51 protein-coding genes and 1 pseudogene (2 of these 52 running past the window's edge) are annotated in these 56,722 nt (G+C 58.3%); 23 read left to right on the plus strand and 29 right to left on the minus strand.

Going from position 1 to position 56,722, the window contains the following annotated elements; translation table 11 throughout:
- A protein-coding gene (locus tag Q9R34_RS09205; protein ID WP_485893190.1) for a bifunctional 5-dehydro-2-deoxygluconokinase/5-dehydro-2-deoxyphosphogluconate aldolase crosses the window boundary here: on the minus strand, nt 1-445 show its start. Its footprint begins 1,469 nt before the window's first position; the window shows 445 of its 1,914 coding nt (coding positions 1-445); its start codon is at nt 443-445; its stop codon lies off the left edge, out of view.
- A 534-nt stretch (nt 446-979) separates the two neighbouring features.
- Here Q9R34_RS09205 and iolD point away from each other — a divergent pair.
- The 4 genes from iolD to Q9R34_RS09225 all read left to right on the plus strand — a co-directional run bounded on the left by iolD (nt 980) and on the right by Q9R34_RS09225 (nt 6,019).
- Nucleotides 980-2,920 carry a 3D-(3,5/4)-trihydroxycyclohexane-1,2-dione acylhydrolase (decyclizing) gene (iolD, locus tag Q9R34_RS09210; protein WP_485893191.1) on the plus strand — a complete coding sequence of 647 codons (1,941 nt, stop codon included), beginning with the start codon at nt 980-982 and terminating at the stop codon, nt 2,918-2,920.
- A gap of 58 nt (nt 2,921-2,978) precedes the next feature.
- The gene (iolG, locus tag Q9R34_RS09215; protein ID WP_485893192.1) at nt 2,979-3,995 is read left to right on the plus strand and encodes a bifunctional inositol 2-dehydrogenase/D-chiro-inositol 1-dehydrogenase; all 1,017 of its coding nucleotides are present in this window, start codon (nt 2,979-2,981) and stop codon (nt 3,993-3,995) included.
- 57 nt (nt 3,996-4,052) lie between these two features.
- Nucleotides 4,053-4,949, plus strand: coding sequence for a myo-inosose-2 dehydratase (gene iolE, locus Q9R34_RS09220; RefSeq protein ID WP_434124788.1), 897 nt, complete (start codon nt 4,053-4,055; stop codon nt 4,947-4,949).
- A gap of 230 nt (nt 4,950-5,179) precedes the next feature.
- Nucleotides 5,180-6,019: a MurR/RpiR family transcriptional regulator gene (locus Q9R34_RS09225; RefSeq protein WP_485893193.1), complete on the plus strand. Its 840-nt coding sequence runs from the start codon at nt 5,180-5,182 to the stop codon at nt 6,017-6,019.
- A gap of 69 nt (nt 6,020-6,088) precedes the next feature.
- On the opposite strand, the gene iolB is transcribed toward Q9R34_RS09225, so the two are convergent.
- Nucleotides 6,089-6,904, minus strand: coding sequence for a 5-deoxy-glucuronate isomerase (gene iolB / locus Q9R34_RS09230; protein ID WP_434124786.1), 816 nt, complete (start codon nt 6,902-6,904; stop codon nt 6,089-6,091).
- Between the two features lie 83 nt (nt 6,905-6,987).
- Nucleotides 6,988-8,493 (minus strand): CoA-acylating methylmalonate-semialdehyde dehydrogenase, encoded by a 1,506-nt coding sequence (locus Q9R34_RS09235; protein WP_485893194.1) that lies wholly within the window; start codon nt 8,491-8,493, stop codon nt 6,988-6,990.
- Nucleotides 8,494-8,895: 402 nt separating this feature from the next.
- On the opposite strand from Q9R34_RS09235, the gene Q9R34_RS09240 reads away from it, so the two are divergent.
- Nucleotides 8,896-9,711: a TIM barrel protein gene (locus Q9R34_RS09240; RefSeq protein ID WP_485893195.1), complete on the plus strand. Its 816-nt coding sequence runs from the start codon at nt 8,896-8,898 to the stop codon at nt 9,709-9,711.
- A 91-nt stretch (nt 9,712-9,802) separates the two neighbouring features.
- Here the strand turns inward: Q9R34_RS09240 and Q9R34_RS09245 are convergent, their stop codons facing one another.
- Nucleotides 9,803-11,020, minus strand: a complete 1,218-nt coding sequence (locus Q9R34_RS09245) for an MFS transporter (protein ID WP_485893196.1) — start codon at nt 11,018-11,020, stop codon at nt 9,803-9,805.
- Nucleotides 11,021-11,249: 229 nt separating this feature from the next.
- Between Q9R34_RS09245 and Q9R34_RS09250 the strand changes: the two genes are divergently transcribed.
- The 4 genes from Q9R34_RS09250 to Q9R34_RS09265 all read left to right on the plus strand — a co-directional run bounded on the left by Q9R34_RS09250 (nt 11,250) and on the right by Q9R34_RS09265 (nt 15,700).
- On the plus strand, nt 11,250-11,963 hold the full coding sequence (locus Q9R34_RS09250; protein WP_485893197.1) for an ABC transporter ATP-binding protein: 714 nt from the start codon (nt 11,250-11,252) through the stop codon (nt 11,961-11,963).
- A gap of 19 nt (nt 11,964-11,982) precedes the next feature.
- Entirely contained in the window at nt 11,983-12,912 is a 930-nt protein-coding gene (locus Q9R34_RS09255; protein ID WP_485893198.1) for an ABC transporter substrate-binding protein, read from the plus strand.
- A 1-nt stretch (nt 12,913) separates the two neighbouring features.
- Nucleotides 12,914-14,566, plus strand: coding sequence for an ABC transporter permease (locus Q9R34_RS09260; protein WP_485893199.1), 1,653 nt, complete (start codon nt 12,914-12,916; stop codon nt 14,564-14,566).
- Between the two features lie 87 nt (nt 14,567-14,653).
- A complete protein-coding gene (locus Q9R34_RS09265) occupies nt 14,654-15,700 on the plus strand; it encodes an AI-2E family transporter (protein WP_485893200.1) in 1,047 nt (348 codons plus the stop codon).
- On the opposite strand, the gene Q9R34_RS09270 is transcribed toward Q9R34_RS09265, so the two are convergent.
- Nucleotides 15,697-16,380, minus strand: coding sequence for a FadR/GntR family transcriptional regulator (locus tag Q9R34_RS09270; RefSeq protein ID WP_434124781.1), 684 nt, complete (start codon nt 16,378-16,380; stop codon nt 15,697-15,699). The genes Q9R34_RS09265 and Q9R34_RS09270 overlap by 4 nt on opposite strands.
- 167 nt (nt 16,381-16,547) lie before the next feature.
- Here Q9R34_RS09270 and uxuA point away from each other — a divergent pair, with 167 nt between their 5' ends.
- Nucleotides 16,548-17,732: a mannonate dehydratase gene (gene uxuA, locus Q9R34_RS09275; protein WP_434124780.1), complete on the plus strand. Its 1,185-nt coding sequence runs from the start codon at nt 16,548-16,550 to the stop codon at nt 17,730-17,732.
- A gap of 47 nt (nt 17,733-17,779) precedes the next feature.
- Here the strand turns inward: uxuA and Q9R34_RS09280 are convergent, their stop codons facing one another.
- Nucleotides 17,780-18,727 (minus strand): ABC transporter substrate-binding protein, encoded by a 948-nt coding sequence (locus Q9R34_RS09280; protein WP_485893201.1) that lies wholly within the window; start codon nt 18,725-18,727, stop codon nt 17,780-17,782.
- 9 nt (nt 18,728-18,736) lie between these two features.
- Nucleotides 18,737-19,501 carry a class II aldolase/adducin family protein gene (locus tag Q9R34_RS09285; RefSeq protein WP_485893202.1) on the minus strand — a complete coding sequence of 255 codons (765 nt, stop codon included), beginning with the start codon at nt 19,499-19,501 and terminating at the stop codon, nt 18,737-18,739.
- A 235-nt stretch (nt 19,502-19,736) separates the two neighbouring features.
- On the opposite strand from Q9R34_RS09285, the gene Q9R34_RS09290 reads away from it, so the two are divergent.
- The 4 genes from Q9R34_RS09290 to hemB all read left to right on the plus strand — a co-directional run bounded on the left by Q9R34_RS09290 (nt 19,737) and on the right by hemB (nt 25,246).
- The gene (locus Q9R34_RS09290) at nt 19,737-21,341 is read left to right on the plus strand and encodes an EAL domain-containing protein (protein ID WP_485893203.1); all 1,605 of its coding nucleotides are present in this window, start codon (nt 19,737-19,739) and stop codon (nt 21,339-21,341) included.
- Nucleotides 21,319-22,275: a D-2-hydroxyacid dehydrogenase family protein gene (locus Q9R34_RS09295; protein ID WP_485893204.1), complete on the plus strand. Its 957-nt coding sequence runs from the start codon at nt 21,319-21,321 to the stop codon at nt 22,273-22,275. Before Q9R34_RS09290 ends, Q9R34_RS09295 begins: the two co-directional genes overlap by 23 nt.
- Before the next feature lie 373 nt (nt 22,276-22,648).
- Nucleotides 22,649-24,154, plus strand: coding sequence for a glycine betaine/L-proline transporter ProP (gene proP / locus Q9R34_RS09300; protein WP_434124775.1), 1,506 nt, complete (start codon nt 22,649-22,651; stop codon nt 24,152-24,154).
- A gap of 114 nt (nt 24,155-24,268) precedes the next feature.
- Nucleotides 24,269-25,246 (plus strand): porphobilinogen synthase, encoded by a 978-nt coding sequence (hemB, locus tag Q9R34_RS09305; RefSeq protein WP_434124774.1) that lies wholly within the window; start codon nt 24,269-24,271, stop codon nt 25,244-25,246.
- Between the two features lie 56 nt (nt 25,247-25,302).
- On the opposite strand, the gene Q9R34_RS09310 is transcribed toward hemB, so the two are convergent.
- On the minus strand, nt 25,303-26,325 hold the full coding sequence (locus Q9R34_RS09310; protein WP_485893205.1) for an alpha/beta fold hydrolase: 1,023 nt from the start codon (nt 26,323-26,325) through the stop codon (nt 25,303-25,305).
- A gap of 411 nt (nt 26,326-26,736) precedes the next feature.
- Between Q9R34_RS09310 and Q9R34_RS09315 the strand changes: the two genes are divergently transcribed.
- Nucleotides 26,737-27,228 carry a helix-turn-helix domain-containing protein gene (locus Q9R34_RS09315; protein ID WP_485893206.1) on the plus strand — a complete coding sequence of 164 codons (492 nt, stop codon included), beginning with the start codon at nt 26,737-26,739 and terminating at the stop codon, nt 27,226-27,228.
- 52 nt (nt 27,229-27,280) lie between these two features.
- On the opposite strand, the gene Q9R34_RS09320 is transcribed toward Q9R34_RS09315, so the two are convergent.
- From Q9R34_RS09320 to Q9R34_RS09340, 5 genes are all read right to left on the minus strand, one after another.
- Complete coding sequence (locus tag Q9R34_RS09320) at nt 27,281-27,940, minus strand: epoxyqueuosine reductase QueH (RefSeq protein WP_434124771.1); 660 nt, start codon at nt 27,938-27,940, stop codon at nt 27,281-27,283.
- A 79-nt stretch (nt 27,941-28,019) separates the two neighbouring features.
- Nucleotides 28,020-28,688 carry an SDR family oxidoreductase gene (locus Q9R34_RS09325; RefSeq protein WP_434124770.1) on the minus strand — a complete coding sequence of 223 codons (669 nt, stop codon included), beginning with the start codon at nt 28,686-28,688 and terminating at the stop codon, nt 28,020-28,022.
- A 105-nt stretch (nt 28,689-28,793) separates the two neighbouring features.
- Nucleotides 28,794-30,104, minus strand: coding sequence for a c-type cytochrome (locus tag Q9R34_RS09330; protein WP_485893207.1), 1,311 nt, complete (start codon nt 30,102-30,104; stop codon nt 28,794-28,796).
- A gap of 1 nt (nt 30,105) precedes the next feature.
- Complete coding sequence (locus tag Q9R34_RS09335) at nt 30,106-31,878, minus strand: GMC family oxidoreductase (protein ID WP_434124768.1); 1,773 nt, start codon at nt 31,876-31,878, stop codon at nt 30,106-30,108.
- A gap of 32 nt (nt 31,879-31,910) precedes the next feature.
- Entirely contained in the window at nt 31,911-32,624 is a 714-nt protein-coding gene (locus tag Q9R34_RS09340; protein WP_434124767.1) for a gluconate 2-dehydrogenase subunit 3 family protein, read from the minus strand.
- A gap of 591 nt (nt 32,625-33,215) precedes the next feature.
- Between Q9R34_RS09340 and Q9R34_RS09345 the strand changes: the two genes are divergently transcribed.
- Entirely contained in the window at nt 33,216-34,235 is a 1,020-nt protein-coding gene (locus Q9R34_RS09345) for a LacI family DNA-binding transcriptional regulator (protein ID WP_485893208.1), read from the plus strand.
- On the opposite strand, the gene Q9R34_RS09350 is transcribed toward Q9R34_RS09345, so the two are convergent.
- Together Q9R34_RS09350 and Q9R34_RS09355 are read right to left on the minus strand one after the other, a co-directional pair.
- On the minus strand, nt 34,213-35,019 hold the full coding sequence (locus Q9R34_RS09350; RefSeq protein ID WP_485893209.1) for a hypothetical protein: 807 nt from the start codon (nt 35,017-35,019) through the stop codon (nt 34,213-34,215). The genes Q9R34_RS09345 and Q9R34_RS09350 overlap by 23 nt on opposite strands.
- Before the next feature lies 1 nt (nt 35,020).
- A complete protein-coding gene (locus Q9R34_RS09355) occupies nt 35,021-35,218 on the minus strand; it encodes a hypothetical protein (protein ID WP_033753308.1) in 198 nt (65 codons plus the stop codon).
- A gap of 965 nt (nt 35,219-36,183) precedes the next feature.
- Here Q9R34_RS09355 and Q9R34_RS09360 point away from each other — a divergent pair.
- Nucleotides 36,184-37,258 (plus strand): annotated as a pseudogene (locus Q9R34_RS09360) (type I restriction endonuclease).
- A gap of 48 nt (nt 37,259-37,306) precedes the next feature.
- Here the strand turns inward: Q9R34_RS09360 and Q9R34_RS09365 are convergent.
- Nucleotides 37,307-38,491, minus strand: a complete 1,185-nt coding sequence (locus Q9R34_RS09365) for a BaiN/RdsA family NAD(P)/FAD-dependent oxidoreductase (protein WP_485893211.1) — start codon at nt 38,489-38,491, stop codon at nt 37,307-37,309.
- A gap of 241 nt (nt 38,492-38,732) precedes the next feature.
- Here Q9R34_RS09365 and pitA point away from each other — a divergent pair, with 241 nt between their 5' ends.
- Nucleotides 38,733-40,235, plus strand: coding sequence for an inorganic phosphate transporter PitA (gene pitA / locus Q9R34_RS09370; protein WP_434124762.1), 1,503 nt, complete (start codon nt 38,733-38,735; stop codon nt 40,233-40,235).
- A gap of 46 nt (nt 40,236-40,281) precedes the next feature.
- On the opposite strand, the gene uspB is transcribed toward pitA, so the two are convergent.
- Complete coding sequence (gene uspB, locus Q9R34_RS09375) at nt 40,282-40,617, minus strand: universal stress protein UspB (protein WP_485893214.1); 336 nt, start codon at nt 40,615-40,617, stop codon at nt 40,282-40,284.
- 425 nt (nt 40,618-41,042) lie between these two features.
- On the opposite strand from uspB, the gene uspA reads away from it, so the two are divergent.
- Together uspA and Q9R34_RS09385 are read left to right on the plus strand one after the other, a co-directional pair.
- On the plus strand, nt 41,043-41,480 hold the full coding sequence (gene uspA, locus Q9R34_RS09380) for a universal stress protein UspA (RefSeq protein WP_033753318.1): 438 nt from the start codon (nt 41,043-41,045) through the stop codon (nt 41,478-41,480).
- Nucleotides 41,481-41,879: 399 nt separating this feature from the next.
- Nucleotides 41,880-42,125 carry a hypothetical protein gene (locus tag Q9R34_RS09385; RefSeq protein ID WP_485893216.1) on the plus strand — a complete coding sequence of 82 codons (246 nt, stop codon included), beginning with the start codon at nt 41,880-41,882 and terminating at the stop codon, nt 42,123-42,125.
- A 111-nt stretch (nt 42,126-42,236) separates the two neighbouring features.
- Here the strand turns inward: Q9R34_RS09385 and rsmJ are convergent, their stop codons facing one another.
- Together rsmJ and prlC are read right to left on the minus strand one after the other, a co-directional pair.
- Nucleotides 42,237-42,995, minus strand: a complete 759-nt coding sequence (rsmJ, locus tag Q9R34_RS09390; protein WP_485893218.1) for a 16S rRNA (guanine(1516)-N(2))-methyltransferase RsmJ — start codon at nt 42,993-42,995, stop codon at nt 42,237-42,239.
- Between the two features lie 8 nt (nt 42,996-43,003).
- On the minus strand, nt 43,004-45,046 hold the full coding sequence (prlC, locus tag Q9R34_RS09395; protein WP_485893220.1) for an oligopeptidase A: 2,043 nt from the start codon (nt 45,044-45,046) through the stop codon (nt 43,004-43,006).
- Between the two features lie 223 nt (nt 45,047-45,269).
- Here prlC and Q9R34_RS09400 point away from each other — a divergent pair, with 223 nt between their 5' ends.
- Nucleotides 45,270-46,112 (plus strand): 23S rRNA (adenine(2030)-N(6))-methyltransferase RlmJ, encoded by an 843-nt coding sequence (locus Q9R34_RS09400; protein ID WP_485893222.1) that lies wholly within the window; start codon nt 45,270-45,272, stop codon nt 46,110-46,112.
- A 1-nt stretch (nt 46,113) separates the two neighbouring features.
- Here Q9R34_RS09400 and rnz read toward each other — a convergent pair whose 3' ends face one another.
- On the minus strand, nt 46,114-47,025 hold the full coding sequence (rnz, locus tag Q9R34_RS09405; protein WP_434124757.1) for a ribonuclease Z: 912 nt from the start codon (nt 47,023-47,025) through the stop codon (nt 46,114-46,116).
- A 123-nt stretch (nt 47,026-47,148) separates the two neighbouring features.
- Here rnz and gorA point away from each other — a divergent pair, with 123 nt between their 5' ends.
- Nucleotides 47,149-48,501, plus strand: coding sequence for a glutathione-disulfide reductase (gorA, locus tag Q9R34_RS09410; RefSeq protein WP_485893224.1), 1,353 nt, complete (start codon nt 47,149-47,151; stop codon nt 48,499-48,501).
- Nucleotides 48,502-48,564: 63 nt separating this feature from the next.
- Here the strand turns inward: gorA and Q9R34_RS09415 are convergent, their stop codons facing one another.
- The 7 genes from Q9R34_RS09415 to Q9R34_RS09445 form a co-directional block, all read right to left on the minus strand.
- Nucleotides 48,565-48,777: an Rpn family recombination-promoting nuclease/putative transposase gene (locus Q9R34_RS09415; RefSeq protein ID WP_485893317.1), complete on the minus strand. Its 213-nt coding sequence runs from the start codon at nt 48,775-48,777 to the stop codon at nt 48,565-48,567.
- Nucleotides 48,778-48,807: 30 nt separating this feature from the next.
- A complete protein-coding gene (locus Q9R34_RS09420) occupies nt 48,808-49,767 on the minus strand; it encodes an Rpn family recombination-promoting nuclease/putative transposase (protein ID WP_485893226.1) in 960 nt (319 codons plus the stop codon).
- Between the two features lie 142 nt (nt 49,768-49,909).
- Nucleotides 49,910-50,551 carry a hydrolase gene (locus Q9R34_RS09425; protein WP_485893228.1) on the minus strand — a complete coding sequence of 214 codons (642 nt, stop codon included), beginning with the start codon at nt 50,549-50,551 and terminating at the stop codon, nt 49,910-49,912.
- A 227-nt stretch (nt 50,552-50,778) separates the two neighbouring features.
- Nucleotides 50,779-51,675 carry an alpha/beta hydrolase gene (locus Q9R34_RS09430; protein WP_434124753.1) on the minus strand — a complete coding sequence of 299 codons (897 nt, stop codon included), beginning with the start codon at nt 51,673-51,675 and terminating at the stop codon, nt 50,779-50,781.
- A 166-nt stretch (nt 51,676-51,841) separates the two neighbouring features.
- A complete protein-coding gene (locus Q9R34_RS09435; protein ID WP_434124752.1) occupies nt 51,842-52,192 on the minus strand; it encodes a hypothetical protein in 351 nt (116 codons plus the stop codon).
- Nucleotides 52,193-52,221: 29 nt separating this feature from the next.
- A complete protein-coding gene (locus Q9R34_RS09440) occupies nt 52,222-53,571 on the minus strand; it encodes a cation:proton antiporter (protein ID WP_485893231.1) in 1,350 nt (449 codons plus the stop codon).
- A gap of 59 nt (nt 53,572-53,630) precedes the next feature.
- Entirely contained in the window at nt 53,631-54,839 is a 1,209-nt protein-coding gene (locus Q9R34_RS09445) for an MFS transporter (protein ID WP_485893232.1), read from the minus strand.
- A 95-nt stretch (nt 54,840-54,934) separates the two neighbouring features.
- On the opposite strand from Q9R34_RS09445, the gene Q9R34_RS09450 reads away from it, so the two are divergent.
- Nucleotides 54,935-55,870, plus strand: coding sequence for a LysR family transcriptional regulator (locus Q9R34_RS09450; RefSeq protein WP_485893234.1), 936 nt, complete (start codon nt 54,935-54,937; stop codon nt 55,868-55,870).
- Between the two features lie 15 nt (nt 55,871-55,885).
- Here the strand turns inward: Q9R34_RS09450 and Q9R34_RS09455 are convergent, their stop codons facing one another.
- Nucleotides 55,886-56,404 carry a TIGR00645 family protein gene (locus Q9R34_RS09455; RefSeq protein ID WP_485893236.1) on the minus strand — a complete coding sequence of 173 codons (519 nt, stop codon included), beginning with the start codon at nt 56,402-56,404 and terminating at the stop codon, nt 55,886-55,888.
- A gap of 54 nt (nt 56,405-56,458) precedes the next feature.
- Nucleotides 56,459-56,722, minus strand: partial view of a two-component system sensor histidine kinase KdpD gene (gene kdpD / locus Q9R34_RS09460; RefSeq protein ID WP_485893238.1) — the 3' portion only. Its footprint extends 2,409 nt past the window's final position; the window shows 264 of its 2,673 coding nt (coding positions 2,410-2,673); the start codon falls outside the window, past its right edge — the gene reads right to left on this strand; it ends in the stop codon at nt 56,459-56,461.

Genomic DNA, 56,722 nt, shown 5'->3' on the forward strand with positions numbered 1-56,722 from the left:
TCTGCGGATGCGACAGATGGGTGCCGGTCACCGCCACCGCGCGCGACGCCTTAATAAACTCTTCGTCGATATCTTCCGGCACCAGCCCCATATCGGCACAGTTATCGCGGTAGAAAATCAGCGGAAAGCTCTCTTCATCTTTGATGCCGAGGATCACCAGCCCCGTCAGGCGCTGCTTATCGGTAATCAGTCCCTCGGTATTACACCCCACGCGATTCAGCTCTTCGCGCAGAAAGCGGCCGTTGTGTTCATCGCCTACGCGCGCCAGCATGGCTGACTTCAGCCCCTGAATCGCGGTGCCATAAGCGACATTGCCGGAGGAGCCGCCGAGATATTTGGCAAAGGAGCTCATATCCTCCAGCCGCGCGCCAATTTGCTGACCATAAAGGTCGACGGCGATGCGTCCAATACAAATCACATCAAGCCGCTTCTGTTGTGTACTCATACCTGTTTTTTCCTTCTGTGATAAGCAGACACGCGGGCCAGAAAGTCGACATCCCGGCGTGCGTCTGGTTTTTGCCCTTGCCAGACTGACGATAAAGCGAGTATGAGGAATAAAAATTCCAAACACAATATGAAATGAAACGTACATCGCGATTTTGTGAACCAGGTAAAACTCTGCATTGGCCGCGCATTATGCACGCCATATTTACGCTGTTTCACCCCGTTTCTGGGCTACACGCCCTGCGGGGCCAGATGAGCCAGGCGGAATGGAAGCCGCTGAAATAGAATGAAATTATCCATATCATCCGCTTTTCTCACTTCATGTTTCACTCAGCCTCTCGTTGTTCGCGCTGAGGAGCGCATTTCACGGTTAAATTTGATCTCAATCGCAAAATGAAATGTTTCTTCTGTAATCGTATTTTATGAAAAATATATTTGTTTATAATCGCTTCACGTTTCAGTTACCTGCGGTCGCTTTTGCGATACGCCACGTCGCTGACCTGCTACCAGGTTGCAGCATGTAGAGGAAAAGCATATGGCCACCATCAGAATGACCACCGCACAGGCGCTGGTTAAGTTTCTTGATAATCAATACATTAATGTCGATGGCGTGGAAACGAAGTTCGTAAAAGGCCTCTTCGCTATCTTTGGTCACGGCAACGTGCTGGGACTGGGTCAGGCGCTGGAGCAGGATAGCGGCGATCTGACCGTTTATCAGGGCCGTAACGAACAGGGTATGGCGCATGCCGCAATGGGCTTCGCTAAACAATCTCTGCGCCGCCAAATTATCGCCTGTAGTTCGTCGGTCGGACCGGGTGCCGCCAATATGATCACCGCGGCGGCCACCGCCACCGCTAATCGCATTCCTCTACTGCTGCTGCCTGGCGATGTCTTCGCGACGCGTCAGCCCGATCCGGTGCTGCAACAGATTGAGCAGAGCCACGATCTCAGCATCAGCACCAACGACGCCTTCCGCGCCGTTAGCAAATACTGGGATCGCGTCAGCCGTCCTGAGCAGCTGATGACCGCCTGCATTAACGCGCTGCGCGTGCTGACCGATCCCGCTGAAACCGGCGCGGTGACCCTCGCGCTGCCGCAGGATGTGCAGAGCGAAGCCTGGGACTTCCCGGACTACTTCTTCCAGAAACGCGTACACCGTCTCGATCGTCGCCTGCCGACCGCCGCGCAGCTAAACGACGCGCTGGCGCTGATTAGCCGCAAGCGTAAGCCGATGATCGTACTGGGCGGCGGCGTGAAATATTCCGAAGCGGGCGAGGCGCTGCGCCAGTTTGCCGAACGCTATCAAATTCCCTTCGCCGAAACTCAGGCGGGCAAAGGCACCATCGTCTCTGACCATCCGCTCAACGTTGGCGGCGTGGGCGAAACCGGCTGCCTGGCTGCCAACCTGTTGGCGAAAGAGGCGGATCTGGTGATTGGCGTCGGCACGCGCTACACCGACTTTACCACCGCATCAAAATGGATCTTCCAGCATCCGGAGGTCAGCTTCCTTAACGTTAACGTCAGCAACTTCGACAGCTACAAGCTCGACGGCGTGCAGTTGCTGGCAGACGCGCGCGAGGCGCTTGTCGCGCTGGAGGCGGGGCTGGCGGATAAAAACTACAGCAACGACTGGGACGATCAGATCGCGCAGGCGCAGAGCAAACTGCTGAAAGAGACGCAGCGCGTCTATCAGGTGGAATACAGCGGCGACGGCTTTATCCCGGAAATCGCTGACCATATCGATCGCGACGCGGTGTTCGCCGAATTCAATCGCCTGACCCAGTCGGTGCTTACCCAGAGCCGCGTGCTCGGCACGCTAAACGAGCAGCTCCCAAAGGATGCAGTGATTGTCGCGGCAGCGGGCAGTCTGCCGGGCGATCTGCAACGCGTCTGGCGCACCCGCGACTACAACTCGTACCACGTTGAGTATGGCTACTCCTGCATGGGCTATGAGGTCAACGCCGCGCTGGGCGCGAAGCTGGCGCAGCCGAATCGTGAGGTTTACGCGCTGCTGGGCGACGGCTCTTTTATGATGCTGCACTCCGAGCTGGTCACCTCGATTCAGGAGCGCACCAAGATCAACGTGGTGCTGTTCGACAATATGACCAACGGCTGCATCAACAACCTGCAGATGGAACACGGCATGGACAGCTTCAGCACCGAGTTCCGCTTCCGCAACCCGGAAGGCGGCAAGCTGGACGGCGGCTTCGTGCCGGTGGACTTCGCCGCCATCGCGGCGGGCTACGGCTGCAAAACCTGGCGCGTTACCACGCTGGAGCAGTTGCAGGTCGCGCTGGAAGAGGCGCGTCAATCGCCGGTTTCAACGCTTATCGACATCAAGGTGCTGCCGAAAACCATGGTGCACAAATATTTCAGCTGGTGGCACGTCGGCGTAGCGCAGGCTTCCACCTCTGAACGCACGCAGGCGGTGGCGGAGAAGCTTAACGCTCACCTCGACCAGGCGCGCAAATACTAATATTCCGGCCGGAACCGCCGGCCCTTTATTTCTCGCTATGAACCCTACAGGTGTAATTATGACTTTGAAACTTGGCGTTATCGGTGCCGGCGCAATCGGCCAGGAACATATTCGTCGCTGCAATAATGTCCTGCAGGGGGCAAAAGTAGTGGCGGTATCGGATATCAACGTGGATAGCGCGCGCGCCGCGCTGCAGCGCCTCAATATCGAGGCGGAGGTCTACGCCGATGGCCATCAGGTGATTAATTCACCAGAAGTCGACGCGATTCTGGTGACCTCCTGGGATCCGACGCATGAAGAATTTACGCTCGCGGCCATCGCCGCTGGCAAGCCGGTGTTCTGCGAAAAACCGCTGGCGATGAGCGCGGAAGGCTGCCGTCGCGTGGTGGATGCAGAAATCCAGCACGGCAAGCGTCTGGTGCAGGTCGGCTTTATGCGTCCGTACGACGCGGGCTACCGCGCGCTGAAAAAAGTGATCGTCGAGGGCGGCATCGGCGAGCCGCTGATGCTGCACTGCGCGCACCGTAACCCTGCGGTGCCAGAGAGCTACACCACCGATATGGCGATCACCAACACGCTGATTCATGAGCTGGACGTGCTGCGCTGGCTGACCAACGACGACTATAAGAGCGTGCAGGTGGTCTTCCCGCGCGTGACGTCGAAGTCGCATGCGCGCCTGAAAGATCCGCAAATCGTGCTGTTCGAAACGCAAAAAGGGGTGCGTATCGACGTCGAGATCTTCGTTAACTGCGCCTATGGCTACGATATCCAGTGCGAAGTGGTCGGCGAAACCGGCATCGCGAAGCTGCCGGAGCCCGCCTCGGTGCAACTGCGCAGCGAAGCCAAACTCTCCACCACCATTCTGACTGACTGGAAAGATCGTTTTATTGAGGCGTATGACGTTGAGCTGCAGGCCTTTATCAACGACGTGAAGGCGGGCGACCTGACTGGCCCATCCGCCTGGGACGGCTTCGCCGCCTCGGTAGCCGCCGACGCCTGCCTGAAAGCGCAGCAGAGCGGCGCCATTGAGCCGGTAGAAATGCCGCCGCGTCCCGCCTTCTACGACAAGAAATAAGCGTTTCCCTCTCCTTGCGGGCGGCTGTGGCCGCCCTGACCCGTCAGGATTAAACAGATGAACAAAGAAAATGTAAAACTGGCCATCGCGCCGATCGGCTGGACCAATGACGATATGCCGGAGCTGGGCAAAGAGAACACCTTTCAGCAAACGGTGAGCGAGATGGCACTGGCGGGCTTTACCGGCAGCGAAGTCGGCAGCAAATATCCGCGCGATCCGGCGGTTCTGAAGCCGATGCTCGACATCCGCGGCATTGAGATTTGCAACGCCTGGTTCAGCACCTTTTTCGCTAACGGCGACAAAGCGAAAACCATCGACGAATTCGTCAACCACATGAATTTTCTGCACGCCATGGGCGCACGCGTTATCGGCTGTTCCGAGCAGAGCAAAAGCATCCAGGGCACCACGCTGCCGGTGCTGGAGCAAAAGCCGATCTTCACCGACGAAGAGTGGCGCCTGACGGCCGAAGGCTACAACGAACTGGCGGAGATTGCCGCGGCGAAAGGGATGCGCGTGACGCTGCACCATCACATGGGCACCGGCATTCAGACCGTGGAAGAGATCGACCGCTTTATGGCGCTGACCAATGACAATGTCGGGCTGCTCTACGATACCGGGCATATCTACTACTCCGAAGGCTCGCAGCAGGCGATGCTCGACGTGCTGCAGAAATATCTGCCGCGTATTTTTCACGTTCACCTGAAAGATGTTCGCGACGAGATTGTCGCCGAAGTACGCGACAACCACCTCTGCTTCCTCGACGGCGTGAAGAAAGGCACCTTTACCGTACCGGGCGACGGCGTTATCGACTTTAAGCCGGTGTTTAAGATACTGGAGGATTACGGCTATAAGGGCTGGATGGTGGTCGAAGCCGAACAGGATCCGGCGCTGGCCAATCCCTTTGAATATGCGGTGAAAGCGCGCAAATATATTCGCGAGCACGCCGGGCTGTAACGTCGTTCACCGGCCCCTCCTGCACGCTTCACTGCCGTGCAGGAGGGGCCGTTCTGCTTTTTCGCCTGCTTTTCACCGCTATTCCCACCCCATTCCCTGCATTATGTGAGGTAATTCATAAACCGATGAAATAAACCCCGCGGTGGGCGCAAACAAATGAAATTTTCCATCCATCTGGTACTATAGCGCTCATTATCCAGCCATTTTTCCTTTTTTGACGGGCCGAAGTAATGACTAATAACCCTACTCAACTCTCCCTGTTACAGGATGATATTCGTCGCCGCTACGAAACGCTGAGCAAGCGCCTGAAGCAGGTGGCTCGTTATATTCTCGACAACAGCAACAGCATCGCCTTTGATACGGTGGCCTCTATCGCCGCGCAGGCTGACGTGCCGCCGTCGACGCTAATCCGCTTTGCCAATGCGTTCGGCTTCAGCGGCTTCAACGAAATGAAACAGGTTTTTCGTCAGCACCTGATGGAAGAGACGGTCAACTATACCGAGCGCGCGCGCCTGTTCCGCCAGACCGCCACCGATGACGCCGCCATCTCACCGGAAAGCCCGGCGGAGATCCTGAATGTCTTTACGATGGTCAATAGCCAGGCGCTGCAGCAGCTGGCGATGCAGGTCAATCCCGACCAGCTCAACAAAGCGGTACAGCTGCTGAACGAGGCGGAGAATATCTATGTTATCGGTCTGCGCCGCTCGTTTAGCGTCGCCTCCTATCTGGTTTACGCGCTGCGCCATCTCGAACGTCGCGCTTTCCTCATCGACGGCCTGGGCGGCATGTTCACCGAGCAGCTCAGCCTGGTGAACCCGAAAGATGTGGTTATCGCTATCAGCTACTCGCCATACGCGCGCGAAGCGGTAGAACTGGTGGAGATGGGCGCGAAGCGCGGCGCGCACCAGATTGCCATTACCGACAGCCAGGTCAGCCCGCTGGCGGCCTTCAGCGACGTCTGCTTTGTGGTGCGCGAAGCGCAGGTAGACGGGTTCCGTTCGCAGGTCGCCTCGCTCTGCCTGGCGCAGACGCTGGCGGTGTCGCTGGCGTTGAATAACGTCAGCGCTTAAATCCGATACTTAGCATGAAAAAAGGGCAACCCTGAGGTTGCCCTTTTTCATTTCTGTATCTCACCGCGGCTAGCCGCGCGGATAGCTGTCGCTGTTTACCCAGGCGTGATCTTTCTCCCAGGTAAATTTCCACAGCCGCACCGGGCCAGCCATGACGTTCAGATAGTAGTTGTTGTAGCCGGCAATGGTCGCCACCGGATGGTAGCCACGCGGCACGGTCACGACGTCGCGGTTATAGGGCGCCATACACTCATCAAGCGAGCGGTCGTCAGTATAGACGCGCTGCATGGCGAAGCCCTGCTCTGGCTCGAAACGGTGATAGTAGGTCTCTTCCAGATAGGTTTCGTTTTCGCTGTTTTCTTCGTCGTGCTTGTGGCTCGGATAGGAGCTGGTATCACCTTCGTTGGTATAGACCTCAACCACCAGCAGGCTATCAGCCGGTTTGTCGTCGGGCAGAATGTTGTGCACCAGCCGCTGATTGCGCCCCTTGCCGCGCTGCTCGACACCCACATCCGCTGGCGCAATCAGGCGCGCCGGCAGATTGCCCTGGCCAGGGGCGTTGCAGACCGCCAGCTCCAGGTCGCTGTCGGCGACGATTTCCACCTCGTCATTATGCGGCACATATACCGAATAAGGCGGCACGCGCTCGAACGGCGACATCCGCTTGCCGATGCCGGGAAAGTCAGCATGGCGCGTTTTCACCGAGGCGAGTCCCGCGACCAGCACCAGGCAAAGCTCTTTATCGCCGCTGCTCAGGCGCAACGTGTCGCCTTTTTTCAACAGATAGGCGTCAAAACCGACATAGCGCCATCCCGCGCTTTCCGGGGTGACGTGCTGGATGCGGCCGCTGGCGTCCGGCTGCTGCGCCTTTGCAAGAAAAGACATCCCACTCTCCTTTTTCAATCTGCAAACAAGCCGCTACAGGCGCGTCTCTGCAGGCCTGTAGCGGTAATGATGACGTGATGGATTTAGCTCAGGGTCGGCATGCTGAATTCCGAGACCGTCTGCTGACCGCTCGGCCAGCGCGCCGTGGCGGTTTTCATGCGGGTATAGAAGCGCACGCCGTCCGGCCCGTGCACGTTGAGCGCGCCAAACACCGAACGCTTCCAGCCGCCAAAGCTGTGGAACGCCATCGGCACCGGTACCGGTACGTTGACGCCGACCATGCCCGCTTCCACATCCTGCACAAACTCGCGCGCGGTATTGCCGTTGCTGGTGAAGATGGCGCTGCCGTTGCCGAACTCATGGCTGTTGACCAGCTGCAGCGCGCTGGCATAGTCCGGCGCGCGCATAATGCTCAGCACCGGCCCGAAAATCTCTTCGCGCCAGATCGTCATCTCCGGCGTCACGTTGTCGAACAGCGTGCCACCAACGTAGTAACCTTCCGCATGACCCGGCACCTGGAAGTTGCGGCCGTCGACCACCAGCTTCGCCCCCTCCTGCTCGCCCTTGTCGATATAGCCCAGCACCTTTTTCTGGTGCGCAGCGGAGACGACCGGCCCCATCTCATTCTCTTCTGCGCCCTGCTTGATGCCAGGCCCGACGCGCAGCGCGTTAATCAGCGGCGTCAGGCGCGCAATCAGTTTGTCGGCGGTGTCGTCGCCGACCGCGACCACCACCGGCAGCGCCATGCAGCGCTCGCCGGCCGAGCCGAATGCGCCGCCCATAATGGCGTTGACCGTCGCATCGAGATCGGCATCCGGCATAACGATGGCGTGGTTTTTCGCCGCGCCGAACGCCTGCACGCGCTTGCCGTGGGCGCTGGCGGTTTTGTAGATATGCTCGGCGACGCCGGACGAGCCGACGAAGCTTACCGCCGCAATGCGCGGATCTTTATAAAGCTGCTCGGCATCTTCGTTAGAGGAGTGCACCACGTTGAAGACGCCGTCCGGCAGACCCGCCTCTTTCAGCAGCTCGGCCATACGCACCGCCGCCGACGGATCGAGCGCCGGTGGCTTAAGCACGAAAGTGTTGCCGCAGGCGAGCGCGATAGGGAACATCCACAGCGGCACCATCGCCGGGAAGTTAAACGGCGTAATGCCCGCTACCACGCCCACCGGCTGCATCAGCGAATAGCTGTCGACGCCGGTGCCGACGTTAGCGGAGTATTCACCTTTAATCAGATGCGGAATGCCGCAGGCGAACTCCACGACTTCCAGCCCGCGCGTCAGCTCACCCTGCGCGTCCGACCAGACTTTGCCGTGTTCGGAGACAATCAGTTCAGCCAGTTCGTCGCGATGCTGCTCCATCAGCGCCTTGAAGTTAAACAGGACGCGGGCACGGCGCAGCGGCGAGGTTTTCGACCAGGCGGGAAAGGCTTCGTGCGCGATTTTAATCGCTTCGGCGACTTCCGCGCCGGTGCTCTGGGTAAGCTCGCGCGCCACTTTTCCGGTCGCCGGGTCATAGACAGGGATGGTTTCGTTGCTGGCGCTGTAGGTAATCTGACCGCCAATGAAGTTTCCTGTGATGTTCATTTCATAGCCTCTTAAGAAGTGTGAGTTCCCTGCAGAGCTTCAGCGTGACGCCACGCTGTCTGATCAGGCAACACCGAAAGCATGCTATGAAGCTATTACAGTGAAATAAATTTTTCAAATGAAAGTTTTTGAAAAATTCCCTTTTAGCGGCATGGATCGCATTTTTCCTGATGGCATAAAAAACCGCGCGCTGTAAGGGCGCAGAGTGCGTGTTGCTATACGGTTCAGGCACAATTTCCTGTTAACCGGAAGGGGAAAAAGCGGCTCGGCAGGGACGGAAAATGAAATTATTGAGAGGCAGATCTCAACCTTTGCATTCCATAATTCACTATTTATGAAATAAATGTTTTCTTTGCCGTCAGCTTATTCTCTTATCTCTTGCATCGCCACAGGAGCCGCAGCATGGCCATCGATCCGACCCGTTTCTGTATTAACCGTAAAATTGCGCCGAACCTTTCTTTAGAAGCCTTTTTCCAGCTCGTTCAGCGCCTGGGCCTGAACAAGGTGGAACTGCGTAACGACATGCCGAGCGGAAAGGTGTGCGACGACCTGACCTATGAGCAAACCCGCGACCTGATCGCGAAATACAACATTGAGGTAGTGACGATCAACGCCCTCTACCCCTTCAACCGCGTGGATGAGGCGCTACTGGCGAAAGCGGACGCGCTGCTGCGTGACGCGCAGGCGATTGGTGCCCGCGCACTGGTCATGTGCCCGCTGAACGAAGGCGTCGAGATTACGCCGGAAGAGACGCTGACAGCGCTGCGCACGCTGGCGCCGCGCTTTGCGCAGCATGGCGTTCAGGGCCTGGTCGAGCCGCTGGGCTTTCCGGTCAGTTCGCTGCGCTCGGCGGTACAGGCACAGCAGCTGATCCGTGACGCGCAGGCGCCGTTTAAGCTGGTCATCGACACCTTCCACCACCATCTGTATGAGCATGCCGAGCAGGAGTTCCCGGCGGAGATCGACGTTGAGATGATTGGCCTGGTGCATCTTTCCGGCGTGGAAGACAGGCGCGCCACCGCAGAACTTACCGATGAAGAGCGCATTATGCTGAGCGACCGTGACGTGCTGAACAGCGTGGCGCAGGTGAAACGTCTGGAGATGCTCGGTTATAAAGGCGTCTACGCTTTTGAGCCCTTCTCATCCGAGCTTAACGACTGGAGCCCTGCTGAGATTGAGCGCCAGATCCGCCACAGCATCTCGCTGCTTCAGGCCTGACTATCACGCGGCGGGCTCTTCGTCCGCCGCGTTGCCCTACCCTTATCTGTGTCTTGCGACACGTTTTTGGCCTCGGTCGGAGGCCGCTTTTTTAACCTTCCTTCGCCTCTTCCGACGCCATCGGCAGCCGACGCGCCAGCCGCAGCGTGCAGAACAGCCCCAGACAGACCAGCAGCGCCGTCAGCAGATAGACCAGCGGCACGCCCGCAAAGCTCATGATAAAGCCCGCGATCGGGCCGGTAATCCCCAGTGCTAAATCCATAAAGGCGGTGTAGGTCGCCAGTGCGCTGCCCTGGTTCGCCTGCGGCACCGCTTTTACCGCCACCACGCCAAGCGCCGGAAAGATCAGCGAAAAACCGGCGCCGGTCAGCAGCGCGCCGGTTTTCGCCATCCAGGGATCAACCGCGCCCGCCACCAGAAACAATCCGACCGCCTCGACCGCCAGACAGGCGGCCGCGACGCGCAGCCCGCCGAAGCGGTTAATCGCGTTGGGAAAGAGCAGCCGCGCGCCGACAAAGGCGGCGCTAAACAGCGTCAGTGCGAAGGCCGCGCCGTCCCAGCCTTTCGCCTGATAGAAGAGCGTAATAAAGGTGGCGATAACGCCGAAGCCCGCCGATCCCATCGCCAGAATCAGACCGAAGCCGTAAATCTTGCCGAGCACGTCGCGAAACGGCAGCGGCCGCGCGCGGCTGCCCTTTACCGCCGGACGCGGCAGCGCCAGCGCGATCGCCAGCGCGCAGATGGCGATAATGACCACGGAGAGCAGCAGCAGCCCACCCTCCCGATAGATCATGACGCCCAGCGGCGCGCCCAGCGCCATCGCGCCATAGGTACAGATGCCGTTCCACGAGATGACGCGACCAATATGCAGCGAGCCGACCCGCGCCACGCCCCATAGCGAGGTGCCGGTACCGGTAAAACTCTGGCCGACGCCGAGGATCACGCGTCCTGTGCAGAGCAGTATCAGGCTGGCGACAGGCGAAGCGGCCAGCCAGGTCGCCAGCAGGTAGCAGAGACCGCTGAGCAGCACGCCCACCAGCCCCAGCACCACAACGCGCTTCGGCCCCCAGATATCGGCGTAGCGCCCGGCATGAGGACGGCTCAGCAGCGTTGCCACATATTGCAGGCTGATGACGACGCCCGCCCAAAAGGCGCTGTAGCCGAGCTGGTCATGCACCAGGCCCGGCAGCACCGCCAGCTGCAGGCCAATGGTGAGATAGCTGGCGAAGTTATAGATCACAATGGAGATAATCAGCAGGGTTAAGCCGATCCCCTTATGAGCGGGTTCCGCTGCAGGTTGGTCTGGCATGACAAAGTGCGCTCGTGGTTGACTGAATTTACTCTACAGCTTGCCACCATAAGGAGAATATTTCGAGCCGCCGCCGCATCCGGGAGGCAGGTTTAGTCATCGGGTCGTCATAATCGCCCCCTACACTCGCCTCATAAAGTCCCAAAGAGGATAACAATAGGATGACGCTCCTGAGTTTCCAGGCGCGCGTAACCGCTCTGCCCCCCGCGCGCCTGCGCGGAGGTGAGCGATGACGCGCGCTTCCCTGCCCGTAAGCGTAAAGGCGGTCAGCTGGTCAGCCAGCCGCCAGCCGGTGCTGCACAATCTGTCGTTTGAGATTGCCGCCGGCGAAACGCTCGCCCTGCTCGGCCCCTCCGGCTGCGGCAAAAGCACCCTGCTTAAACTGCTGGCCGGTCTGACTCAGCCGGACAGCGGCGAAATCTGGATCGGCGACCGCTGCGTCGCCAGCGCCCGTTATTCGTTGCCGCCCGAAGCGCGCCAGCTCGGTATGGTCTTCCAGGACTATGCGCTCTGGCCGCATATGAGCGTCGGCGAAAACGTCGCCTTCCCGCTGCGCATGCGCGGCGTAGGGAAAAAGCTGCGCGAAGAGCAGGCGCGCGCCATGCTGGCGCGCGTGGGCCTGGAGAACGTCGCGGCGTGCAAGCCCGCTGCGCTCTCCGGCGGCCAGCAGCAGCGCGTGGCGCTGGCGCGCGCGCTGGTGGCCGAGCCAGCCATTCTGCTGTTTGACGAACCGCTCTCCAACCTCGACCGCGACCTGCGGGAAACGCTGGTGCACAGCATGAAGGCGCTGCTGCGTCACGCCGGCACCACCGCCGTCTACGTTACCCACGACCGCGACGAGGCGGCGATTATCGCCGATCGCACGCTTCATCTGGCGCAGGGCCAGATGGTTTCCATTACCCAATCCTCAGGGGAATCCTATGTCCTTTCTCAAGCCCGTTAAAACAGGAGCGATATTCACCATGCTGATGACTGCAGTCGCGATAACGCATGACGCCCATGCGCTGACCCTGTATACCGCCGGACCGGGTTCGCTGGCGAAAAGCCTGGCGGCCGGATTTGAAAAACAGAGCGGCATTAAGGTGAATGTTTTTCAGGCGACGACCGGCAAGGTGATGGCGCGGCTTGAGGCAGAGCAGGCAAGCCCGCAGGCAGACCTGCTCATCTCCGCTTCGTGGGATATCGCGGAAGATCTGCAGCAGCGCGGCTGGCTGCTGCCCTATCAAAGCGCCAATGCCGCACGCGTGCCCGCCGCCTTTAAAACCGCCGACTATGTGGCGCAGGGCATCTCTGCCCTCGGTATCGTATGGAACAGCAAAAGCGGCACGCCGGAACCGAAAAACTGGCAGGACCTGACCGCGCCAGCATTCAAAGACAAGGTCACCACGCCGGATCCGGCGCTCTCCGGCGCCTCGCTCGATCTGCTGGCCGGCCTGCAAAACAGCGAAGGTGAAAAGGCCTGGACGCTGTTCCGGCAGCTGAAAGAGAACGGCATGGTGGTCAGCGGCCCAAACGCGCAGGCGGTTACGCCAGTGTTGCAGGGCGCTAAGGCGGCGGTGTTTGGCGCAGTGGACTATGTCACCTATAACAATATTGCGCAGGGTGAAGCGGTGAAGGTGATTTTCCCGGAAAGTGGCACCGTGGTCGCGCCCCGGCCGATGATGATCCTGAAAAGCAGCCAGCACGCCGACGAGGCGAAAAAATTCGTCGATTATGTGCTTTCCGATGAAGGCCAGCAGCAGGTCGCGAACGCCTGGCTGATGCCGGCGCGTACCGATATCAAGGCGCAGCGTCCGCTGATTACCGATATTCGGCTGCTGCCGGTGCAGCAGGAGAGCAGCGCCGATCGCGCCTCGATCCTGAAGCGCTTCGCCACGCTGTTCGGCCAGTAAGATGTCGCGCGTCCTGAATGGCCTGATCCTGCTGGCCCTGAGCGTGCTGGTGGCGCTGCCGCTGCTGTTTATCGTGCTGCAGGCGATCTTTCCGCAGCTCGGGGCGGGAAGCTGGCAGGGCGCCTTTAGCGCGCTGCCGCGCCTGTTCAGCGACGCCGCACTGCTGCAGATGGGGCTGGGCACGCTGCAGACTGGGCTTGCCGTGGCGCTGGGCAGCTTGCTTATCGGGCTGCCGCTCGGCGCGCTGCGCGGCCTGTTTCGCCTGCCCGCTGGCGCGCTGTGGGATGTGCTGTTTCTGGTGCCCTTCCTGACGCCACCCTATATTGCGGCGCTGAACTGGACGCTGGCGCTGCAGCGCAACGGCTATCTGCAGCAGCTCACCGGTATCGATCTGGAGAGCCTGCTGTTCAGCGCTAACGGCATCACGCTGGTGATGACCGTCAACCTCTTTCCGGTCGTCTATTTCGCCGTGTCGCGCGCGCTAATGGCCAGCGGCCAGCGGCTGGCACGGGTAGCGCAAGTGCACGGCGCGTCCGCCTGGCGCGCCTTCCTGCACATTACGCTGCCGCTGCTGCTGCCTGCGCTGGCAGGCAGCGCGCTGCTGGTTTTTACGCTGGCGATTGATGAATATGGCGTGCCGGCAGCGCTCGGCGCGCGCGCCGGCATTACGCTGATGACGGTCGGCATCGAGCAGAAACTCTCGGACTGGCCGATCGATCTGCCCGGCGCGGCGATGCTGTCGCTGCTGTTGAGCCTGGTCGCACTGGCCGCCTGGTTCGCGCAGCGCCGCCTGACCGCCGCGCAGGATGTCGCCACTATCGGCGGCAAGCCCGCCGACGCCGAGGCGGTCAGCGCGGGGATCTGGACCGTGCCGATCGCGCTGTTGTTTGCGCTGACGGCGCTGCTGGCGGTGGTGATGCCGCTCTGTACGATGACGCTGAGCGGGCTGCTTGATACCCTGTCGGGCGGCCTCAGCGGCGAGAACCTGACGCTGCGCCACTTCGCCGCGCTTTTCTCTCAGCAGGGCGATGCGCTGAGCGCTTTCTCTACCAGCATCGGGCTGGCGCTCGGCGCGGCACTGCTGACCGGCGCGCTGGGTTTGCTGGTGGCATGGCGCGTGGCGGAGGGCAAAAGCCGCGCGCTGGCGCTGCTGGACGGTCTGGCGCTGCTGCCTGCGGCGATCCCCGGCGTGGTGATCGGCGTCGGCCTGATCCTGCTGTGGAACCGCAGTTTCTGGCCGATCTCGCCCTACAATACGCCGGCGATCCTGCTGCTCTCCTACTGCTGTCTGCTGCTGCCCTGGCCAGTGCGCTATGTCAGCAGCGCGCTGCGCCAGATCGCCCCAACGCTGGAGCCGGCGGCGCGCGTGCATGGCGCCTCTCGCCTGCAGGCGCTGCGTCTGGTGGTGTTTCCGCTGGTATCGCCCAGCCTGCTGGCGGCGATGATGATGGTGTTCGCCGTTGCCTCACGCGAGCTGGTGACCTCGCTGCTGCTGGCGCCCGCTGGCGCGCAGACCGTCGCGCTGTTTATCTGGCGCCAGTTTGAGCAGGGCTCGGTAGGCCAGGGCATGGCGATGGCCACCCTGACGCTGTTCGCCACGCTGGCGCTGATGCTGGGCGCGACGGCGCTGATGCAGCGCGGTAAAAAAGTCTGATTATCGCTGCGCTTTTATTGAAGAATCAGGCGTTTAATTGCCATTCAGCTACACTACTCTCTGCGGTCTGGCTTTACGGGAGAGGGAATGAGCGAACCACTGCAGGAAAAAATAGGGCAAAATATTCTGACTAAGCTGGCTATGCTGGTGATTATTCTCGCCGGGATCCGTGCTGCCTCCGATATTATGGTGCCCTTCTTACTGGCTGCTTTTTTTGCCATCGTGCTCAATCCTATCGTCACCTTCCTGATGCGGCGTGGCTGGCGACGCGGGTTAGCGATCACGGTGGTCATCACGGTGATATTTATCGTCATTTTGCTGCTGGTGGCGGTGCTGGCCAGTTCGGTAAGCGAATTCTCCGATATCTACCCGCAGCTGCGCGCCACGCTGGAGCAGAAGATGAGCGTGGTGCAGCACCTGGCGTCAGGCATCGGCATTCATGTTTCCACCACTACGCTGGTGCAGCGCTTCGATCCCAATATGCTGATGTCGTTCGCCACCGTCGCGCTGACGCAGTTCTCCGGCATGATGAGTAATTTCGTGCTGCTCATTCTGACCGTGGTCTTTATGCTGTTCGAAGTGCATCACCTGCCCTACAAGATGCGTAACGCGTTGACCAATCCGCAGATCCGCATTGCCGGGCTGCACCGGGCGCTAAAAGGCGTAACGCATTATCTGGCGCTAAAGACGCTGATCAGCCTGATTACCGGTGTGTCGGTATGGGGCTGCCTGTTTCTGCTTGATATTAAATTCGCGCTGCTGTGGGGCGTGGTGGCGTTTATTCTTAACTACATTCCCAATATCGGCCCGATCATCGCAGGCATTCCGCCGGTGCTGCAGGCGCTGCTGCTCAACAGCCCCTACGACGCAATGCTGGTGGCGGCGCTGTTTACCGCGATTCATATGGTGTTCGGCAATATGCTGGAGCCGCGCGTGATGGGGCGCGGCCTGGGGCTCTCGACGCTGGTGGTGTTCCTGTCGCTGATTTTCTGGGGCTGGCTGCTTGGCCCGGTCGGCATGCTGCTCTCGGTGCCGTTGACCAGCATCACGAAAATCCTGATGGAGACCACGCCGGGCGGCAGCCGACTGGCGATTATGCTCGGCGCCGGCCGTCCTAAACGACATAAAATCTAGCCCAGCAGACGCCGCTTCACCTGCGCCAGATGGCTCTCCATCGCGGCGCGCGCGGCGGCGGCGTCGCCTGCGTGGATAGCCGCGGCGATCTGCTGATGGTCGCGGTTCATCTCATCGGTAAAGGCGTTATCGGCAAAATGACGCTCCAGCCGCCGGAAGCGCGCGCTGTCGCGCTTGTTCCAGAGAAACTCCATCATCTCACGCAGCACCTCATTGCCGCTCATTTCACTGATCAGCAGATGAAAGCCCTTGTCCTGCTCGAGAAAGTCCGCGTCGTTGGCGCGGTAGCGCAGCAGCGTATCGGCCAGCGCGCGCAGCTGTTCGCGCTGCGTCGGGGTGCCATTGCGCGCCGCCATCTCCGCCAGCATCCCCTCGAAAGCGAGACGCGCCTGCAACAGATCGTCCAGGCTGTAATCTGCCTCCGCTGCGGGCGTGCTGGCGGACGGCAGCGGCTGCATCGCGAAGACGCCGTTGCCGGTGCGAATATCTACCCAGCCGGTCATCTCCAGCGCAATCAGCGCCTCGCGCACTGAGGAGCGACTGACCCCCAGCTGCTTTGCCAGCTCGCGCTCCGGCGGCAGCGCCGCGCCTGGGGCAAACTCGCCGCGTTGAATGCTTTCCATAATCGCACTGGCGATCTGGCGATAGAGACGTTCTGTTTTTAGCACAGGCAGCGCCATGTTTTTTCTCCTGTCAGCAGCGGTGCAGCGTAGCACAGGCCGCGCCCCCTTTCCGACAGACGCAATTCACTGCGCTGCGATCGCGATCACGGCCTTTCGCGTCAGGCTAGCATACTCTTGGCCCAGCGGCCTGACCACTGGGCCAAATTTGCGGCTAAGGAGTAAAAATGGAACATACATGGCGCTGGTATGGCCCCAACGATCCGGTTTCGTTAGACGACGCGCGGCAAGCGGGCGCGACCGGCATTGTGACCGCGTTGCACCATATCCCCAACGGCGATGTCTGGCCGGTGGAGGAGATTAAAGCGCGTCAGGCGCTGCTGGCGGAAAAAAATCTGGTCTGGTCGGTAGTTGAAAGCATTCCGGTGCACGAGGCGATCAAGACGCAGCGCGGCGACTATCAGCGCTATATCGCCAACTATCAGCAGTCGATACGTAACCTGGCGGCCTGCGGCGTCGAGACGGTGTGCTACAACTTTATGCCGGTGCTCGACTGGACGCGCACCGATCTCGCCTGGACGCTGCCGGACGGCGCCAAAGCGCTGCGCTTCGACGCTGACGCCTTCGCCGCCTTCGAGCTGCATATTTTGCAGCGCCCCGGCGCACAGCAGGATTATTCAGCGGCGGAGCAAGAGACGGCCGCACGCTGCTTCGCCGCCATGAGCGATGAGGATAAGGCGCTGCTGACGCGCAATATTATCGCCGGCCTGCCAGGCGCGGAAGAGGGTTACACGCTGGATCAGTTCCGCGCGCAGCTGGCGCAGTACGACGGCATTGATAAAGCGACGCTGCGCGAACATATGGCGCTCTTCCTGCGCGCCATCGTGCCGGTCGCCGAAGAGGTCGGTATTAAGCTGGCGGTGCACCCGGACGATCCGCCACGCCCGATTCTCGGCCTGCCGCGTATTATCTCCACGGAGGAGGATATGCAGTGGCTGAAAGAGACGGTAGACAGCCTGCACAACGGCTTCTGCTTCTGCACCGGCTCTTACGGCGTGCGTGCCGATAATAACCTGACGCAGATGGCGGCGAGGTTCGCAGACCGCATCAACTTTATCCATCTGCGCGCCACGCAGCGCGAAGCCAACCCCAACAGCTTCCACGAGGCGGCCCATCTGGCGGGTGATGTCGATATGGTGGGCGTGATCAGGGTAATTCTGGCGGAAGAGCAGCGCCGCCGCCGCGCGGGCGAGAAACATGCGATCCCGATGCGTCCCGATCATGGCCATCAGATGCTCGACGACCTGCACAAGCGCACCAATCCAGGCTATTCGGCGATAGGTCGCCTGAAAGGACTGGCGGAGCTGCGCGGCGTCGAGCTGGCGCTGCGCCAGACGCTGTTCAACGATTAATATCGGCAACACAGGGCATGGGCGACACCACGCCGCCTTTTGCCCTGTTACTGCGGAAACAGGCTCCGGTCGGTAATCGCCGCCACATCCACTTTATTCGGCAGAATTTTCAGCTCGCTGAAGAGATCCGACACCTTCTGCACTTTTTCGATATCTTCAGGCGTGACGCCGCGAATGCCGTGAGAAATACGCGCGGTGATCTTCTCCGCGTCGGCCGGCGGCAGACGCGTCAGCTGCGCATATACCTGGTTGTACTCCTCTTTATGGGCCAGCGCCCAGGCACGCGCTTTCGCCAGCCGCTGGGCGAAATCGGCGATCGCCGCACGCTTGCCGGGATCCTCCAGCGACTGCTGGGTGGCGGTCACGAACGACAGCGCGGTGGTCAGCCCTTTGCCGTCGCGCAGCAGCCGCGCGCCGTGCTGTTCAGCAATGCCGAGATAGGGATCGAAGGTCGCCCAGGCGCCAATCTGCCCGGAATTAAAGGCGGCGCTGGCGTCGGTCGGCAGCACAAAGCGTACCGGCACGCTGTCGCGCGGCACCTCTGCTTCGCCCAGCGCCGCATAGAGCAGATGCTGCGAGATGCTGCCGCGCGCCGAGGAGACCACGACCTCTTTGCCTGCCAGATCCTTTACGCTACGCACTGGCGAATCAGCGGGCACGATCAGTCCATTCGACCCGGCGTCGCCGACGTTGGTGGCGATGATTTTCAGCGGCACGCCGCCGGATGCCGCCATCAGCACCGGCAGATCGCCTGCGTAGGAGGTATCAACCGCGCCGGCGCGCTGCGCTTCGAACAGCGGCGCTGCGCCCTGAAAGTTAGCCCAGCGATAGCGCCAGGGTGCATCCTTCAGCACGCCAGAGGCCTCCACCAGCGAACGCAGATTACGCGCCTGGTCGCCCAGCACCAGCGTGACCTCGCTGAGATCGGGCGCCGCCTGCGCCATGGCGCTGGCGCTCAGCAGCAGCGCCGCCGCAAAGGCTTTAAGTCTGTTCATGGCGGCTCCTTACAGGGCGTTGCGGCTAAGCTGACGAATATAGGCATCCCAGTGCAGCTGATACTTTTTGTTGCGGATGCTGCTGTCAAACGCCTGCGCCGCCTTTTCCGACACCGCGTCCGGCAGAATAATCAGCTCCGCGCCGCCCGACTGCGCGGCCAGCTGCGCCTGGCAGGCGCGTTCGAGATAATAGAGGTTATAGAACGCTTCTTCGATGCTGCCGCCAGCGGTCAGCAGACCGTGGTTGCGCATAATCAGCGCGTTAAGGCTGCCGAGATCGTTGACGATGCGCTGCTGCTCGTCGAGATCGAGCGCGATCCCCTCGTAGTCGTGGTAGCCGACGCGCCTGTGAAAACGGGTGCTGTGCTGCGAAATCATCAGCAGGCCGCCCTTTTGCGCCGACACGCCGATGCCCGCCGCCGTGTGGGTATGCAGCACCGCATGCGCATCCGGTCGGGCGCGATGAATGGCGCTGTGGATCACGAAGCCGGCCGGGTTGATCCCGAGCCCGGTAGGATCGTCAATGATATTGCCGTCGATGTCGATCTTCACCAGCGTTTCCGGCTGGATCTCGTCAAACGTCTGGCCGTAGGCGTTAATCAGGAAGTGCGGCCGATCGCCCGGCACGCGCAGCGAAAAGTGGGTGTAGATATGGTCGGTCCAGCGCAGCTTCGCCGCCAGATGGTAGGCCTGCGCCAGCCTGACGCGCGCCTGCCATTCCGCGTCAGAAATACGCTGTTGAAGAGAAGAAGATGCCAAAGTTGCCGTACTCATAGACGCCTCTTTTATGCGGTTCAGTATGGCGTCACTGTTACACAGCGTTTTTGCCCCTGGGAAATGCCAAAAGCGGCATAACAAAGTCAATAAATGCAAAGTGCGGTCGATACTTGATCTGTATCACCTGCTCTCCTGAGCAAAACGCTACCCTGCACGGCCTGAGGGCGTGTTATGCTGCGTTGATTACATTCGCACCTCCTCACCAGCCGCTTAACATTCAGAGGAATTCGCGGTGCAGCCGTTAAAACGAAAACGCGACTACGCAAGAATAGTAATTATTTTGTCCGGGGTGCTGCCCTTGCTGCTCGGCATCCTGTTCACGGCTATCGACGCGCGGCACACCGTCCAGCAGCAGCAGATTAACGCCGCCAATACCCTGCTCTCGCAGGCGGAAAAAATGAGCGACAGCGCCTGGGATATGATCACCTGGCTACGCCGCTTTCATTATCAACCCTGCAGCCAGTTCGAAGATGAACTGCAGCGCGCCGGCAACCTCAACGCCTATTTCCGGGCTATCGGCAAGCTGGAAGGGGTGAAAATCACCTGCTCCTCAGCCTACGGCATGAACCCCGGCTCGTTAAGCGACATGATGCTGCGTGCGCCGCCGGTGACCGGCAAAGCCTGGTGGAGCCTCTCTCTTAGCGGCACGGCGGGCGTCCCGCAGCGTCCGGCGGTGATTTTCGTGCGGCAGCTGGCAGATTCCGAGGGTTTCTGGGCAATTATTGACGGCCAGTACCTGATGGACTTTATGAGCGCTATCGGCAAAACGCGCGGCTATCGGTTAAGCATGCGCTTTAGCGATGGCGCGCCAATTACAATCGGCCAGTCGACGCCGCCCCACGCCAGCCTGTTTAGCGCCCAGATTTATCACGCGCAGTCAATGCGCTATCCCATCAGCGTAACCGTTGAGACGCCCGGCGCAGAGATCATGCACGCCTGGCGCCAGGTGACCTTTATTTTCCTGCCGATGACGGCCATCCTTTCTATTCTGCTAATGGTGCTGACCGCCAACTGGCTGCAGCGTCGTATCTCCTGGCGCGATGAGATCCGCCGTGCCATTAATGCGCGCCGCTTTTCGGTCTGCTACCAGCCGGTTTATAAAAACGACACTGAGCGCTGTTCCGGTGCTGAAGCATTGCTGCGCTGGACGCTGCCGAACGGCGACGCGGTGCGGCCCGATATTTTTATCACCGCCGCCGAAGCGGAAGGCATGATTGTGCCGCTGACGCGTCATCTGCTCGACCTGATCGCCGAAGATGTTCAGCAGTGGCAGGTCGAGCCAGGCTTTCGTATCGGCATCAACGTGGCCGCCGAGCATCTGCAACACCCCGCCTTTGTGGAAGATATGCTTAACTTCGCCGATAAAATTAAGCGGACGTCGCTGCAAATCACCCTCGAACTGACTGAGCGCAGCCTGATTAAAGACGGCGAAGATGTGGCGAGAAAACTCGATCGTCTGCGCGCCGACGGGATGAAGGTGGCGATCGATGATTTCGGCACCGGGCACTGCTCGCTCAGCTATCTGCAAACCTTCTCGCTGGACTATCTGAAAATCGATCGCGGCTTTATCAACGCTATTGAATCGCTGTCGGGCGAAACGCCGGTGCTGGATGCCATTATCGCCCTCAGCCATAAGCTGAAGCTGGAGGTGCTGGGCGAAGGGGTGGAGACCAGAATGCAGTACCTCTACCTGCGCCAGCGCGGCGTGACCTTTATTCAGGGCTACTATTATGCTTTACCCCTGAATAACCGCGCGTTCATCGCCTGGCTCGCAGAGCATGCGCATCAGCCGATGCCCACAGAGGACGTTGACGATGCTCAACTGCACCCTTCTTGACGACTACCAGAACGTCGCCCTGTCGCTGGCCGACTGGACGTCACTGCAGCCCGCCGTGCAAACCCGATCGCTTCAACAGCCTGTCGCCGACGACGACGCGCTGATCGCCGCGCTGGCCGACAGCGATATTATCGTGGCGATGCGTGAGCGCACGCCGCTCACCGCCGCCCGTCTGGCGCGCCTGCCGCGGCTAAAGCTTATTGTGACCTCCGGCATGCGCAATGCCGCTATCGATCTGGAGGCCTGCCGCGCGCGCGGTATCGCGGTATGCGGCACCGAGAGCAGCAGCGCGCCGCCGCTGGAGTTGACCTGGGGTTTGCTGCTGGCGCTGGCGCGTCATATCGTGCCCGAGAATCAGGCGCTGCGCAGCGGCGGCCCCTGGCAGCAACATCTTGGCATGGGGCTGGAAGGCAAAACCCTGGGGCTAATTGGCCTGGGCAAAATCGGCGGCGGTATGGCGAAAGTGGCGCAGGCGTTCGGCATGCAGGTGTGTGCCTGGAGCCAGAACCTTACCGCCGAGCGCGCGGCAGCGTGCGGCGCAACGCTGATGCCGTCGCTTGCGGCGCTGCTGGCGGCGAGCGACATTGTGTCGCTTCATCTGGTGTTGAGCGCGCGCACGCGTCATCTGCTCGACGCCGCCGCGCTGGCGCAGATGAAGCCAGGCGCGCTGCTGGTAAACACCGCGCGCGCGGGTCTGGTGGATCAGCAGGCGATGATCGCCGCCCTGCGCGCGGGCCAGCTGGCGGGTGCCGCGCTGGACGTGTTCGACGTCGAACCGCTGCCTGCCGATCATCCGCTGCGGCAACTGCCGAACGTGCTGGCGACGCCCCATCTCGGCTATGTCGCCGACAGCAACTACCGGCGCTATTTCACCCAGGCGGTCGAGGATATCGCCGCCTGGCTGCAGCACCAGCCGGTGCGATCGCTGCTTTAGCGCGACCTTCTGGCGCAGACGCCGAAGATTTAACCGAAGCGTGACGGCCATATCTCCTTCTCTTTGCGCTAAACGCCGCAAATTTTGCAAAAATTAGCGGTGCATGCGCCGCTTTTTACCGCCTTTTCAGGTGGCATTTCAATCTACTATCGTCGGCAAAAAAGGCCGCTACCAGACCAAACATGACAAATATCATCGAAAAACGGTATACTCTGCCACTAGCCGCAATAATTTCAACACTAATTATTGCGCTTAGTAGCCAGTGGAAAATTCTGCCGAACGGCTATGCTTAAATTTTCTCAATGCCGCGGACTGTCTCGTTCCACCGGTTCGCGACCTTGAGGACTTTCATGTGCTATTACAGGGTAACTCTATGAAACTACGTAGGAAGCGTGTCAAACCTATTGGGCTGGATGACGTCACGATTATCGATGACACCCGTTTGCGCAAAGCCATTACCGCTGCGTCACTGGGCAACGCGATGGAATGGTTCGATTTTGGCGTATATGGCTTTGTCGCCTATGCGCTGGGTAAGGTCTTTTTCCCGGATGCCTCGCCAGGCGTACAGATGATCGCCGCTCTCGGTACCTTCTCTGTTCCCTTCCTGATTCGTCCGCTGGGCGGCCTCTTTTTCGGTATGCTGGGCGATAAATACGGTCGCCAGAAGATTCTCTCTATCACCATTGTGATTATGTCGATCAGTACCTTCTGTATCGGCCTCATCCCTTCCTACGCCTCGATTGGCATCTGGGCGCCGATTCTGCTGCTGCTCGCCAAGATGGCGCAGGGCTTCTCGGTGGGCGGCGAATATACCGGCGCCTCAATCTTCGTTGCCGAATATTCGCCCGACCGCAAGCGCGGCTTTATGGGCAGCTGGCTCGACTTCGGCTCTATCGCCGGTTTCGTGCTCGGCGCAGGCATCGTAGTGCTGATCTCGGCGATTATCGGCGAAGCGAAGTTTATGGAATGGGGCTGGCGCCTGCCGTTCTTCCTCGCGCTGCCGCTCGGCATTATTGGTCTTTACCTGCGCCACGCGCTGGAAGAGACGCCAGCCTTCCAGCAGCACGTTGACAAGCTGGAGCAAGGCGACCGTGAAGGTCTGCGCGACGGCCCGAAAGTGTCATTTAAAGAGATCGCCACTAAGCACTGGAAAAGCCTGCTTGCCTGTATCGGCCTGGTGATCGCTACCAACGTCACCTACTACATGCTGCTGACCTACATGCCGAGCTATCTGTCGCATAACCTGCACTACTCGGAAGATCACGGCGTGCTGATCATTATCGCGATTATGCTCGGCATGCTGTTTGTGCAGCCGGTAATGGGGATGCTCAGCGACCGTTTCGGCCGTCGCCCGTTTGTTATTATCGGCAGCATCGCCCTGCTTATCTTCGCCATCCCGGCCTTTATGCTGATTAACAGCGGCGTGCTGGGACTGATTTTTGCCGGTCTGCTGCTGATGGCGGTCATCCTGAATGCCTTTACCGGCGTGATGGCGTCGTCGCTGCCAGCCATGTTCCCGACGCATATTCGCTACAGCGCGCTGGCAAGCGCCTTTAACATCTCGGTGCTGATTGCCGGTCTGACCCCGACCCTCGCCGCCTGGCTGGTGGAAACCACCAATAATCTCTATATGCCAGCCTATTACCTGATGGTGGTGGCAGTGATCGGTTTGATTACCGGCATCTATATGAAAGAGACGGCGAACAAACCGCTGCGCGGCGCGACGCCGGCCGCATCCGATCTCGACGAGGCGCGTGAAATCCTGCAGGAGCACCACGACAACATCGAGCAGAAGATCGAAGATATCGACGAGGAGATCGCTCGTCTTGAGGCGAAGCGTAAGAATCTGGTGCAGCAGCACCCCGACATCAACGAGTAATCCGTTGAAAGCCCGCCGCTCGGCGGGCTTTTTTTTACGCCGCACACAATCTTCATACTCGCGCGTTAAAAGGAGTAGACTAACGCTACTTTTTTCACCTGCGTAAGAATGAATATGTCTGACTTTTCTCTGATCCAGCGTCCAAGAAGGCTGCGCTCCAGCCCGGCGATGCGTGAACTCTTCCAGGAAACCTCCCTCAGCCTGAACGATCTGGCGCTGCCGATTTTCGTTGAGGAAGGCGTTGACGACTATAAAGCGATTGAAGCGATGCCGGGCGTGATGCGCATTCCGGAAAAGCGTCTCGCCTATGAAATCGAGCGCATCGCCAAAGCGGGTATCCGCTCGGTGATGACCTTCGGCATCTCACACCACACCGACGCCACCGGCAGCGATGCCTGGAATGAAAACGGCCTGGTGGCGCGCATGTCGCGCATCTGCAAAGAGACGGTGCCGGAAATGATCGTTATGTCCGATACCTGCTTCTGCGAATATACCAGCCACGGCCACTGCGGCGTGCTGTGCGATCGCGGCGTCGATAACGATGCGACCCTGATCAATCTCGGCAAGCAGGCGGTGGTTGCGGCGGCGGCGGGTGCTGACTTTATCGCGCCGTCGGCGGCGATGGATGGTCAGGTCAAGGCGATCCGCCAGGCGCTGGACGCGGCGGGCTTTACTCAGACCGCCATCATGTCCTACTCCACCAAGTTCGCCTCCTCCTTCTACGGCCCGTTCCGCGAAGCAGCCGGCACCGCCCTGAAAGGCGACCGCAAAACCTATCAAATGAATCCGATGAACCGCCGCGAAGCGATTCGCGAGTCGCTGATCGACGCGGCCGAAGGCGCCGATTCGCTGATGGTGAAACCGGCTGGTGCCTACCTCGACGTGCTGCGCGAGATCCGCGACCGCACCGAGCTGCCGCTGGCGGCGTACCAGGTCAGCGGCGAATACGCCATGATCAAATTCGCCGCTCAGGCGGGCGCGATTGACGAGCGCAACGTCGTGCTGGAGAGCCTGGGTGCAATCAAGCGTGCCGGTGCCGACCTGATTTTCAGCTACTTCGCCCTCGACCTGGCAGAACAGAAAATCCTCTGATCGCCATAGCATCCTGCCGCCGCCGCGGCGGCAGGAGAGCTTTTGGTCACTCAGCGTTAGCGCTGCGCTAACGCCTCAATCAATGTCTGATTAAATTTAGTCGGCGACTCCATCTGCGGCGCATGTCCCATGCCTGGGAACTCAATCAGGCGCGCGCCAGGAATGCGCTTCGCCGCTTCTTTGCCCAGCACCTCATAGTGCCCCAGCGTCGCCTTTACCTCTGGCGAGGCGATATCGCTGCCGATCGCGGTGGTATCGGCGGTGCCAATCATCAGGGTGGTCGGCACTTTCAGATCGCCAAATTCGTAAAATACCGGCTGGGTAAAAATCATGTCGTAGATCAGCGCCGAGTTCCACGCCACCTTCTTATGTCCAGGACCGGCGTTCAGGCCCGCCAGCATATCGACCCATTTGTCATACTCCGGCTTCCACTGGCCGCTGTAGTAGGTCTGCTGCTCATACTTTTTAATGCCCGCCGCGTCGAGCTTCAGCTCACGCTGATACCACTGATCGACGCTGCGCCAGGGCGCGCCTTTGGCTTTCCAGTCCTCCAGCCCAATCGGATTCACCAGCACCAGCTGCTGCGTCCCGGCGGGATACATTAGCGCATAGCGCGTGGCGAGCATGCCGCCGGTAGAGTGGCCGACGATCACCGCTTTCTTTATGCCGAGATGCGCCAGCAGCTGATGCGTGTTGTCTGCCAGCTGCTGGAAGCTGTACTGATAGTTTTCGGGTTTACTGGCGCTGCAAAAACCGATCTGATCCGGCGCGATGACGCGATAGCCTGCCTGGCTCAGGGCGCGTATGCTCTCTTCCCATGTTGCACCGCAGAAATTTTTGCCGTGCAGCAGCACTACGGTCTGGCCGTTAGCGTGACTTGTCGGTTTGACGTCCATATAGCCCATGCTGAGCGGCTGCTGCTGAGAAGAGAAGTTGAAGCGCTCAAGCGGGAACGGATAGCGAAAGCCTTCCAGCTGCTCGCCGTATAGCGGGGCGGCTACAGCGGGCGCAGCGCTAAACAGGGTTATCGAGGCGAATAAGGCAAGAAGCGGTTTTTTCAGGCCAGAGGTCGGACGCATACGATGATCTCCATACAGGCAAAAGAATGGCAGTGTGACACGCGCGCAGGAGGTCTGTATTGGTGCGCTGTGTCATGAAAATAATTTTATAAAAGAAGCGTAGCGGGCTCTGCCTCGCTTTGCCCGCAGGCGGAACGCATAAAACCGCCCTGCCTCCGGTCAGTGTCGTAATAGTCATTGAAAAAAACTAAATATTCCCGGCAGCACGCCAAATACAAGCCACCAACATTTATTGCTTTTGTTTATCTTTCACAACTCAAAAATAACACGCATTTCTTTTTGATAAAAACCCCATCTATTTTTCCTGTTGCAAAAAAATAAACATGCATATTCTGATATTTCTTTACCTAAACCGGGCATAGAGAAAGATTAAAATATTTACACTATGCGCACTGTTTAACGAGGTGGATTATGCGAGAGAAAAAATATAACGAAGAGGTTATTGATAGCGTTACCGAGTGGATAAACACCCATCTTGACCAGCGGCTCAGCATTGATGATATTGCGGAAAAAGCGGGCTATTCAAAATGGTATTTACAAAAGCTTTTTGCCCGCTGCCGCAATGAGACGCTGGCGCGCTATATTCGTAAGCGAAAGCTGGCTGACTGCGTACACGCCTTAAAAAGCAGCCACACCCCGATAATTACGCTGGCGATGAAGTATCATTTCGAAAGCCAGCAGTCATTTACGCGATCCTTTAAGCAGGTAATGGGCTGTACGCCTTACGTCTGTCGTAAGCGTCAGCTCGATCCCGACATCCAGGCGCGGCTGGAAGGCCATATTAATCCCTGCGAGCTTTGTCGACAGGCGCAGCCCGCCGTCAACACCCACAAACGTTTTATCTCTTCGCGTCTGGATGTTCGCAATATCGACACCGGCGAGACCCGTAATGGCCTGCGTTGAATTTTGCCATTACCGCACGAAATAAAGGGTGGCTGCCGCGCCCTTTATTTCTCTACTCGTCGTCCGGCGTATAATATTGCACGCCAATCTTAATGCGTTCACGCCCGTTGGCGACGCGGTGACGATTGCTGTCGCGTAGCGAATAGATACAGCCGCAATACTCCTGCTGATAAAAACGCTCGCGCTTGCTGATTTCGATCATGCGCGCCGATCCGCCGCCCTTACGCCAGTTGAAGTCCCAGTAGATCATATCGGGATAGCGATTTGCGGCGCGCGCGCCGCAGTCGTTGATCTGCTGCATGTTCTTCCAGCGCGAGATGCCAAGGGAACTGGTGATGACCGGGAAGCCATGTTCATGGGCATAGAGCGCGGTGCGTTCGAAACGCATGTCGAAACACATGGTGCAGCGTTCGCCGCGCTCCGGCTCCCACTCCATGCCTTTTGCACGCTCAAACCAGTTATCGCGATCGTAATCCGCGTCGACAAAGGGCACGCCGAACTGCTCAGCGAAGCGGATATTCTCCTCTTTGCGCAGCTCGTACTCTTTTAGCGGATGGATATTGGGGTTGTAGAAGAAGATGGTGTAATCGATACCGGACGCCAGCATCGCCTCCATGACCTCGCCCGAACAGGGCGCGCAGCAGGAGTGCAACAGGACTTTGTTGTGGCCGCCAGGCAGCGGCAGCGGCTTACGCTGAAGGGATTGCGACATATTACCTCCTTGTCAGACTATGCCGCGAGTGTAGTGTTTCGCCGATGCAGATGCAAAAAAGGCGCTTACGCGCCCTGATTTACCACTGCAAAAGCTGTCCAGCGTAGTCCACATAGTGATGACCACCGCGTCCGCGATAAGCCTCCAGCTGCTGCACCAGTCCTTCGCCGCTCTGCTCGACCGTGACCGGCGCGGAGTCACCGCCCATATCGGTTTTCACCCAGCCCGGATGCAGCGACAGCAGCGTCGCGTTATGCTGCTGAATCTGCGGCAGGAGGGCACGGCTTAGCATATTGAGCGCCGATTTGCTGGCGGAGTAGATGGGCATCGCCGCCGTGTCGTTTTCGTTCAGGCTGCCGAGAATCGAGGTGGTGAAGCCGATGACGCCGTTCTGCTTCGCCAGCAGCGGCAGCAGCGCTTCCGCGCTGCGCACTGGCGCGATGGCGTTGGTCAAAAACAGCTGCGCCAGCTCTTCGTCGCTGCTCTGCAGCAGATTCTGATGCGACGGGCCGGAAATGCCGGCGTTGATCAGGATCGCATCGAAGGTTTCGTCTTTAAGCCGCTCCGCCAGCTGGCGCACCTCCTCCTGATGGGTCATATCCAGCGCATGCCACTGGGCGTCCGCCTCCGGGGCGCTGCTGCGGAAGGTGGCCGTGACCTGCCAGCCCCTGGCCGCCAGCGCTCTGACCACCGCCAGACCGATACCGCGCGAGGCGCCGATAACTAATGCTTTGCCTGCCATATCCATTCCTCTCTGATTAAGTGACTTAAACAGCTTATAGCCGAATGCGCAATTAAGCGCGGCAAGCGCACGAGGTGTAAAAAAGGCGGCCTGTTTCGCCGCCTTGCTGATTTAGTGCACTGCCATCTGCTCGGGGAGCTTCAGGAGCTTGCGCTTGCCTGCAACCTCGTCGGCCTTCACCGGCGTTGCGGCGTTGCCCCAGCTGTTGCGGATATAGGTCGATACCGCCGCAACCTGCTCGTCCGTCAGCTTCCAGGCGAAACTCGGCATCGCGCCGCTGGTCGGATTGCCCTGCGTGACCGCGCCGCGCCCACCCTGCAGCACCGTGGTGATGATGGAGGAGGCGTCGTCTGCCAGTAGCCCTGGGTTATTCGCCAGGCTGGCGGCCAGGTTCGGGATCCCTTTGCCGTCGCTGTTGTGGCAGGCGCTACAGTTGGCGCTGTAGACATTCTCACCCATTTTCATCTGTGCGCTGTCGCGGGCCTGCGGTGCCGGCAGCCGCGTCGCAGAGGCGGGCTGCGCTTTCAAATAGGTCGCGATGGCGCGCAGATCGGCGTCGCTCAGATACTGCGTCGAGTTGGTGACCGCTTCCGCCATCGGGCCGGACGCCACGGCGACATGGTTACTGCCCAGCTTCAGATAGTCGACAATCTGTGCGTTGCTCCAGCGTCCGATGCCAACATCGCGATTCGACGTCAGGTCCGGCGCATGCCACTCACTGAGGTTGCTGCCCTGTAAATAGTCACCGGTATCGCCGCCGAGCAGGTTCTTCGGCGTATGGCAGGCGCCGCAGTGTTCCAGTCCCTCGACCAGATAGGCGCCGCGATTAAACTCGGCGGACTTGCCTGGATCGCTTTCGAAGCCGCTGTTGCGGAAGAAAAGCAGATTCCAGCCCATCATCGCCAGACGGATGTTATAGGGAAAGCCCAGGTTAGTTTCCGGTATCTGATAATGCACCGGTTTTACCGAGCGCATATACATCCACAGGTCATGCATATCCTGATCGCTGACCTTCACGTAGGCGTTGTAGGGCATCGCCGGATAGAGATGCTCGCCCTCTTTGCCTTTGCCGTGCCGCACCGCCCGGTAGAAGTCGCGTTCGGTCCAGTTGCCGATGCCCGTCTCTTTATCCGGCGTAATATTGCTGGCGAAAATGCCGCCGAACGGCGTGCTGATTGAGTAGCCGCCCGCGAAGGCCTTTTTGCTGCCCGGCGCGGTATGGCACGCCACGCAGTCGCCTGCAATGGCGATATATTTGCCGCGCGCCACCGCAGCGGCATCCGCTGCCGCGGGCGGCTGGCTGGTCAGCGTCTGGTTATCCGCCACCTCATCGGCAGAGGTATCGCCGTTCTGCCACAGCAAACCGGCGGCGATAGCGCCTGCGATGACCACCGCGCCGCCTGCAAGGGTTCTCTTTTTCATATCACACCTTTACCAGTGGGCCGGGGTTTTTCAGGTAGCGATCGATAATCGCCTTCGCCGTCCAGAGGCTAAGCGCGCCGATGGTACCGGTTGGGTTGTAGCCTGCATTATTAGGAAACGAGGAGGCGCCGAGCACAAACAGGTTGTGCATATCCCAGCTCTGCTGATAGCGGTTAAGGACGCTGGTTTTCGGATCGGTGCCCATCACCGCGCCGCCGATGGTGTGGTCGCTGGCGAAGTTGTAGGGCGAATATTTGCCTGCCGCCGAGTTGGTGCCGATAACGGTTTTCGCCCCCATCGCCTTCCCGATTTCGACGCTTTTCTCTTCGATAAACTTCGCCGAACGGCGGTCGTTTTCGTTGTAGTCGAACGTGACGCGCAGCAGCGGATTGCCGTTGTCGTCTTTGTATTCCGGGTCGAGATCGAGGTAGTAATCTTCGTGCGAGAAGCTGGTACCCTGGCCGAAAATAAAGGTGGCGTTCTGGAAAGCGTGGGTATACGCCTTTTTCCACGCCTTGCCCCAGCGCGGGGTGCCCGGCGGCAGTGCGTCAGCGTTGCCGATAGGACGCGCGCCGCGCGCCACCACCAGAATGCCGGCGCCGCCGATAAAGTCTTTGTCGCTGTGGTCGAAGTTATCGCCGTTCCAGTCATCAACCTGCTGCGAGAGCGCGCCTGCGCCGATAAACTGGTTAAGGTATTCATCTTCGAAAAACAGGCTGGCGCCGGAGACAGTCTGGAAGCTGTAAGCGCGTCCCACCGTGCCGGTTTTGGTTTCCGGATCGTAAGGCTGGCCGATTTTCGACAGCAGCAGCAGGCGCACGTTCTGCATCTGAAACGCCGACAGGATCACCATATCGGCAGGCTGCACCCACTCTTTTTTATTCTTGTCGATATAGGTGACGCCGGTGGCAGTTTTGCCGTCTTCGGCCTTATTTACGCGTACCACGGCGGAATCGGTCAGCACGGTAAAGTTTTCGCGCTGCATCAGCGCCGGGATCACGCAGGCGTTCGGGCTCGATTTGGAGAAGTTGCCGCAGCCGTAGTAGAGGCAGTAGCCGCAGTAGGTGCACGGCCCCATGCGCACGCCGAGCGGATTCACGTAGGCGCGCGATGTTTGTCCGGCGGGCACCATAAAAGGATGCTGGCCAAGGGATTTCGCCGCATCGCGGAACAGATCGGTCAGGCGCGTGCTCTCCAGCGGCGGCAGCGGATAGTCGCTGCTGCGGTTGCCTTCGAACGGGTTGCCGTCAGGCACGATTTCGCCGTTAAGCCTGCCCGCTTTACCGGAGACGCCAGCGATTTTCTCAAATCGATCGTAGAACGGTTCCAGCTCATCGTAGGTAACGCCCCAGTCCTGCAGGATCAGGCCTTTAGCTATCTTCTCTTTGCCGTAGCGCGCGACCGTCTGGGTATAAGGCTGCAGATCCCACGGCGTAAAGCGCCATGCCATGCCGGCCCAGTGCGTGCCGGAGCCGCCGACGTTATAGCCCAGCTCGTTCAGGTTCCATTCGCGCGTTGGCAGCGCAGTTTCCGAACGGTTGTTACGGAAGGTGGTGGTCTCTACCGCAGGCGGCAGCAGCATGCTGCGGCGGGTATCCCAGCGCAGTTCGTCGGTATCGACAGAGGGGGGGAAATCGGTGGCGGTTTCAAACCAGGGGCCGCGTTCGATAGCGACCACATTCAGGCCGGCGCGCGTCAGCTCTTCGGCAATCAACGAGCCGCACCAGCCCAGGCCGACGATTACGGCGTCAGCTTTCGGACGAATATTTTGCATGTGTTAACTCACTGCTCAGTCAGACTGAAGAGTCAAAGGGTGTTATCAATCAGGCTGGTCGGGATGATGTTGAGCTTCTTCCCTTTTTTGCCAATCAGGTCGCGGAAGTCATAGCGTGCACCGGGAAAACCGATCATTTTCCAGCTCGCCATCTCTTTGTTGCCGCCGTAAATAGGGTCGGACAAAAAGCCTTCGCGTACGTTCTGCAGCAGCAGCTCGAAGAGGACTTTGGTCTCTACCTCCGCGCCCAGATCGATCTGGTTCGCCTCCATACGGCGCAGCAGATCGTCCTGCTGGTCGCCACTTAGCGCAACAAAGGTTTTACCGAAGGTTTTGGACGTGTATGCATCAAGCGCGGCGAGACCCTGCCGGTAGCGCTGCGCGGGCGTCAGCGGCGACTGCGGTCCCTGCTCAGGGGTGCCTTTGACAAAGCGTCCCAGGCGATAGATCGCCACTGCGTTGCCGTAATCGCCCGCCAGCTGGCGATCGATAAAGGTGGCGCAGCCCGCCTCTTTGCCGCTGATGCTTAGCTCGTCAGCGGGAATAAAGCGTTCAGCGATAGCGCCAACGGTGTCGAATTCATGCTGCGTCAGATACTGCAGGCCGCCTTTGCGCGGCACAGGCGGCGTACTGACTTTGCCGGGTTCCCAGGGTTGCCCGCCCTGCACGGTTTCCGCTTTTGCCACAGGCAGCGACGAGGCTACCCCCAGGGCGGCCACGGAAGTGAGAAACTCTCTGCGTTTCATATTTTCCCTGCCAAGAAATTGATCACATTAACTGCATTCATTTAATTAACGGAGAGGAAACCATACCAGGTAAACTATTTCGGGCATGGCAATCTCCTGCGCGCCTTTTATCCGGCGACAGCGTTATTTTTTTATTATGTGCTCTGCTCATCGGCGGAAAGCTTTGTTCCGTTCAGAGGCTGGTTGTTAATACAAAAAATCGCTATCAATCAATTAACAACAAAATAATCATAAATTTTTAACCTACTTTCGGAAAGCGCAGCGTTGATGTAAAGCCATCATCCGGCGACATAAAACCAACTTTTTCAGTAAGTTAAACTTCACATTTCTGGCGGCGTTATCAACGTAGATGCTGAAGGAGTGCTGAAATAACGCTCGTCACGTTAGATCGGCATTTTATTCGCTGCATTTTTCGCCAGAATTAACGTGCGTTAACTGCGACATAAAATTTCATTAAATCAGGCTAGCGCAACGGTTGGCACACTTATTAAAATAGCGATCCTGTTTAACAGACGCCAGCCGGTAAAACGGCGCCCGTGTAAAGTACGCAGCGGTAACGGCATGACAAATAACGTTATGCCTGGAGTAATAATGAAAAAACTCACCCTTGAGATGGTGGCAAAAATAGCGGGCGTCGGCATCGCAACCGTTGATCGGGTATTAAACGAACGCGGCGGGGTATCCCCGGAGACGACGCGCAAGGTATTAAAAGCGGCGCGCGATATTGGCCTCAAGCGATTACTGCCGGAGGAGTATCGTCATCCCTGGCAGGTAGAGGTGTTTCTCAGCAATAACGGCTCCTCGTTTTTCCAGCAGCTGGTGCGCTATTTTGGCGAGGCGGCGGGCGAACTGGGCTATCGGCGTATTACGCTGCACAAAACGCTGGTCGCGGAGTCACAGCCGGACAAGCTGGCGCAAAGCATTATCGCCCGCAGCAGCACCCGCGACGGCATCATCGTTTTCGGCCATGACTACCCGCCCATCTATCGCGCGCTGGCGCTGTGCCGCAGCCGCGGCGTGCCGGTTATCACCATCGTAACCGACCTGCCCGACGCGGATCGCCTCTGTCACGTCGGCATCGATCAATACCAGGCCGGTCGCACCGCGGGTTTGCTGATGAGCAAGATCGTACATCAGCCGGGCGATATTGTGATGGTGAGCGGCCGCTTCGATTACTGGGCGCACCGTCAGCGTATCGCGGGGTTTCGCGAGGTCATGATGCAGCGCGCGCCGCAGCGTCATCTGCGCGAAGTGCTGTTCGGCCTCGATCAGCGCGACACCATCCGCACGCTGCTGGACCAGAGTCTGTCGCAGTCGCAGCATGTGGCGGGCCTGTATAACACCGGGATGGGCAACAGCGAAGTGAGCGAAACGCTGCGCGCCCATCAGCTTCTTGGTCAGTGCGGCTATATTACCCACGAGCTTTATTCAATTACGCGTCAGCTGCTGCGTCATGATGAGCTGGACTTTGCGCTGGATCAGAACGCGCAGCAGCACGCGCGTCTGGCGATCGAGCTGCTGCTGCGTCATCTGGAGAGCGGCTATCAGCCCGATACCTATCTGGACGGCAACGTCGCCCTGCGGCTGTTTACGGCAGAGAATGTGGCGTAAAGGAGCCTTCAATCTCCATCGGCACGCCGTCGTGATGCGTCATCGCCAGCGAACTGGCGCTGGCCGGGTCAAATAGCGACAGACTCTCTATCTGGTCCACCATCAGCACCTTACGGAATGCCATGGCGTTTTTCGGTTCGGAAGTGAGCGTAATGCCGTGCTCTGCATACCAGCGGCTGTAGTTATGTTCAATCGACATGCTGAGCGTTTTGCTGTCGCGATAGCCGCTGAGCATAGGAATAATCACGATGTTCGCGGTGTTCTCATACTCAAAGGTGGCGGCATGCACCATACCGATATAGATGCGGCGCGACTTGAGCGTGATCCACGCCAGCTCGCCCTCTTGCATGCACTGGTAAAGCAGCTGCTCAACGCCGTTGGATTTAGAGAGCTGCTGATAGAGATCCTGCCGTCCGCTGCTGTTAAGACGTGCGCTTTCCGACCAGTTAGAGCGATACATGCAGAACAGCACCGCGAAGGCGAGCATCACCACGACCGGCGCCTGGATGCCAAGAAAGCTCCAGTTCATAAACTCCATCTGCCAGCGTAGATGCTCGCCGGGTATTATCTGCAGCGCATTGGCCAGACTGGAAACAAGCAGCAACAGCAGCCAGACGATAGCCGTCGCTAGCATCCCTTGCAGTACGAAAATACAGCCGTAGAGCGCCACCAGGAAATAGACATCCCAGCCGATACTGCGCCGGACCTTGAACCGACTGGAGAGATCGCGGCTGGTGTACCAGTAGCCGCAGACCATAAGCACCATGAATATCGCCGTACCCATCTTAAACTCCTTTTAGCGTTTCGACGTGGCGGGCGAAATCCTCATGCACTTCCTCACTCAGCACGTTTACCGAAGCGTTGCCGTCCTCATCAATGATGATGCGCTCGCCGTCGGCGATGGATTCATTCAGATCCTGACGTGACATGCCTCTGATAAAGCTCTCGGGGCTGGAAAACAGGGAACGCATAAAGGTGAGCATTGGGGGCGGATCTCCTTTGTGGTAAATCAGAAGTATGAAATCGGGGCGGCAAACGCGCCAGGCGGATTAGTCTAAAAGTGTTGCGAGTCAGCTAATTAGCGAAGCGGCAGAAGGAGAGCAAGCCGGTAAAGTGATAGGAAATTTTATTTTTTATCCCAAGCCTGTTTATAGCAAGAAGCAATGTAAGGCGTAAGAAAACAGTCTTTTCGAAGAATATTACATTTATGAATGGATAGGATGCTCACCTTCAACCCATCAACCTTACATTTCCTATCCATTTGATTTAACAAGCAAAAGATAATTAAACACGTTAAGTATTGTTGACTACTATTGAATTGATTTAGAGGAAATTTAATAAATTACAAAGCGCATAATAAACATGACACTAATTCTGTTAATTCACTCTCATATAACATTTATCTTGTTCAAAAAAGTTAAAAATTCAATTCATTTTTTTCGTAAAAGCTGCGCACTCGTAAAAAAATGTAACTTCAGCAAAAAAAAGATAACAAGAATTGTTAAAACTGAACAAAATCAAAATATTTTCATAAATTTGAAGCAATCATTTCTAAATCCCAACTGCTAGATTTTGTCATAAAAAGGATAAAACCCCACAAAGAAAAAACACACAATATTAAATGCTAGCATTAGAATTGTTACAATATTAAATATGGGTAGCTATTTATAATCATGACTTAACACATAAAAATTAAAAGTTTTACGTAAGGTGACAGCCTTTATTTACTTAACTTGTTGTATTTTATCGAATTTAACAAAATCACACAGAATTGACAAACAGAAATAATTCAATTAAAAATAAGCAATAACGATTGCTGACTTACGGTGCGTCTTTTTTATGGATGATCACACTCTATTATGCGATTTTTAACTTACTTGGTGTTAACTGTATAAAAAAGAAAGTTCCTTTAAAAATCAAATGCACTCATCACAACTAATGGTGAATTATGGATATCATTGAAAATCTTAGCGCGCTTGCAAAAAAAATCAGGCAACAATCCTCTGTTATTAAAACAGAGGAAGCGACTAAAAGTGCTTTTGTTATGCCTTTCATAAATCAGGTACTGGGTTATGATGTTTTTGATCCGACAGAGGTTATACCCGAATTTGTTTGCGATGTAGGAACAAAAAAGGGCGAAAAAATTGATTATGCCATTTTAAAAAATGGAGACATCCAAATACTTATCGAATGTAAAAAATAGGCGAGCCACTTAACATTAACCATGCATCGCAGCTATTTCGCTATTTCCACGTAACAAACGCGCGCATTTCTATTTTAACAAACGGTCAAACTTATAAATTTTTACCGATCTTGACGCGCCAAATAAAATGGATGAAAAGCCGTTCCTTGAGTTAGATTTGCTGGATATTGATGAACATCTGGTACCAGAATTGGTAAAACTAACTAAAAGCGCATTTGATGTTGAATCAATTGTTAATGCAGCAGGCGAACTAAAATATATCAGTCAAATAAAAAAACTCATATCAATACAGTTTAATAATCCTGAAGAAGAGTTCGTTCGACTTTTCGCATCGAAAGTTTATGAAGGAATGATGACTCAAAAGGTTAAAGAACTATTTTTAAACCTTACCAAGAAAGCGGCAACCCAGTGGTTAAACGATCAAGTAAATGAAAGACTTAAATCAGCGATAAGCGGCACATCCATTCAAAGCACAACTGACATTAACACCTCAAACCTACCGTCTGTAGAAGAGGATAAAGAAAGTACTTTAATTGTTACCACTGAAAAAGAGATTGAAGGATTTCATATTGTTAAAGCAATCATAAGGAAGATAATTGAGCCAGACCGAATTAACTACCGCGATACACAAAGCTATTTTGGAATTTTAGTTGACGATAATAATCGCAAACCTGTTTGTCGCCTTCACTTCAACCGAAGCCAGCTATACATAGGCATTTTCGATATCGATAAAAAAGAAACACGCCATCCCATAGCCAACCTTAATGATATCTATAATTTTACTGATTCGTTAAGAGCAACAGCAAAAAATTATGTTTAATCAAGTTTATCAAGGCCAAATATATTTTTGGCCTCCTTCATTCAAATCTTACAGCGCCTGCGCGCACGCCCAGGCTGAACTCCATGCCCACTGGAAGTTATAGCCGCCCAGCCAGCCGGTCACATCCACCACCTCGCCGATAAAATAGAGTCCCGGTACGTCGCGGGCTTCCATCGTCTTCGACGAGAGCAGCGTGGTATCAACGCCGCCCAGCGTCACCTCGGCGGTGCGATAGCCTTCTGTGCCGTTGGGCTGCACGCGCCACTGGTGCAGCGTCTGCGCCAGTTCGGCCTGCTGCTTGCCGTTAAGCTGCTTCAGCGTGACGTCCGGCACCTGCCCCAGCTCCTGCAACACCTCTACCAGCCGTTTCGGCAGCAGCTTCGCCAGGCTATTTTTCAGGCTCAGATTGGGATGCGCCTGGCGCTGCGCATTGATGAATTCTTCTATCGAGGTGGCGGGCGACAGGTTAACGGTAACCTGCTCGCCCGGCTGCCAGTAGCTGGAGATTTGCAGCACCGCCGGACCAGACAGGCCGCGGTGGGTGAAGAGCATCGCCTCTTTGAACAGGGTGCCGTCCTGCGCCTCAATGGTGGTATCGAGCGCCACGCCGGAGAGCGTCTGTAGCCGCTCCAGCAGCGGCTTATGCAGGGTAAAAGGCACCAGGGCGGCACGGGTCGGATAGACCTTCAGGCCGAACTGCTCGGCAACCTTATAGCCGAACGGCGTGGCGCCCAGGCCCGGCATCGAGAGACCGCCGCTGGCGATCACCAGCTTTTCCGCCTGCACCGTCGCGCCGTTGAGCTGCAGCGTATAGCCCGACGCTTCGCGCGCCACGCTCAGCACTTCGCTGCGCAGGCGCAGCGTCACCTTGCCCTTTTCACACTCCGCCGTCAGCATATCGACAATCTGCGCCGCCGAGTCGTCGCAGAACAGCTGCCCCAGCGTCTTTTCGTGATACGCAATGTTATGACGGTTAACCAGATCGATAAAATCCCACTGGGTGTAGCGCGCCAGCGCGGACTTGCAGAAGTGGGGATTGTGCGACAGATAGGCGGTCGGATCGGTATACATATTGGTGAAGTTGCAGCGCCCGCCGCCTGACATCAGGATCTTGCGCCCGGGCTTTTTGCCGTTATCCAGCAACAGCACGCGTCGGCCTCGCTGCCCGGCCTGCGCCGCGCAAAACAGTCCCGCCGCGCCGGCACCGATAATAATAACGTCAAACTTTTCCACTGCCTTTGTCCCGCCTGTTTTCAGAGGCGCTGATTGTAGAGGTCTGCTCTGCATGACGCCAGCGTCAAAAAATTGTCGTAATTATGTCATAATGTAACCAGTTCATTTTACGGCACTTTTAGGCGAAACCGGGCAGCTTGATACATTCTCAAGTCAAAACAAGGCTATATTTTGCTTTCCCATACCCTGCGTTGTCGCAGATAATGCGCCGCGCTCATGTCCTCAAAATGGCGTAATCTGTATGCTACATTTGTTCGCTGGTCTTGACCTCAGTACCGGCCTGTTATTGGTTCTTGCCCTGCTGTTTGTATTGTTCTATGAAGCAATCAACGGCTTTCACGACACGGCCAACGCAGTTGCCACGGTGATCTATACCCGCGCAATGCGCGCGCAGCTTGCTGTGGTGATGGCGGGCGTATTTAACTTCCTTGGCGTTCTGCTGGGTGGCTTAAGCGTCGCTTACGCTATCGTGCATATGCTTCCTACCGACCTGCTATTAAATGTTGGCTCTGCGCACGGGCTGGCGATGGTCTTTTCCATGCTGCTGGCAGCGATTATCTGGAACCTCGGCACCTGGTATCTCGGTCTGCCGGCCTCCAGTTCGCACACGCTGATTGGCGCCATCATCGGCATCGGCCTGACCAATGCGCTGATGACCGGCACCTCGGTAATCGACGCGCTGAACATCCCTAAAGTCATCAATATCTTTCTGTCGCTGATTCTGTCGCCGATTGTCGGTCTGATCATCGCAGGCAGCCTGATTTTCCTGCTGCGTCGCTACTGGAGCAGCACCAAAAAGCGCGCACGCATCCATATGACGCCCGCTGATCGCGAAAAAATCGACGGCAAGAAAAAGCCGCCGTTCTGGACGCGTATCGCTCTGATCGTGTCGGCAATCGGCGTCAGCTACTCGCACGGCGCTAACGATGGTCAGAAAGGCATCGGCCTGATTATGCTGGTGCTGATTGGCGTCGCGCCGGCAGGTTTCGTGGTCAATATGAACGCCAGCGGCTACGACATCACGCGCACGCGCGACGCGGTTAATCACCTCGAACAATATTATCAGCAGCACAGCGAGGCGCTGACGCACATCGTTCAGATGGCGCCGCCTGCCCTGCCGACGCCGGAAGAGACGGCGTCCGGCCCGAAAGAGTTCCACTGCGACAGCGCCCGTGCGCTGCAGGCGGTGCAGCGCGCACAGGGCCTGCTGAATACCAATCTGCAAAGCTACGAGCAGCTTAGCGTCGAGCAGCGCAGTCAGATGCGTCGTCTGCTGCTGTGCATCGCCGATACCGCCGACAAGGCGGCCAAGCTGCCGGAAACCAGCGCCGACGATAAACGCTTCCTCGGCAAGCTGAAAACCGATCTGCTGGGCACCATCGAGTATGCGCCTGTATGGATCATCATGGCAGTCGCGCTGGCGCTGGGCATCGGCACCATGATCGGCTGGCGCCGCGTCGCCACCACCATCGGCGAGAAGATTGGTAAAAAAGGCATGACCTACGCGCAGGGTATGTCGGCGCAGGTTACCGCGGCGGTTTCCATCGGTATCGCCAGCTATACGGGCATGCCGGTTTCGACCACGCATATTCTGTCGTCGTCAGTCGCGGGTACCATGCTGGTAGACGGCGGCGGGCTACAGAGCCGCACCATCAAGAATATCGCCATGGCGTGGGTCTTTACGCTGCCGGTCTGTATTGTGCTGTCAGGCAGCCTCTACTGGCTGGCGCTGAAGCTGGTATAAGCCACGCACAAAAATCAAAGGCGACGCAGGTCGCCCTTTTTTATTGCTAGTGCCAGATCGCCAGACAAATCAGGCTGAGGATCACTAACCCGCACAAGGCGCTGGTTAAGATGAACTGACCGCGCACCAGCTCGCAGCGACGAATAAACTCCTCGTCATGATGGTCAAGATAACGTTTTGCCCAGATATAACGCACCAGCCGCACCTGCTTGCTCGGCTGACCGTGCGAGGTAAAAAAGCCAGCCCCGTCGACATACTGATAGAGTAAGGGATCGCAGCCTCGCAGCACCGCCAGCAGCGCGCGCAAAGAAGAAAAGTAGCGCGCCATATTCACAATACACACCACACAAAGAGCCCAGAAAAGCGCGATAGTGCTGATCATATTTCCCTCCCAGCTGGAGCCGCGGAGACGGAATGGAGCGCGGCTGCGCTTCATGCTCCACGGGAAAAGCCGACCACTGAATGACCTGAACAGATCTCTGTTTTTTAGCAAGCTTACGCGGTCGGCACCTGAGAAGTCCCACCGTTAATTTGTAGTGTAGGAGAAGTTTTAAACTCTTTTCCAGCGATGATTTTCGTTCGCCGCGAGCGAAAAAGGCGCTAAGCCTTGATCTTATTCACAACCGAAGCGCGTACAGCAGCATTTGTTAACCGTCGCCGCTATACTAAAGACATAACAACTATCTGTCGGGAACGCCGACAGGGTAACTGGTGACACATATCGCCCGTTCGCGTAAAGGATTGCGCAGGCAATGACGCGAGAGGAAGACAGGTCGCCATCCTGAATCTTGTGAAAGGAGTTATATCATGGCTTATAAACATATCCTGATTGCGGTAGACCTTTCTCCCGAAAGCCAGCTGCTGGTGGATAAAGCCGTCTCGCTGGCGCGCCCCTATGACGCCAAAATTTCGCTGATTCACGTCGACGTGAACTACTCCGATCTCTACACCGGCCTGATTGACGTCAATCTGGGCGATATGCAGAAGCGTATCTCGGAAGAGACCCACACCGCGCTGCGTGGGCTGTCGGATGCGGCAGGCTACCCTATTAGCGAGACCCTGAGCGGCAGCGGCGATCTCGGCCAGGTGCTGGTCGATGCGATTAAAAAATATGATGTGGATTTAGTGGTGTGCGGCCACCATCAAGATTTCTGGAGCAAGCTGATGTCGTCGGCGCGCCAGCTGATTAACACCGTGCATATTGATATGCTGATCGTTCCGCTGCGCGACGCAGAAGACGAATAACTGCTGCGAAAAAAGCCGGCGCGAGTCGGCTTTTTTTAGCCGTTGAGCTAACGCTTCCCCTGCGCTATATCCGCTTTTATCGTTTCCCTTTCGCCTCTCATGACGTAAAAGTCTGCCTTTTTAAGGCGCTCAGCGCCGCCAAAACCCCTGTTCTGTTTCATTGCCAGAACGTTCAGCCGCCACTAGCCTCCAGCCAGAAAGCCCTCGTTATTTTCATGACAACATCAGCCCGCTATTAATAGCCGCCTGGTTAATTAACGATGTGTGGCAGGCGGGCGATTATCAATATTTTACTATATGCAAAATAGCGGACGCTTATTATATTCAATCTGCTTTGGCTGCTGCATAAGCGGCAGTTCGGGCATAATTAAATGGCTTAACCACTTGATAAGGATATTGATGATGAGAGAAATTAACCAGAATGAAATTGCTGCGGTAAGCGGTGCAGGCCTGAATGAATTTATTGGAAACGTCAATGAAGCGCTGACCCAGGTGTCGACTTTGCTCGACAGCACGGTAAAAACGCTAACGGAAACCGCCGATATTGGTCGGGAAATTGGCCTTTCTTATAAAGCTTTTGGCCTGAGCGTTGCAAAAGGTTTCCACGCCTCTTTTTCAAGCTTCCTGACCAAACTGGCGTCCTGATTTAATTTCAAAACTGCAGCACACCTGAAATTAAATAAAATTAAGCTCAACCGCTAAAAGCGTGCCCGATGCTGTATCAGGCACGCTTTTTTATTTAGGGCAATCTGAGCTTTATATTTGCCGGTCGAGCGACGGATAAATATCGAAGCGATGACTTTTAGTCACCACCGCCGACTGCGTTGCGACCCCCGCCAGCGGCGGCGCATAGTCGGGGCGCTTCACCACGATACGCTTCTTTGCCAGACGGCGCGCAGGCGCCAGCAGCGCATCGGCATCCTCGTCAGCACCGACCAGCGACTGAAACACCCGCATCTCTTTTTTCACCATCGCGCTCTTCTGCCGGTGGGGATACATCGGATCGAGATAGACCACGTCCGGCGCAGGCGTAATCTCGCCGAGTGCCTGCGCGCTGGGCGCATGGATCAGAGTCAGCCGCTCGCGCAGCCATCCGCCGATCTCCGCATCCTGATAGCCGCGCTGCAGGCCATCATCCAGCAGCGCCGCCACGACCGGATGACGCTCCAGCATGCGCACGCGGCAGCCAATCGCCGCCAGCACGAAGGCATCGCGCCCTAAACCGGCGGTCGCATCCACCACGTCCGGCAGATAACCACTCTTCACGCCAACCGCTTTTGCCACCGCCTCGCCGCGTCCGCCGCCAAAGCGGCGACGGTGCGCCATCGCGCCAGAGACGAAGTCGACAAAAATGCCGCCCAGCTTCGGCTCGTCACGCTTGCGCAGTTCAAGATGCGTCGGCGTCTGCACCAGCGTCAGTACGCAGCCTTCGTCATGCTCCAGCTGCCAGCGCTGCGCCAGATGCGACAAGGCGCCGTCTCCGGCGCCCGATTCATCAATCAAACAGATCTTCACTGCAGCCGTTATCCCTTGATGCCGTAATGGTCCAGCATCGCATCCAGCTGCGGCTCGCGGCCGCGGAAGCGTTTGAACAGCTCCATTGGCTCTTCCGAACCGCCGCGCGTCAGGATGTTGTCGAGGAACGACTGACCGGTCTGACGGTTAAAGATGCCCTCTTCCTCGAAGCGCGAATAGGCGTCTGCCGCCAGCACGTCTGCCCAAAGATAGCTGTAGTAACCCGCCGCATAGCCGCCTGCGAAGATATGGCTAAAGGCGTGCGGGAAACGGCCCCATTCCGGGCTCGGCACCACCGCCACTCGCTTTTTCACTTCGCGCAGGGTTTCGAGGATCTGTGCGCCTTTCGCCGGGTCGAACTCGGCGTGCAGGCGGAAATCGAACAGGCCGAACTCCAGCTGACGCAGGATAAACAGCGCCGCCTGGTAGTTCTTCGCCGCCAGCATTTTCTCGAGCAGCGCTTCCGGCAGCGGTTCGCCGGTTTCATAGTGGCCGGAAATAAAGGCCAGCGCCTCGGGCTCCCAGCACCAGTTCTCCATAAACTGGCTCGGCAGTTCGACCGCATCCCACGGCACGCCGCTGATGCCGGAAACTCCCGGGGTTTCGATGCGCGTCAGCATATGATGCAGACCGTGACCGAATTCGTGGAACAGCGTGGTGACTTCGTCGTGAGTAAAGAGCGCGGGCTTGCCGTTCACCGGACGGTTGAAGTTGCAGGTGAGATAAGCGACCGGCTTCTGCAGCGTGCCGTCGGCTTTGCGCATCTGGCCGACGCAGTCATCCATCCAGGCACCGCCGCGCTTGTGCTCACGCGCGTAGAGGTCGAGATAGAAGCTGCCGCGCAGCTCGCCGCTCTCATCGAACAGATCGAAGAAGCGCACGTCAGGATGGTAAACATCGACGTCGGTACGCTCTTTGGCGGTGATGCCGTAAATGCGTTTAACCACCTCAAACAGGCCGTTAACGGCGCGCGCTTCCGGGAAGTAAGGGCGCAGCTGTTCGTCGCTGATGGTGTAGAGATGCTGCTTCTGTTTTTCGCCGTAGTAGGTGAGATCCCACGGATTCAGTTCGCTGACGCCGTACTCTTTTTGGGCAAAGGCGCGCAGCTGCGTCAGCTCTTTTTCCGCCTGCGGACGGGCACGTTCCGCCAGATCGTTCAGGAAGTCGAGCACCTGCGACGGGTTTTCCGCCATCTTGGTCGCCAGCGATTTGTCGGCGTAGGAGTCGAAGCCCAGCAGCTGCGCCAGCTCGTGACGCAGCGCCAGCTCTTCCGCCATGATCGGGCCGTTGTCCCATTTACCGGCGTTCGGCCCCTGATCGGAGGCGCGCGTCGAATAGGCGCGGTACATCTCTTCGCGCAGTGCGGCGTTGTCGCAGTAGGTCATCACCGGCAGATAGCTTGGAATATCCAGCGTCAGCAGCCAGCCTTCCTGATCTTTGGCTTCGGCCTGCGCTTTCGCCGCTGCCAGCGCGCTTTCCGGCATGCCGGAGAGTTCGCTTTCGTCAGCGATCAGTTTGCTCCAGCCCATGGTTGCGTCCAGCACGTTGTTGCTGTAGACGGAGCCCAGCTCAGAAAGACGCGCGGCAATCTCGCCGTAGCGCTGCTGCTTCTCTTTATCGAGGCCAATGCCGGAGAGCTCAAAATCGCGCAGCGCATTATCGACCGCTTTCTGCTGCGCCACGTCGAGCGCGGCGAAGCTCTCGCCCTCTTTCAGATCGCGATAGGCCTGGTAGAGCCCTTCATGCTGGCCAACCCAGGTGCTGTATTCGGAAAGCAGCGGCAGCGTCTGCTCATAGGCCTGACGCAGCTCCGGGCTGTTTTTCACCGAGTTAAGATGGCTGACCGGCGAGAAAATGCGGCCGAGACGGTCGTCGACCTCAGCCAGCGGCTGCACCAGGTTGTCCCAGGTGTAGGGCGCGCCCTGCGCCACCACCTTCTCCACCGCCGCGCGACATTCGTTCAGCGCCTCGGTCACGGCAGGCACCACATGCTCAGGCTGAATGGCGGAGAAAGGCGGCAGCGTAAAAGGCTGGAGTAATGGATTGGTCATAGCGCAGTCCTTGTTCAATGTATGGGGCGCGCGAGGCGCGCAACGCAATCTTACTAACATGCGGTTAAGTGTAGCGAAAATCAATGCCAGCCAGGCTGCGCCGCGAAGAAACGTGTCGCGCGGGCAGGTGACGGAGAATCGGCCAGCATTTTTTGCCTTCAGCAGGTATAATCCCGCTTACTTGCAGTACGCCTTTTTACGCCAACGCGGAATCCCCACTGTTATGCTGAGCTATCGCCACAGTTTTCACGCCGGCAATCATGCCGACGTGCTGAAACACACCGTACAGAGCCTGATCATCAGCGCACTGAAAGAGAAAGAAAAGCCGTTCCTCTACCTCGACAGCCATGCTGGCGCAGGCCGTTATCTGCTGAGCGGCGAGCACGCCGAGCGGACCGGCGAGTATCTGGAAGGTATCGCCCGCATCTGGCAGCAGCCGGACGCGCCGGAGCTGCTGAAGCCCTACTTCAACGCGATTCGCGACCTGAACCCCAACGGCACGCTGCGCTACTATCCTGGCTCGCCGCTGATCGCGCGCCACCTGCTGCGCGCAGAGGATAAGCTGCAGCTTACCGAACTGCACTCCAGCGACTACCCGCTGCTGCGCGGCGAGTTTCTGAAAGACAGCCGCGCCCGCGTCGAGCGCGCCGACGGCTACCAGCAGCTGAAGGCGAAACTGCCGCCGCCGACCCGCCGCGGCCTGATCCTGATCGATCCTCCCTATGAGCTGAAAAGCGATTATCAGGCGGTGGTAAAGGCGATCCATGAGGGCCACAAGCGCTTCGCCACTGGCGTTTATGCGCTCTGGTATCCGGTGGTGCTGCGTCAGCAGATCAAGCATATGCTGCGCGATCTCGAGGCGACCGGCATCCGTAATATTCTGCAGATTGAGCTGGCGGTGCGTCCGGACAGCGATCAGCGCGGCATGACCGCATCGGGCATGATCGTCGTCAACCCGCCGTGGAAGCTGGCGCAGCAGATGAACGAGCTGCTGCCCTGGCTGCACCAGAAGCTGGTGCCTGCCGGAATCGGCCACGCCACCGTGACACAGCTGGTGCCGGAATAAGCTACAGCGTAAACACCGCCAGATCCTGTGCCAGCTCGGTATTCGGAAATATTGAGCGGCACTCCTCCAGCAAACGCGGCATGTCGCGCGGCAGATAGCGCGAGCTGAAATGTGTGGCGATCAGGCGCTTTGCACCCGCCTCTTTCGCCACCTGCGCCGCCTGTAGCGTCGTGGAGTGGCCGCGCCCGTTGGCCTTCTCCTGCAGGGCCGCCTCCAGCGTTGCTTCATGCACCATCAGATCGACATCGGCCGCCAGCTGCAGCGCCATCGGCGTCGGCGCGGTATCGCCGAAAATCGCCAGGGTTTTGCCTCGGGTCGCCGGACCGAGATAGTCCGCGCCGTTGATCACCCGTCCATCCTCCAGCGTGACGCGCTCTCCCGCTTTGAGCTGCTGATACCACGGCCCGCGCGGCACCCCCTCTTCTTTCAGGCGCGCGGCATCGAGAAAGCCCGGCTTATCGTGCTGCTCGATGCGGTAGCCGAAGCAGGTCAGCGGATGCACCAGCGGCCAGGCGCTGACGCGGAATTCACCGTCGTCGAGCACCGGCCCCGCTTCAATCTCGACGATTTCCAGCGGGTAGTCGGTATAGGAGCCGCTGAGCGACAGCGCAGTGTCGACAAAGCGCCGGATGCCTTCAGGTCCGTAAATGGTCAGCGGCTCGGTAATGCCGCCCATGGAGCGACTGGTGAGCAGACCGGGCAGGCCGAAAATATGGTCGCCGTGCAGATGAGTAATAAAGATTTTGTTCATGCGCCCTGGTCTGAGCGGCGAACGCATGTACTGGAGCTGCGTCCCTTCGCCACAGTCGAAGAGCCAGGTGTCGCCGCGCGGCGAATAGGTAAAAGCAATGGAGGTGACGTTGCGTTGCAGGCTGGGCGCGCCGCCGCCGGTGCCAAGAAATGTAAGCTGCATGCTATGCTTCCCTGTCAGTGAGAGGAGAATTCAACCCTATTACAATCATAGGCGCAATCTTTGCGCCGTCTCGCCTCTCAGCGTTACAATCCCGACCAACTCTTGCAACCGGATGGACACACCATGACACGACATTATGACTACCTCGCCATTGGCGGCGGCAGCGGCGGCATCGCTTCGATTAACCGTGCTGCCATGTATGGCCAGAAGTGCGCTCTGATTGAAGCCAAAGAGCTGGGCGGCACCTGCGTGAATGTGGGTTGTGTTCCGAAAAAAGTGATGTGGCACGCGGCGCAGATCGCCGAGGCGATCCATCTCTACGGTCCGGATTACGGCTTCGATACCACGGTAAACCACTTCGACTGGAAGACGCTGGTAAAAAATCGCAGCGCCTACATCGATCGCATTCACACCTCGTACGATAACGTACTGGGCAAAAACAGCGTCGACGTCATCAAGGGCTTCGCCCGTTTTGTCGACGCCCATACCGTGGAAGTGAACGGCGAGCGCATTACCGCCGACCATATTCTGATCGCCACCGGCGGCCGTCCGAGCCATCCCGACGTGCCAGGCGCGGAATACGGCATCGACTCTGACGGCTTCTTCGAACTGGACGCGCTGCCAAAGCGTACCGCGGTCATCGGTGCGGGCTATATCGCCGTCGAGCTGGCGGGCGTGGTTAACGCGCTGGGTTCCGAAACGCATCTGTTCGTGCGCAAGCACGCGCCGCTGCGCAGCTTCGATCCGCTGATCACCGACACGCTGGTGGAAGTGATGAACGCCGAAGGCCCGACGCTGCACACCCACGCCGTGCCGAAAGCGGTGGTGAAGAACGCCGATGGTAGCCTGACGCTGCAGCTGGAAGACGGGCGCGAGCAGACCGTCGACTGCCTGGTGTGGGCCATCGGCCGCGAACCGGCGACTGACAACCTGAACCTGGCGGTGACCGGCGTGGCGCTGAATGAAAAAGGCTATATCAAGGTCGATAAGTATCAGAATACCAACGTCGACGGCATTTATGCGGTTGGCGACAATACCGGCGCGGTCGAGCTGACGCCGGTTGCGGTCGCAGCGGGTCGTCGTCTCTCAGAGCGCCTGTTCAACAACAAACCGGATGAACATCTGGATTACAGCAACGTACCGACCGTGGTGTTCAGCCATCCGCCAATCGGCACCGTTGGCCTGACGGAACCGCAGGCGCGCGAGCAGTATGGCGACGATCAGGTGAAGGTCTATAAATCTTCATTTACCGCCATGTATACCGCCGTTACGCAGCACCGCCAGCCGTGCCGCATGAAGCTGGTCTGCGTTGGCGCAGAGGAGAAGATCGTCGGTATTCACGGCATTGGTTCCGGCATGGACGAGATGCTGCAGGGCTTTGCGGTGGCGTTAAAGATGGGCGCGACGAAGAAAGATTTCGACAATACCGTGGCGATCCATCCGACGGCGGCGGAAGAGTTTGTGACGATGCGCTGATCCAGCGCGGAGAGAGGGGCCAGCGGATGCTGGCCCTAAGCGTAGTGGCGAAACGTTATTTCGTCAGGCTGGCTGAATGCGGTTCAGCTCTTCTTCCGTCAGCCCGGTGGCCTGCATAATCGTCTCGCGCGGCATGTTCATTTTCAGCAGGCTGCGCGCAACTTCCATTTTCCCTTCAAGCTTGCCTTCAAGCTCACCTGCTTTGCGGCCTTCTTGCCTGAGCTGTTCTGCAATGGTCATCAGTGCGTCCTCCTGTTGCGGTATCCGCTGTGCCAGGCGGGCAAAGGCGCAGCATCTGTGGTGATATCATGCTAACTGGGCGCGATTCAGCTCCTCTTCAGTCAACCCCGTAGCCTGCAAAATTGCCTCACGTGTCAGCTTCATTTTTAGCAAGCTGCGCGCCACCTCCATTTTCCCTTCGAGCTTCCCTTCAAGCTTGCCTTCGAGCTTTCCTTCGAGTTTCCCTTCGAGCTTGCCTTTAAGCTCACCTTCTTTACGGCCTTCCTGCCTGAGCTGTTCTGCAATAGTCATCAGTGCGTCCTCCTGTTGCGGTATCCGCTGAGCCAGTTCGCGGACAAAGGCGCTGGCGTCTGCGGTTTCGCCTGCCTGAACAATATAGTGTACCAGCGATATTATCTGTGATGAAGAGAGCCAGCCCGCCAGCAAAACTGACGCCAGTCTGTCCATCACCTCCGACAAATCGCGCTGATGGATATGTTTTTGCAGCAGGGTAAGCGCGGCCATGCTGCGATGCTCGGCTATCTCATCGTCAGCGATAACAGTAACGTCTACCAGCGGAAAAGGATTGCTATAAACCTTTTCCGCCAGCGTCGGATCGCTGAACGCATCCAGCCAGCGGGTAGAGAACGGATACGGGCTGCGCTTACCGGCGTAAAACAGCAGCGGAACCACCAGCGGCAGTCTCTTGTGCCCTGCATCAAGGTGACGTTTCATCGCAGCCACCGCATAACGCAGCAGCCGAAACGCCATATGCCTGTCCGGCGTCGACTGATGTTCAATAAGGACATGCACGTAGCTGTCATCACCGCTGGTGGTTTTCAGGCTGTAGAGCACATCGCTGAAGTACGGACGCAGGTCATCCTCAACAAACGAGCCGGACTCCAGCTTCAGCGTACTCAGGTCGCATATAGCGCGTAGCGTCGCCGGAAGATGAAGCTCCATAAAATCGCGCGCAACATCTGGCTGGCTGAGAAACTGCCGGAAGGTAGCATCGTGCGGGGTCGGCGTACTGTTTTTCTTCTTCATCTTTCCTGACTCTGAAAAAAACGTCTCCAGAGCCTGACACAGCTGAAAAACAGTGTCATTAGCGAGACCGGTAAGTCACAGATAATAAAGGGCAAAGGCCCAATGCTGAACCTTCGCCCAATCGTTATTTATGCTGTAAAAATCAGGCCTGACGCGCCGGCGCTTTATGCACCATGGTGTAGGCGTAATCGACGCCCATGCCATATGCGCCGCTGTGTTCGCGCACCAGATCCATCACCGCGTCATAGGTCTCTTTACGTGACCAGTCGCGCTGGTACTCAAGCAGCACCTGCTGCCAGGTGACCGGGATGGCGCTAGCCTGCACCATACGCTGCACCGAGCGCTCATGAGCGTCGACGCTGGTGCCGCCAGAGGTGTCCGTCACCACATAGACTTCATAGTCCTCTTTCATGGCCATCAGCGCCGGGAACGTCAGACAAACTTCCGTCCAGAGCGCAGAGATAATCAGCTTCTTGCGTCCGGTTTTCTCTACGGCCTCAACGAATTTCGCATCTTCCCAGGAGTTCATCGAGGTACGTTCAATCGGCTTCGACTCTGGATGGACCGCCAGCAGTTCCGGCCAGATATAGCCGCTAAAGCTTTCGGTTTCGACCGAGGTATAAATCACCGGCACGTTAAAGATTTTTCCGGCCTTGGCCAGGGCGACGGTATTATTTTTAAGCTGCTGGCGATCGATATTTGCCACGCCGAAAGACATCTGCGGCTGGTGGTCGATAAAAATCAGGGTCGAGTTTTGCGGGTCCAGCAGGTCGAATTTAGACATGATCTTATTCCTCTCAAGGGTTTGCGATGTTGTGTTTCCATTGAGATGAACTTTACGCAGGCGGGCTGTTAAGAGATAACGGAAAGAATTTTACAAGTTATTAAAATTTATTTTAGAGAGTTGATAGAAAAGGTTTTTTCTCAGCCTTTTGGAAAAATCGGCATCGGGAAAGCGGCATAAACACGTTGGCGGCGAAGGAGACAATCAGCCGCCGGATACTGGCCCGATCAGCTGAGGCGGTCGAGCCAGCGCGCGTAGGCCTGATCCCACAGGGCGGCAGGCGTGCCCGCCTTGCCAAGGCCGAAGCCGTGGCCGCCGCGGCTGATCTCAATCAGCTCCACCGGCACGCGGTTGCGTCGGCAGGTATCGCGCATCAGCTCAGTGTTATACGGATTAGAGACGGGGTCATCCTCCGCCTGCGCCAGAAAGGTAGGCGGATAGCTGCGCGTCACATAGTTCTGTACCGACCAGTTCGCCTCTTCTGCCGGCGTCGCGCCGTTGCCCACCAGAATGCGGTGCGTGGTGGTATGGGTATAGGGCGCTTCCAGGGTAATCACCGGATAGATCAAACCGACGCTGTCGACTTTCGGCACCACCTGATCCAGCTCATCCTGCGGATCATAGGAGCGGAAATCTGGACGCGCCGCCGCCATGCCGAGCAGATGCCCGCCAGCGGAGAATCCCAGCACGTGCACTTTACGCTCCAGCGAACGCACCAGGCGAATGGCGCGCTGCGCATCCTGCAGCGGCGCGAGATGGCCCGCCTGCCACTTCTCTTCCGGCAGGCGATAGCTCAGCACATAGGCGGTATAGCCGTTGCTGTTAAGCCAGCGCGCCACTGGCCAGGCCTCGCGCCCCATGCCGATAAACTTATAGCCGCCGCCCGCCGCGATCAGCACCGCTTCGCCGTTGGGATTTTCCGGTTTAAACCGCTGGATGGTCGGGCTGACAATATTCGACCAGGAGCCGTATTTGTTAACGCGCAGCGGCCCAGACGGCCCGCCGCCGCCCGGCGGCTCGTCCGGCCACAGGGGAATGACCTCATCACGGGCAAAGAGTTTGCCTGCGGTCATGGAAAGAAGGAGGGCCCCGGAACCCAAAAGAAAGTGTCGACGCGTGATCATGATGCCCGTTGAGTCAATGCCAGTCGCTGATTCAGACGCGCCTGTCTATGGCGGCGCTGTTATTATGTGACGCATATCAATTGCTGGCGATTATGTACGCAATTCGGCACAAAATGCCACAAAAAAACGCGCCCTGAGGCGCGTTTGTGCAGCGTAAGCAGGCGGCTTAATCTTCCTGCTGAAACTGCGTCATCACCGTTTGCTCGCAAAGCTGCTCGTCGGCGCGGAGTTTGCCGCGCTCATCTTCGCCCAGCTGCAGCCAGGCGTTCGCCACTTCGTTAGCAATATCTTCATCAAACTCCGGCTGATTCATGGCGCTGGAAGATTTGCTCATCGCGGTATAGCTCTTCATTTTCTGCACGTAAGCATCCGCCGTGCCGACCTGGGTCTCCCCGCTGACGATATGGCACAGCTTGCTGGCATAGACGTTCTCCTGCGGGATATTGGTGTCATCGTCAGCGGCCAGCGCAGCGGATGACGCCAGCATCCCCAGTAGAATCAATAACGGCTTTTTCATATTCACTCCTGTTTTAGTCGGGTGACGGTCTACTCATCGTTCTGCCGGGCGGAAAGGCGCGCCGAGCGCCAGTTCAGCAGCGGCGTGACCGTCACGCCATGAATGACAATGCTGCACACCACCAGTGTCAGCGCCATATCAACCATTGTTTCGGCCTGTTGTCCCGCCATGCCGTGTACCCAGGCGAAGGCGATGTAGTTAATACTGCCGATACCGCGAATTCCCAGCCAGCCGATCAGCAGACGGCGCACCGGCGGAATGCCGCAGCGCAGCGTCGTCAGCCAGACCGCCAGCGGGCGCACCACGATAAATAATGCCAGTCCCAGCAGGATGCCGTCGAGGTTCCAGTGGTGGGCCAGCGTCACGCCCAGCACCACCATCATCGCCGCCGCCAGCAGCCGCTCAATCGTATCACCAAACGAGAGCGCGTCGCTGACCACCAGCCCGACCGATTTCACCATCCCGCCGCTTTCACCCGCGTGCTCCAGGCGGTTGTTGGGATTGACCAGCGCCTCGGCGGGCAGCACCCGCTGCTCTTCGCTCAGCTCTTCCGGCGGGTAGGCTTTAAACACGCGCAGTTCGGCGCGACGCAGCCCGATACCGGCGGCAAAGGTCGCCAGAAAGCCAGACGCCCCGATGGTTTCGGCTGCCGCATAGCTCAGGGCAATCAGCGCCAGCGCGAGAAAATCATTGGGCGCCACGTCGCCGTGCGCGCTGCGCAGCCGCGTCGCCAGCAAACCCACAAGGCGGCCAAACAGAAAGCCGAGCGCCAGACCGGCGCCGATGCCCCAGATCACCTCAACCGCCGTCCAGTGCCCAATGCTGCTCCAGGTAAGGCTTTCGCCGTTAAACAGCAGCAGCGCCAGGACCAGCAGCGGCAGCGCCGATCCATCGTTCATGCCCGCTTCGCTGGAGAGCGCCACGCGCAGCGCATCGTCGTCGCGCGCGTCGTTAACGGAAATCAGGCTCGCCAGCACCGGATCGGTCGGCGCGACAATCGCGCCGAACGCCAGCGCCAGCGGCCAGTCAAAGCCTACAAGCCAGTGCGCCAGCAGCATCATACCGCCGACCGTCAGCAGCATTGCCGGAAAGGCGAGCCGCATACCGAGGCGCCAGCTGTGCGTGCGCAGCGGCAGGCGCAGCTTCAGCCCGGTGATAAACAGCGAGGCCGCCATGGTGATTTCAGTGATATGCGCGGCGGCTTCCGAATGTTTCAGAATATCGATCTGCACGACGTCGAACACCCAGGGTCCGCAGAGGATCCCGGCTAACAGGTAAAGCCCAAACGACGTCACTGGCCCGCGATGGATCCATCCCGACGCCAGCGACATTAATAACAGAAGGCAGCCGGTGGCCGCCATCCAGCCAAGAAAGTTCATAACGCTCCGTTTTCCCTGAAGATTATGTTTAATCCTGGCACAAGAGCGCAAAAGCGGGATCAGTTCTTCAGGTGCCGGCTCGCCAGGCGAAGCGCGAAACTGGCGGCGCCAGCCAGCGTGGCGAGGGTCACGACGCCGTTCCAGCCCCAGCGCGCCAGCGCCAGACTGCCCAGCGCGGCGCCGGTCGCCATGCCGATAAACACCACGGTAAACAGCAGCGCGTTAAGGCGACTGCGCGCTTCCGGCGCCAGGCTATAAACCAGCGTCTGGTGCGCCACCAGCGTGGCCTGCACGCCTAAGTCAAAGCCGATGGTGCTGAGCACAATCAGCGCCAGCTGGGCAGGGATCGGCAGCGCAGGCAGCAGGAACATCAGCGCGAAGGAGACGGTGACCAGTCCAGCGCCGACGATGGTGACGCGTGCCGGTCCGATACGGTCGGCGATGCTGCCCGCCAGCGGCGCGGCCATTGCGCCTGCCGCGCCTGCCAGGCCGAAGGCGCCAGCCACCGCGCTGTCGAGGTGGAAGCGGTCGCTGAGCATCAGCGCCAGCGTCGACCAGAAGGCGCTAAAGCCGACCGACAAGAGTCCCTGCGCCAGCGCCGCACGGCGCAGCGTCTGATGATGCTGCCAGAGATGCGCCAGCGACAGCAGCAGACGCGGGTAGCTGACCGAGGTGCCAGGCGTAAAGCGCGGCAGCGCGCGCCACAGCGCCAGGCTGATGAACAACACCATTGCCGCCGCCAGCCAGTACATAGCGCGCCAGCCGAAATACTCCGCCACCACGCCGCTCACCACCCGCGACAGCAGAATGCCCACCAGCAGGCCGGTCATCACCGTGCCAACCGTTTTGCCGCGGCTGCGCTCGGGCGCCAGCGTGGCGGAGGCGGGCACGATATCCTGCGCCACCGTCGCCGTTAGGCCGGTGGCGAAGCTGGCGATCAGCAGCGCATTCAGGCCGCCGGAGAAGCCACACAGCAGCAGCGCCGCGACCAGCAGCAGCCCCTTAATCAGGATAATGGCGCGGCGATCGTGACGGTCGCCCAGCGGCGCCAGCAGCAGAATGCCCAGCGCATAGCCCATCTGCGTCAGCATCGGCACCATACCGACCGCGCCGACGCCGACGTTAAACTGTTTGCCGATGATATCCAGCATCGGCTGGCTGTAGTAAATCGAGGCCACGCTCAACCCTGCGCCTGCGGCAAGGGTAAAGACCAGGGGACCGGGCAACCTTTCGGCCGGGCTGGCCACAACGCTATTTATTGCTGACATGATCATCTTCTCCACGGGGGTATGGCGCTTAGTAAAGCGGAATGCCGCCATACGCGGTAGACTGGTAAAAGACAAAACTGTTATGCGTGGTACGTATGAACACCCTATCCAGTCCCGATCGCATCGAACTGATGCAGACGTTTATCCGCATCGTGGAGAGCGGCAGCCTGTCGGCAGCGGCCGCGCAGCTCAACACGACGCAGCCCACCATCAGCCGTCGGCTGCAGGCGCTGGAGCAGCGGCTTGGGCTAAAGCTGATCATGCGCACCACCCACGCGCTCAAGCTGACCGACGACGGCGAGCGCTGCTACGCCCATGCGCGCCAGCTGCTGGCGACCTGGCACGCGCTGGAGGATGAGCTGACCCACGCCAACGACGAGCCGGTCGGCACGCTGCGGGTGCGCGCGCCGCACGCCTTTGGCCAGGATCAGCTGGTCGCACCGCTGGTGGAATACCTGATGCGCTACCCGCGCCTCAACGTCGAGTGGATGCTCAACGATCGCACGCCCGACTTTATCGCCGAGAATGTCGACTGCGCGATTCAGGTCGGCGCGCTGAGCGATCCCGCTATCGTGGCGATTTTACTGGCGGAAGTGCCGCGCATCGTGGTGGCCTCGCCGGATTTGCTGGCGCGGCACGCGCCGGTTGACACCGTGGCGCAGCTGGCGACGCTGCCCTGGCTGGCGCTGACCAGCTTTTACCGCAATGAGATTGCGTTACAGCGGCTTGAAGACGGCCAGCCGGTCAATATGGCCATTGCGCCACGCCTGAGCAGCGACAGCCTCTACGCGGTGCGCAAAGCGGCATTGATGGGCATGGGCGCGGCGATTATGTCGTCGTGGGTGGTGCAGGAGGATTTGGCGCGCGGCGAGCTGGTGCAGCTCACGCCTGAGTGGCAGGCGCCGCCGCTGCCGGTCTGGCTGACCTATCCCTGGGCGAGCTACTACCCGGCGCGATTGCAGAAGTTTTTCGAGATGGTGCGGGAAGTGATGCCCCGACTGACCGGCACGCGGCCAGCCGGGAAATTTTAGCCTTCAGAGGCGACGTCACTCCAGGCTGGATGACGAATACTTTTTCTCGCTTTTCGACATATTGTCCAGCCAGCCCATCACAAAGGCCGACAGCACAAAAGTCAGATGGATGATCACATACCACATCAGCTTGTCGTTCGGCACGTTGCGCGCTTCCATAAACACGCGCAGCAGGTGGATTGAGGAGATGGCGACAATCGAGGCCGCGACTTTGTTTTTCAGCGAGCCGGAATCCATCTTGCCGAGCCAGCTCAGCTTCTCTTTATGGTCGTCGATATCGAGCTTAGAGACGAAGTTCTCATAGCCCGAGAGCATCACCATCACCAGCAGGCCGCCCACCAGCGTCATATCGACCAGCGACAGCAGCAGGAGGATCAGATCGTTTTCCGCAATGCTGAGAATATTGGGCAGCAGGTGAAAAATTTCTTCGAAGAATTTAATCGTCAGCGCCAGTAACCCCAGCGAAAGTCCAATGTAAACCGGAGCCAGCAGCCAGCGCGACGCATACATCAGGTTTTCGGTAAAACGTTCCATAATTTCCCACAGGTAATCAGACAGGTGAGGCAGTATAACCCATCCTCTGTGAAGTTATTTCAGCGCCTCTTCAGAAATTTCAGGCGCGGGCGGCAGCGGCAACGAGAGGCGAAAAGCCACGCCGCCCTCGCTGCGGTTCTCCGCCCAGATGCGTCCGCCGTGGCTTTCGACGATGGTTTTACAAATTGCCAGCCCCAGCCCGACGCCCGGCACCGACGACTCTTTATCGCCGCGCGCGAACTTGTCGAAGATACGCGTCAGGTCTTTGTCGGCGATGCCCGGCCCGTTGTCCCATACCGCCATCTCCAGCCGCTCGCC

This window comes from Enterobacter sp. BRE11, assembly GCF_031844285.1.
Taxonomy (GTDB): domain Bacteria; phylum Pseudomonadota; class Gammaproteobacteria; order Enterobacterales; family Enterobacteriaceae; genus Pantoea.

Bases quoted from the DNA above. Each gene is read 5' to 3' on its own strand.
- iolD (WP_485893191.1), top strand. From the start codon at position 980: ATGGCCACCATCAGAATGACCACCGCACAGGCGCTGGTTAAGTTTCTT.
- iolG (WP_485893192.1), top strand. From the start codon at position 2,979: ATGACTTTGAAACTTGGCGTTATCGGTGCCGGCGCAATCGGCCAGGAA.
- iolE (WP_434124788.1), top strand. From the start codon at position 4,053: ATGAACAAAGAAAATGTAAAACTGGCCATCGCGCCGATCGGCTGGACC.
- Q9R34_RS09225 (WP_485893193.1), top strand. From the start codon at position 5,180: ATGACTAATAACCCTACTCAACTCTCCCTGTTACAGGATGATATTCGT.
- iolB (WP_434124786.1), bottom strand. From the start codon at position 6,904: ATGTCTTTTCTTGCAAAGGCGCAGCAGCCGGACGCCAGCGGCCGCATC.
- Q9R34_RS09235 (WP_485893194.1), bottom strand. From the start codon at position 8,493: ATGAACATCACAGGAAACTTCATTGGCGGTCAGATTACCTACAGCGCC.
- Q9R34_RS09240 (WP_485893195.1), top strand. From the start codon at position 8,896: ATGGCCATCGATCCGACCCGTTTCTGTATTAACCGTAAAATTGCGCCG.
- Q9R34_RS09245 (WP_485893196.1), bottom strand. From the start codon at position 11,020: ATGCCAGACCAACCTGCAGCGGAACCCGCTCATAAGGGGATCGGCTTA.
- Q9R34_RS09250 (WP_485893197.1), top strand. From the start codon at position 11,250: ATGACGCGCGCTTCCCTGCCCGTAAGCGTAAAGGCGGTCAGCTGGTCA.
- Q9R34_RS09255 (WP_485893198.1), top strand. From the start codon at position 11,983: ATGCTGATGACTGCAGTCGCGATAACGCATGACGCCCATGCGCTGACC.
- Q9R34_RS09260 (WP_485893199.1), top strand. From the start codon at position 12,914: ATGTCGCGCGTCCTGAATGGCCTGATCCTGCTGGCCCTGAGCGTGCTG.
- Q9R34_RS09265 (WP_485893200.1), top strand. From the start codon at position 14,654: ATGAGCGAACCACTGCAGGAAAAAATAGGGCAAAATATTCTGACTAAG.
- Q9R34_RS09270 (WP_434124781.1), bottom strand. From the start codon at position 16,380: ATGGCGCTGCCTGTGCTAAAAACAGAACGTCTCTATCGCCAGATCGCC.
- uxuA (WP_434124780.1), top strand. From the start codon at position 16,548: ATGGAACATACATGGCGCTGGTATGGCCCCAACGATCCGGTTTCGTTA.
- Q9R34_RS09280 (WP_485893201.1), bottom strand. From the start codon at position 18,727: ATGAACAGACTTAAAGCCTTTGCGGCGGCGCTGCTGCTGAGCGCCAGC.
- Q9R34_RS09285 (WP_485893202.1), bottom strand. From the start codon at position 19,501: ATGAGTACGGCAACTTTGGCATCTTCTTCTCTTCAACAGCGTATTTCT.
- Q9R34_RS09295 (WP_485893204.1), top strand. From the start codon at position 21,319: ATGCTCAACTGCACCCTTCTTGACGACTACCAGAACGTCGCCCTGTCG.
- proP (WP_434124775.1), top strand. From the start codon at position 22,649: ATGAAACTACGTAGGAAGCGTGTCAAACCTATTGGGCTGGATGACGTC.
- hemB (WP_434124774.1), top strand. From the start codon at position 24,269: ATGTCTGACTTTTCTCTGATCCAGCGTCCAAGAAGGCTGCGCTCCAGC.
- Q9R34_RS09310 (WP_485893205.1), bottom strand. From the start codon at position 26,325: ATGCGTCCGACCTCTGGCCTGAAAAAACCGCTTCTTGCCTTATTCGCC.
- Q9R34_RS09315 (WP_485893206.1), top strand. From the start codon at position 26,737: ATGCGAGAGAAAAAATATAACGAAGAGGTTATTGATAGCGTTACCGAG.
- Q9R34_RS09320 (WP_434124771.1), bottom strand. From the start codon at position 27,940: ATGTCGCAATCCCTTCAGCGTAAGCCGCTGCCGCTGCCTGGCGGCCAC.
- Q9R34_RS09325 (WP_434124770.1), bottom strand. From the start codon at position 28,688: ATGGATATGGCAGGCAAAGCATTAGTTATCGGCGCCTCGCGCGGTATC.
- Q9R34_RS09330 (WP_485893207.1), bottom strand. From the start codon at position 30,104: ATGAAAAAGAGAACCCTTGCAGGCGGCGCGGTGGTCATCGCAGGCGCT.
- Q9R34_RS09335 (WP_434124768.1), bottom strand. From the start codon at position 31,878: ATGCAAAATATTCGTCCGAAAGCTGACGCCGTAATCGTCGGCCTGGGC.
- Q9R34_RS09340 (WP_434124767.1), bottom strand. From the start codon at position 32,624: ATGAAACGCAGAGAGTTTCTCACTTCCGTGGCCGCCCTGGGGGTAGCC.
- Q9R34_RS09345 (WP_485893208.1), top strand. From the start codon at position 33,216: ATGAAAAAACTCACCCTTGAGATGGTGGCAAAAATAGCGGGCGTCGGC.
- Q9R34_RS09350 (WP_485893209.1), bottom strand. From the start codon at position 35,019: ATGGGTACGGCGATATTCATGGTGCTTATGGTCTGCGGCTACTGGTAC.
- Q9R34_RS09355 (WP_033753308.1), bottom strand. From the start codon at position 35,218: ATGCTCACCTTTATGCGTTCCCTGTTTTCCAGCCCCGAGAGCTTTATC.
- pitA (WP_434124762.1), top strand. From the start codon at position 38,733: ATGCTACATTTGTTCGCTGGTCTTGACCTCAGTACCGGCCTGTTATTG.
- uspB (WP_485893214.1), bottom strand. From the start codon at position 40,617: ATGATCAGCACTATCGCGCTTTTCTGGGCTCTTTGTGTGGTGTGTATT.
- uspA (WP_033753318.1), top strand. From the start codon at position 41,043: ATGGCTTATAAACATATCCTGATTGCGGTAGACCTTTCTCCCGAAAGC.
- Q9R34_RS09385 (WP_485893216.1), top strand. From the start codon at position 41,880: ATGATGAGAGAAATTAACCAGAATGAAATTGCTGCGGTAAGCGGTGCA.
- prlC (WP_485893220.1), bottom strand. From the start codon at position 45,046: ATGACCAATCCATTACTCCAGCCTTTTACGCTGCCGCCTTTCTCCGCC.
- Q9R34_RS09400 (WP_485893222.1), top strand. From the start codon at position 45,270: ATGCTGAGCTATCGCCACAGTTTTCACGCCGGCAATCATGCCGACGTG.
- rnz (WP_434124757.1), bottom strand. From the start codon at position 47,025: ATGCAGCTTACATTTCTTGGCACCGGCGGCGGCGCGCCCAGCCTGCAA.
- gorA (WP_485893224.1), top strand. From the start codon at position 47,149: ATGACACGACATTATGACTACCTCGCCATTGGCGGCGGCAGCGGCGGC.
- Q9R34_RS09420 (WP_485893226.1), bottom strand. From the start codon at position 49,767: ATGAAGAAGAAAAACAGTACGCCGACCCCGCACGATGCTACCTTCCGG.
- Q9R34_RS09425 (WP_485893228.1), bottom strand. From the start codon at position 50,551: ATGTCTAAATTCGACCTGCTGGACCCGCAAAACTCGACCCTGATTTTT.
- Q9R34_RS09430 (WP_434124753.1), bottom strand. From the start codon at position 51,675: ATGATCACGCGTCGACACTTTCTTTTGGGTTCCGGGGCCCTCCTTCTT.
- Q9R34_RS09435 (WP_434124752.1), bottom strand. From the start codon at position 52,192: ATGAAAAAGCCGTTATTGATTCTACTGGGGATGCTGGCGTCATCCGCT.
- Q9R34_RS09440 (WP_485893231.1), bottom strand. From the start codon at position 53,571: ATGAACTTTCTTGGCTGGATGGCGGCCACCGGCTGCCTTCTGTTATTA.
- Q9R34_RS09445 (WP_485893232.1), bottom strand. From the start codon at position 54,839: ATGTCAGCAATAAATAGCGTTGTGGCCAGCCCGGCCGAAAGGTTGCCC.
- Q9R34_RS09450 (WP_485893234.1), top strand. From the start codon at position 54,935: ATGAACACCCTATCCAGTCCCGATCGCATCGAACTGATGCAGACGTTT.
- Q9R34_RS09455 (WP_485893236.1), bottom strand. From the start codon at position 56,404: ATGGAACGTTTTACCGAAAACCTGATGTATGCGTCGCGCTGGCTGCTG.